Here is a 55853-nt window from a genome sequence, read left to right on the forward strand (position 1 = left end):
CTGCAGGCTGAGCTTCGGCAGCACTTCGACATGTGGAAAACCTTCCGCCAAGCGTAGCGCGCGCTGATGTTCATGCTCTGCGCCCCACGGCAGTTTGATCTTCAGCCCGCTGTCGGCCGTCAGCGCGATCAGCTCGCGCCAGTTCTGCTCCGGCCAATGCTTATCGTCACGGGTTGTCGCGTGCAGAAACACCAGATATTGACCGGCATCGACCGGCGGCTGGCTGAGAAAACGCGCGGCGATGGCGTAATCGCCGTAGCTGCCCGGTTTATCGTAGCCGAGGCTTTTGGCGAACAGCTCGCGCGTGCGTTCCACCGCGTGCTGCTGTTTGTCTATCTCATGACGCACGTTGTAGAACCAGCTGGCGAACGGCTCGCGCGCGCTCTTGCAGTCCGGGCCATGTTTGTTGCCTTTGGCGACGCGGGTGATCAGCGCGGCGCTTTTGATCAGGCCCTGCGCGTCGATCACCACGTCGTAATGGCGTTCTTGCAGCGCGCGCTTGAAGTCGCAGCGCTGCTGTCGGGTGTCGCTGCCGAACCAATTTTTACGCCAGCGGCGAATGGCCACCGGGATCACGCGATCCACTGCCGGATGCCAGGTGGGGATTTGGCTGAAACCTTCTTCCACCACCCAGTCGAAGCGGATATCGGGAATGGCCTGCAGCGCGTCGGTCAGGGCGGGCAGCGTATGCAGCACATCGCCCATCGAGGACGTTTTTACGATTAACACCTGCATGACTATTCCTCGCTGGCGACAAGTAACGGCGTCAGCGCATCCAACACTTGCTGCGGCTGAATATCGATCAAACTTTGGTGGTATCCCTGCTCGGCATCTCCTTTACGCACCTTGTGATAACCGCTGATCAAGCGGATAACCCGCGCCTTGTCGGAGAGCGGCGGCGTGAAGTCGGGGCTGCTTGGGCCGTACAAGGCTATCAGCGGTTTGTTCAACGCTGCGGCAACGTGCATTAAACCGGAGTCGTTGCTGACTACCGCCCGGCAGGCCGCGATCAGGATCACCGCCTGCTCCAGCTGGGTTTTTCCGGCCAGGTTAAGGCAGAAATCGCGCGCGTCTTCCTGCAACGCGGCGCGGATCTGTTCGCCGGCCTCGTGGTCTTTTGCCGAACCGAACAGCGCGATTTGATAGCCGCTCTCGATCAGCCGTTGAGCCAGCGCTGCGTAGTGATAGTGCGGCCAGCGCTTGGCGGGGCCGAACTCCGCGCCTGGGCAGAAGCCGACGATCGGGCGGCTGTCGGTCAGGTTGAAGGCCGAAGTAGTTTCGGCGATCTCTTCGTCGCTCACCCGCAGCTGCGGCCACAGCAGCGGCTGCGGCAGATCGTCGGCGCGCTGAACGCGGCCTTTGTCATAGGCCAGCGCCACATAGCGCTGCACCATCAGCGGGAAAGCGGCCTTGTCGAGCACGCGGACGTCGTTCAGCAGGCCGTAGCGCATTTCGCCCCGCCAGCCGGTGCGCTGCGGGATATCGGCGAAGAAAGGCACCAACGCGGATTTGAACGAGTTGGGCAGAACGTAAGCGCGATCGTAACGGTTGGCGCGCAGGGCGCGCCCCAGGCGGCGGCGTTCGCCGAGCCCCAGCGCGCCGTGGCCCAGCGGCATCGCCAGCGCCTGATTGACTTCCGGCATGCGCGCCAGCAGCGGACGGCACCAGGCCGGCGCCATCACATCGATCTCCGCCGACGGGTATTCGGCCTTCAGGGTGCGATAGAGACTTTGCGACATCATCATGTCGCCAACCCAAGAAGGGCCGATAACCAGTATTTTCATACCCAGCGTTAATTCCTTCAGCTTATGCGGTGCGGTTCAACCAGGCCATATACTCTTTCACGCCTTCGGCGACCGTTTTGAACGGTGCGTCGTAGCCGGCGGCGCGCAGCTTGGTCAGATCGGCCTGGGTGTACGCCTGATAGCGGCCCTTCAGCTTTTCCGGGAACTCGATGTATTCCACCGCGCCTTTCTGATGGAAGTCCACCACCGCGTCGGCCACCGCCTGGAAGGTTTCCGCCCGGCCGGTGCCGCAGTTGAAGATGCCGGATTTGCCGGTTTCCCAGAACCACAGGTTAACCGCCGCCACGTCGCCGACGTAGATGAAGTCACGCTTGAAGTTTTCGCTGCCGGCGAACAGTTTCGGGTTTTCGCCGCGGTTGATCTGGGTGTTCAGGTGGAAGGCGACGCTGGCCATGCTGCCTTTGTGGCCTTCGCGCGGGCCGTAAACGTTGAAGTAGCGGAAGCCGCAGATCTGCGAGTCCGCTTCCGGCAGGATCTCACGCACGTACTGATCGAACAGGAATTTGGAGTAGCCGTACACGTTGAGCGGAGCTTCATACTGGCGCTCTTCGATAAACTCTTCGCGGCCGCCGTAAGTGGCGGCGGAGGAGGCGTAGAGGAACGGGATTTCGCGATCCAGGCAGTAGTGCAGCAGATCTTTGGAGTACTGATAGTTGTTGTCCATCATGTACTTGCCGTCCCACTCGGTGGTCGCGGAGCAGGCGCCTTCGTGGAACACCGCTTCGATTTCGCCCAGATCGTCGCCGGCCACGATGCTGGCGATAAAGTCTTCTTTATCGATATAATCGGCGATATCCAGATCGACCAGGTTGACGAATTTGGTGCCGTCTTTCAGGTTATCCACCACCAGGATATCGCGATATCCCTTGTCGTTCAGTGCCTTAATGATGTTGCTGCCGATCATGCCGGCGCCGCCTGTGACGATAATCATTGGGTTACCCCTGCTAAGCTGCTGGCGGGGCACAATGCCCCACGCTCAATGGCGGTTATCATAGCATTTCATGCCGCGGCAAACAGCGGAAGGGCTCCGAATATCCCGCATTGCCATTGAAGTCCGCTTTTTGCCGTGATATCTGCTGCAATTTTAATATTCTCTCCCGCGCATTCTCGTCAGTTTGGTTACAAATCAGTAAAATATGCCGTAAATAGCCCAATCCTGGAGATAACCGAATGTCAGCGTCTTTTTATCAGCAGTTGGAACAACAGCTTGCCGCCACTCGCAGTGAAGGGCTGTTCAAGGAAGAACGCATCATCACCTCCGCGCAGCAGGCGGATATCGCCGTTGCCGACGGCAGCCATGTGATCAACTTCTGCGCCAATAACTACCTGGGCCTGGCCAACCATCCGACGCTCATCGCCGCCGCCAAGTCGGGGATGGACAGCCACGGTTTCGGCATGGCGTCGGTGCGCTTCATCTGCGGCACCCAGGACAGCCACAAGCAGCTGGAACAGAAACTGGCGGCCTTTTTGGGCATGGAAGACGCGATCCTGTACTCCTCTTGCTTCGACGCCAACGGCGGGCTGTTCGAAACCCTGCTCGGCCCGGAAGACGCGATTATCTCCGATGCGCTGAACCACGCGTCGATCATCGACGGCGTGCGCCTGTGTAAGGCCAAGCGCTATCGCTACGCCAATAACGACATGACCGAGCTGGCCGCGCAGCTGAAACAGGCCAAAGCCGACGGCGCGCGGCACATTCTGATCGCCACCGACGGCGTATTCTCGATGGACGGCGTAATCGCCAACCTGAAAGGGGTTTGCGATCTGGCGGACGAGTATCAGGCGCTGGTGATGGTGGATGACTCCCATGCGGTGGGCTTTGTCGGCGCCAACGGGCGCGGCACCCATGAATACTGCGAAGTGATGGGCCGCGTCGATATCATTACCGGTACGTTAGGCAAAGCGCTGGGCGGCGCGTCCGGCGGCTACACCGCCGCCAAGAAAGAAGTGGTGGAGTGGCTGCGCCAGCGCTCGCGTCCGTACCTGTTCTCCAACTCGCTGGCGCCGGCGATCGTCGCCGCGTCGATCAAAGTGCTGGAACTGCTGGAAGAGGGCGACGCCCTGCGCGATCGCCTGTGGGCCAACGCGCGTCTGTTCCGCGAAAAAATGACCGCCGCCGGCTTCACCCTGGCCGGCGCCGATCACGCCATCATCCCGGTCATGCTGGGTGAGGCGAAGCTGGCGCAGGAATTCGCCAATGCGTTGCTCAAGGAAGGCATCTATGTGACCGGTTTCTTCTATCCGGTGGTGCCGAAAGGCCAGGCGCGCATCCGTACCCAGATGTCCGCCGACCACACCCCGGAGCAAATCGAACGCGCAGTGGCGGCGTTTACACGTATCGGTAAGGATCTTGGCGTTATTGCATAAGGTAAAACCATGAAAGCACTGTCAAAACTGAAAGCGGAAGAAGGGATTTGGATGACCGACGTGCCTCAGCCGGAGCTGGGCCACAACGACATCATGATCAAAATCCGCAAAACCGCGATCTGCGGCACCGATGTGCATATCTACAACTGGGACGAATGGTCGCAAAAAACCATTCCGGTTCCGATGGTGGTCGGCCATGAATACGTGGGCGAAGTGGTGGCGATCGGTCAGGAAGTCAAAGGCTTCAGCATGGGCGATCGCGTGTCCGGTGAAGGTCACATCACCTGCGGCCACTGCCGCAACTGCCGCGGCGGCCGCACGCACCTGTGCCGCAACACCGTCGGCGTGGGCGTGAACCGTCCGGGCAGCTTCGCGGAATACCTGGTGATCCCGGCGTTCAACGCCTTCAAGATCCCGGATAACATCTCCGACGAACTGGCTTCGATCTTCGATCCGTTCGGTAACGCGGTACACACTGCGCTGTCGTTCGATCTGGTCGGGGAAGACGTGCTGGTGTCCGGCGCCGGCCCGATCGGCATCATGGCGGCGGCGGTGTGCAAACACGTCGGCGCCCGCCATGTGGTGATCACCGACGTTAACGAATACCGTCTGGAACTGGCGCGCAAGATGGGCGTGACCCGCGCGGTGAACGTCAGTAAGGAAAACCTCAACGACGTGATGGCCGAGCTGGGTATGACCGAAGGATTCGACGTCGGTCTGGAAATGTCCGGCGCGCCGCCGGCGTTCCGCACGCTGCTCAATGCCATGAACCACGGCGGACGCATCGCCATGCTGGGCATTCCGCCTTCGGATATGTCGATCGACTGGAACCAGGTCATCTTCAAAGGGCTGTTTATCAAAGGGATTTACGGCCGCGAAATGTTCGAAACCTGGTACAAGATGGCGGCGCTGATCCAGTCCGGCCTGGATTTGACCCCAATCATCACCCACCGTTTCTCGATCGACGAGTTCCAGCAGGGCTTCGACGCCATGCGCTCCGGCAAGTCGGGTAAAGTGGTGCTGAGCTGGGATTAATCTCGGCAGACGTGAAAAAGGCCGGAATTCCGGCCTTTTTTTATGCTTGCGGTTTGGCTTGCGTCCAGTGTTGCCAATGACGCTTGATGAAGGTCACCGGCGGCGAGGTGGCTATGCTGTCGGCGATGACGCCCAGCGCGGTGCCGGCGTTGGCTTTTTCCTTCGGCGGTTTGACCTTGCACTGTTTGATGCCACCGCTGAACGGATTTTTCGGCTGCGGTTTTTGCGGTTTGACCGGCGGTGGAACGTAGCTGCCGCCGCCGTTGCCCTGCGGTTCGTTCAGCAGCGCGCTCGGTTTGACCAGCACGATATCGGCGGGCAGCGACGGCAGCATCTGCTGCAGCACTTTCACCGTCGCCGGACGTGGATGCCCGATGGCGATGGCGGAACCGTTGCGCCGCGCCAATTCAACCGCGCGATTGAACTGGCGGCGGATGTCGGCTTCGTTCGCGGTATCGTCGAGGAACACCTTGCGTTTGATCACTTTCACGCCGGTGCCGGCCGCGGCGCGGGTCGCCTGGCTGTTGCCGATGGTCATGCTGTCGAGGAAGTACAGGCGGTAGCTTTCGAGCGCCTGCATCACTTTCTGCATGCCCGGCAGGCTGGAGGTCATGGCGCTGCCCATGTGGTTGTTCATGCCGACCGCGTAAGGCACATTGTTCACCGCGTTGCGGATGATGCGCTGGATCTCGTCGCTGCTCATGGCTGGCTGCAGGGTATCGCGCTCCAGCGGCTGCTTGCTGAGCGGCGCCATTGGCATGTGGATCAAGACTTCGCGGCCCTGGCTGTGGGCGCGAGTGGCCATCAGGCGGGCATGCGGCGCGTTGGGCAATACCGCAACCGAGATCGCCGTCGGCATTTGCAGCACTGCGTTTTCTTCGTGAGGGCGGTAGCCCACGTCATCGATGACGATGGAGAGTTTTCCTGCCTGCGCAGCGTAAACCTGCAGCAGACAGCCTATTAACAGAGCTGTACGGGTTTTGACATAGTGCAAATCTATCTTCCCAACCACGGCAGTGGGTTAACCGCCTGTCCCTGACGACGGATTTCGAAATAGAGCGACGGCGTTCCCTGGCCGCCGCTGGTGCCGACCAGCGCGATCGGCTGGCCGGCGCGCACCTGCGCCCCGACGTTGACCAACGCGCTTTGGTTGTAGCCGTACACGCTCATGTCGCCTTTACCGTGTTCGACCACCACCATCAGGCCATAGCCTTGCAGCCAGTCGGCCAGCAGCACGCGGCCATCGGCGACGGCTTTCACTTCGCTACCTTCGCGGGCCTCAATCACCATGCCTTTCCAGCGTAGCTCGCCCTGCTGCTGTTCGCCAAAGCCGTGCAGCGTGCGGCCGCGTACCGGCCACATCAGCTGGCCGGCCGGACGACCGAGACCGCCGGTGCGCGCCATCAGCGAGCGATCGGCTTCGCTAGGTTTGTAGGTGGTGCCGGTTTTCTTCGCCTGCTGTTCCTTGATGCGCACCTGTTCGCGCACTTTGGCCGCTTCACGCGCTTCGCGTTCGGCGCGCGCACGGGCTTCGCGCTCCGCCCGGGCGATCTTGTCGCGCATGCGGGCTTCGTTTTGGCGCAGTTCCACCAGGCGTTGTTGGTCTTTTTCTAGCGAGGCTTCCAGCGCGGTCAGCGTTTTCTTGCGGGCGCCGCGCGCCTGCTCCAGCTTCTGCTGCTGTGTTTGTTGTTCGCTCAGTAAGGACTTTTGCTGGCCCTGTTTGGCCACCAGCGTGGTTTTTTGCTTCGCCAGCTCGGCGCGGGTCTGTTTCAGCTCTTCGATGGTTTTCTGGCGCGCTTCGTTCAGATAGCCGAAATAGGCCAGAATACGTTCGCTGCGCTGGCTTTCTTCACCGCTGAGGATCAGCTGCACGGCGCTGTGCTGCCCTTGCCGGAAGGCGGCGTCGAGCTGTTTGGCGAGGAGGTTTTGTTGGGTCGATTGCTGCTTTTGCAGTTTGGCTATCGAGGCGTTCAGGCCGGAAATATCCTTGCTCAACTGGGTGAGCGTGCCCTGGGTGTCGCGCAACTGGCGGCTGGCCTGGGCGATGGTTTTTTCCTGCTGACGCAGCTGATCCTGCAGCGAGCTGCGCTGCTGCTGCTGCTGCTTCACCGCTTTTTCTTTCTCGGCGATGCTCTGCTGGATGTCTTTCAGCTGGGATTTATTGTCTTCCGCCGCCTGGCCGGCGAGCGGCAACAGCAAGACGCCAGCGCAAAATACGCTGGCGCACATGGCGGTGAACGTCCTTGGCGCGGTGCGTTCAGGCAGCGGCCGGCTGCCTGCGTTTGCGCTTCGGGTTACCCTTGATAGTGCAAAAAACGCCTTCTCCCTCATGGAGAAGGATTATTCCACGATGAACAGCGGCTTACCAGTCATCTCTTGCGGGATTTCCATTCCCATCAGCGTTAACAGGGTTGGCGCGATGTCCGAAAGCTTGCCGCCTTCGATCGCCCGTGCCGGTTTGCCGACGTAAACCAGCGGTACCGGCAGGCTGGTGTGGGCGGTATGCGCCTGGCCGGTGGCCGGATCGCGCATCTGCTCGGCGTTGCCGTGATCGGCGGTGATCAGCAGTTGGCCGTCGACGTCGCGCACCGCGTCAACCACCTGGGCGATGCAGGCATCCAGCGTCTCCACCGCTTTGACCGCTGCTTCATACACGCCGGTATGCCCCACCATGTCGCCGTTCGGGTAGTTGCAGATAATGGCGTCGTATTTGCCGCTGCGGATGGCGCTCAGCAGTTTGTCGGTCAGCTCGGCGGCGCTCATCTCCGGCTGCAGATCGTAGGTGGCGACCTTCGGCGAATTGACCAGCACGCGGTCTTCCCCTTTGAACGGCGCTTCCACGCCGCCGTTATAGAAGAAGGTGACGTGGGCGTATTTTTCGGTTTCCGAGATGCGCAGCTGGGTTTTGTCGTGCTTCATCAGCCATTCGCCGAAGGTGTTGGCCAGCGACGCCGGCGGATAGGCGCAGGCGGTCGCGATGTCGGCGGCGTACTCGGTCAGCATCACGAAATCGCCGAACTGCACCCGCTTGGCGCGCGGGAAACCGTCGAAATCCGCGTTCACGAAAGCGCGGGTGATCTGGCGCGCGCGGTCGGCGCGGAAGTTCATGAAGATCAACGCATCGCCGTCCTGCATCGCGGCATCGGCCTCACCGGCGGCGCGAATGACGGTCGGTTTGACGAACTCGTCGTTTTCACCGCGCTGGTAGGCGGCCTGCAGGCCGGCGATCGCATCGTCGGCCACGTAGTCGCCTTTGGCCGCGGTCAGCAGGTCATAGGCCAGCTGCACGCGATCCCAGCGGTTGTCGCGGTCCATCGCGTAGTAGCGGCCGATCAGCGAGGCGATGCGCCCGACGCCCAGCGCGGCGAAGGCGTCGCGGCAGCGTTGCAGCGGGGCTTCGGCGCTGCGCGGCGGCGTGTCGCGCCCGTCGAGGAAGGCATGCAGATAAACGGCTTTGGCGCCGCGTTGGGCGGCCAGCTTGATCATGGCCAGAATGTGCTCGTCGTGGCTGTGCACGCCGCCCGGCGACAGCAGGCCCATGATATGCACCGCCTTGCCGGCCGCTACGGCTTTATCGACCGCGGCGGTCAGCACCGGGTTGGCGAAGAAGTCGCCGTCGGCGATCGCTTTGTCCAGCCGGGTCAGATCCTGGTAGACGATGCGCCCGGCGCCCAGGTTGACGTGGCCGACTTCGGAGTTGCCCATTTGGCCGTCGGGCAGGCCGACATCTAGCCCGGAGGCGGCGATCAGCGTATGCGGCTGCTCCCGCCACAGACGGTCCATCACCGGGGTGCCGGCGTTCAGGATCGCGTTGTCCTGCCGCTCCTCACGGTGGCCGTAACCGTCCAGGATCACCAGTACCATCGGTTTTTTGTTGCTCGACATTGCATTGACCTCTTATGAACTTTTTAAGCTGCGAATAGCCATGCGCCCGCCGCAAGCATGGCTGTTCGCCCTCGAAAAACCGGCTGATTTTACATCGCCGCCGGCGAGAAATAGCCCAAAGAGATCAAGGTTGCGGCGAATCGCGCGGGCTTTTATGCTCTGACCTCGGGAATTTCTCAGCGCAGCCCGCAGTTTCTACAATCGCGCTTGCTTATTGGCTGTATTTGCCGCACTCGGCAGGTATACTCTGGAACCTTGACTTATTTATCCCTTAACTGACGGGAGTTGTTACACCCCATGCTGCAAGAAATTATGCCATTCGTAAGCAGACACCCGATTCTGAGCCTGGCTTGGATCGCTCTGCTGGTCGCCGTGATCGTCATGACCTTCAAAAGCCGTTTCTCCAAGGTCAAAGAGATCGCTCGCGGTGAAGCTATCCGCCTGATCAACAAAGAAGAAGCCGTGGTGGTCGACACCCGCAGCCGCGACGATTTCCGCCGTGGCCACCTGGCCAGCGCCATCAACCTGACCGCCAGCGAAATCAAAAGCGGCAGCCTGGGCGAGCTGGAAAAACACAAAGCGCAGCCGATCATCGTCGTGTGCGCCAACGGCACCGCCTCCCGCGAGCCGGCGGAGAACCTGAGCAAGGCCGGTTTTGAAAAGGTGACGATGCTGAAAGACGGCATCGCCGGCTGGAGCGGAGAAAACCTGCCGCTGGTGCGCGGTAAGTAACCGTTTAACCTATTTGAGGTGGCAATCCATGGCTAACATTGATATCTACACCAAAGCGACCTGTCCGTTCTGCCATCGCGCCAAGGCGCTGTTGAACAGCAAGGGCGCGGCGTTTAACGAGATCGCCATCGACGGCGATAGCGCCAAGCGCGAAGTGATGATCGAGCGCAGCGGGCGCACCACCGTGCCGCAGATTTTCATCGATGGCCGGCATATCGGCGGCTGTGATGATTTATATGAACTCGATGCTCGCGGCGGCCTGGATCCGCTGCTTTAAGCAGCTTGCCGGCTCACCGAGTGTCAATAAGGACGTTTAACCAAGGGTATTACTCACATGTCAGAACAAAACAGCACCGAAATGGCTTTCCAGATCCAACGTATCTATACCAAGGATATCTCCTTCGAAGCGCCGAACGCGCCGCAGGTTTTCCAGCAGGAATGGCAGCCGGAAGTTAAACTTGATCTGGATACCGCGTCCAGCCAGCTGGCTGACGAAGTGTATGAAGTGGTACTGCGCGTAACCGTGACGGCGAGCCTGGGCGAAGAGACCGCGTTCCTGTGCGAAGTGCAACAGGCGGGCATCTTCTCGGTAGCAGGTATCGAAGGCACGCAGCTGGCGCATTGCCTGGGTGCATACTGCCCGAACATCCTGTTCCCGTATGCGCGCGAGTGCATCACCAGCCTGGTTTCCCGCGGTACATTCCCGCAGCTGAACTTGGCACCGGTCAACTTTGACGCGCTGTTCATGAACTATCTGCAGCAGCAGGCGGAAGGCGAAGGTGCCGCACCACATCAGGATGCCTGATGAACACCGTCAATGCTTCAATGACTGTTATCGGTGCCGGCTCGTACGGCACCGCATTGGCCATTACGCTGGCGCGTAACGGCCATGCCGTGGTGCTGTGGGGGCACAACCCCGCGCAAATTCAAACGTTGCAGCAAGATCGCTGCAATCAGGCGTTTCTGCCCGACGTTCCTTTCCCCGATACCCTGCTGCTTGAGGCCGATTTGGCGCGTGCGCTGGCGGCCAGCCGCGACGTGCTGGTGGTGGTGCCAAGCCACGTGTTTGGCGACGTGCTGCGTCAGCTGAAGCCGCATCTGCGCCCGGACGCCCGCATCGTGTGGGCCACCAAGGGGTTGGAAGCGGAAACCGGGCGATTGCTGCAGGACGTGGCGCGTGAGGCGCTGGGCGAGACGATCCCGCTGGCGGTGCTCTCCGGGCCGACGTTCGCCAAAGAGCTGGCCGCCGGCCTGCCGACGGCGATCGCGCTGGCGGCGACCGATGCGCAGTTCGCCGACGATCTGCAACAGCTGTTGCACTGCGGCAAGAGCTTCCGCGTCTACAGCAATCCCGACTTTATCGGCGTGCAGCTTGGCGGCGCGGTGAAGAATGTGATCGCCATCGGCGCTGGCATGTCCGACGGCATCGGTTTCGGCGCCAACGCCCGCACCGCGTTGATTACGCGCGGGCTGGCGGAAATGAGCCGTCTGGGTTCTGCGCTGGGCGCCGATCCTTCGACGTTCATGGGCATGGCGGGGCTGGGGGATCTGGTGCTAACCTGCACGGACAACCAATCGCGCAACCGCCGCTTCGGCATTATGCTGGGGCAAGGTAAAGGCGTGCAGGAAGCGCAGGACAGCATCGGTCAGGTGGTCGAGGGCTATCGTAATACCAAAGAGGTGTTGGCGCTGGCGCAGCGGCACGGCGTGGAAATGCCGATCACCGAACAGATTTATCAGGTGCTTTACTGCCATAAAGACGCCCGCGAAGCGGCGCTGAGCCTGCTGGGGCGAGCCCGAAAGGACGAAAAACCCAGCGCGTGACATAAAACGATATGTCGGGGCAGCGGAATGCTGACCCCGCAAATGACCTGGGCCGCTCCGCGCTACCGTGTGAAGCGGCCCGTTTGGCAAGGCAAAGGGGTATGTGATGTCGTCAGAAGAGTTGGAACAGGTCTGGAACAGCATTAAATCAGAAGCGCGAGCACTGGCTGATTGTGAACCGATGCTGGCCAGCTTTTTCCATGCGACGTTGCTCAAGCACGAGAATCTGGGCAGCGCGCTCAGCTATATGCTGGCCAACAAGCTGGCAACGCCGATCATGCCCGCCATCGCGGTGCGCGAGGTGGTGGAAGAGGCCTACAAGTCCGACAATCAGATGATCGTTTCGGCGGCGCGCGATATCCTCGCGGTGCGGCTGCGCGACCCGGCGGTCGATAAATACTCCACGCCGCTGCTTTACCTCAAAGGGTTCCATGCGCTGCAGGCTTACCGCATCGGCCATTGGCTGTGGCAGCAAGGGCGGCAAGCGCTGGCTATCTACCTGCAAAATCAAATTTCCGTCGCCTTCGGCGTGGACATCCACCCGGCGGCGACCATCGGCTGCGGCATCATGCTTGACCACGCTACCGGCATCGTGATCGGTGAAACGGCGGTGGTGGAGAACAACGTTTCTATCCTGCAGTCGGTCACGCTCGGCGGTACCGGTAAAACCAGCGGCGACCGTCACCCGAAAATCCGCGAAGGGGTGATGATTGGCGCCGGCGCCAAAATTCTCGGCAATATCGAAGTGGGCAAGGGCGCGAAGATCGGCGCGGGTTCGGTGGTTTTGCAGGCGGTGCCGCCGCATACCACCGCCGCCGGGGTGCCGGCGCGCATCGTCGGGCGGCCGGAGAGCGATACGCCGTCGATGGATATGGACCAATACTTCAACGGTACCAACCACGGTTTCGAGTACGGCGACGGCATTTGAACGCCGTTTGCGTATCCATTCAGGGGGAGCTTTGGCTCCCCCTGTGTTTTTCAGGCGGCGGTCAGCCCTGTTTCGGGAACTGGGTGATATCGGTAACGATGTCGTCGATCGCCGCCTTGACGTCATCCGCCGTGACCGGCGTGCTGTCGTTGTTGACGGTTTTACCGTAGGCCTTGCGTACCACTTCCATCACCGTTTTACCGGTATCCTGGTCGATCAACTCGCCTTCAATATACAGCGCGGTATTTTGCGTCCGGTGCCCGGTAGCCGCCATGGTGCTGGCAACCACTGCAGCGACCGGCACCACTTCATAGAACTTCATGTCTTCGTTTTCGGCCGAAACGGCGGTGATGGCGAGTTTGGCCACCAGAACGCGCGAGCCCGTCGGGCTTGGCAGAATGGTAAAGCGGTTCTGCAGCGCGGTTTTGATTCGCTGGGTCGCGTAGGCCTTAATCTTGTTCAGCGTGTCCTGGCTGACGCGCGCCGTGGGTTTCTCCGCCGGGAAATAGACCACCGGTTGGAAATAGATACCGCGATAGTTGGATTCCTTGTAGCTCGGATCTACCCAGCGCAGCGTTTTATGACCGCTTGGCGAGGTGGTTTCCTGCAGTTTGCTGTAATCGGACAAAAAGCCCGAATATTGCGACGTTTGGGTGACTTTGGACGAACAGCCCGCCAGCAACAGGCCCGCTGCCAGAACGGCCATGGCAACGCTCAAGCGTTGTTTTTTCATGTGGTTTCCTATGATGAGTGGTGATTACCCTTACAAAACATAGCGCATTATCTGCGCCTCATCGGGCATTTTCGGGGCCGGGCGTGCCCTGCTGCGGCCTTTTTTCAGGATCGTGATGCGCCGCCGGTTTTCGCCACCAGTGCGGGTGATAAGGCAACGAGCAAGATGTCCGCTCTGGCCAGCGCCTGGTGTTGCTCTGCTTGCCATCGGGGCAACAAGGGCCAGAGATCCGCCTGATGTTCTGCCTGCAGGCACCAGACCTCCCGGTCGTGCCAATCGCCGAGGGCGTTTTGCACCGCTTTCAGGCCCGCCATTGCGGCGGGAGAGAGGGGGAGGCGTTGCGGGTAGGCTTCGGCCGCGTAGCGCAGGCGTTTGACCAGCAGCCGCAGACGGTGGCGATCGTAGCCGGTATCAGCCAACGCCCTGCGCAATTGCCGCTGCTGGCGCTGCAGGCGTCGGTTCACACGGTGTTTGGCGGGGCGCTGCGCGATGCGGCGAAAGCGGTGCGGCCAGGCGTGCAATAGCGAAGGGAAGCTGATGAGCAGCGGGTTGGCGAGCAGTTGGCGGCAGCGGGCCTGAAAATCGCTTTGGCGCACGTTGGCCTGCCAATCGAGGCGATGGTGCGCCAATTCGACGATCAGCACCTCGAGATCGCGCAGCGGCGTCGTGAGCTTGCCCAACTCGGCGGCGGCCCGATCGAGCCGCGTTGCGCCGGGGAAGCCGCGCAACGGACGCAGCAGGCTGCGAATGCGGCGCAGGCAGACGCGCAAGTCGTGTAGCGCCTCGGTGTCTTGCGCCTGTTGCAGCCGCAACAGCGCCTCGTTCAGCGCCGATTCGAGCCGGCGAAGCTGGGTAACAATATCTGCGATGAAAGCCATGTGCCGTATCTGGAGAGGTTAACCCTTCCAGTATGGCGCGTTGTCGCGGATTACGCTTTGATCAGCGCGCCGGCATAGTCCAACTGCCGCCAGGCTTCATACACCACCACCGATACGGCATTCGACAGGTTCATGCTGCGGCTTTGCGCCTGCATTGGGATGCGGATTTTTTGCTGCGCGGGCAGCGCATCGAGGATGTCGGCAGGCAATCCACGCGTTTCCGGACCGAACAGCAGGTAGTCGCCGGCCTGGTAGCTGACGGCGCTGTGCGCCGGCGTGCCCTTGGTGGTGAGGGCAAACAGCCGCTGCGGGTTTTCGGCGGCGAGAAAAGCGGCGTAGTCGGCATGACGGTGGACGCGGGTGAACTCATGGTAATCCAGCCCGGCGCGGCGCAGGCGTTTGTCGTCCCACGGAAAACCCAGCGGTTCGATCAGATGCAGATTAAAGCCGGTATTGGCGCACAGGCGGATGATATTGCCGGTATTGGGTGGAATTTCGGGTTCAAATAAAACGATGTTCAGCATGTTGCAGGCCCCTCGTGAACGAGGGGCGCAGGATAGCAAACTCTTACTGTTCTGTCTTAGACGATAGGCGTTGATGATGCAGCGGCAGCCACAGCACCAGCCGCAGGCCGCCAAGCGGGCTGTCTTCGGCCTTCACCCAGCCGCGATGCTGGTTGACCGCCGCCTCGACGATCGCCAGGCCGAGGCCGGTGCCGCCGGACTCACGGTCGCGCGCTTCATCGGTGCGGTAGAACGGACGGAAGATCTGCTCGCGGTCTTCGGCGCTGACGCCGGGGCCGTCGTCGTCAACCTGGATGGTCACGCCCTGATTGTCGGCGCTGAACGCCACGGCAATGCGGGTGTGTGAATACCGCAGGGCGTTGCGCACGATGTTTTCCAACGCGCTGTCCAGCGCGCTCGCGTTGCCGAACAGCGTCCACGGACCTGGCGGCGCAGCGATCTCCAACTGCTTGCCCATCTGTTCCGCTTCGAAACGGGCGTTGTCCAGCACGTCGGCCCACAGTTCGTTGGCCTTCAACTGCTCGCGCGCCAGCTCGCCCTTTTGCTGCCCGCGCGACAGCGCCAGCAGATCGTTGATCATCGAATCCAGCCGCTGCGCTTCGGTTTCGATGCGCGCCAGTTCGTGCCCTTCGCCGTGGCGGCGGCGCATCAGCGCGGTGGCCAGCTGCAGGCGCGTCAGCGGCGTGCGTAGCTCGTGCGAGATGTCCGAGATCAGCCGTTGCTGGGCGTTCATCATGCGTTCCAGCGCGCTGACCATCTGGTTGAAGCTGGCGCCGGTGGCCAGGAACTCCTGCGGGCCGGCCTCCAGTTCCGGATGCTGCTTCAGGTTGCCGCGCGCCACGTCATCGGCGGCGTTCTTCAGCTTGCGTGCTGGTTTCGCCAGGCTCCAGGCCAGCCACAGCAGCAGCGGGGCGCTGATCAGCATGGTGACGATCAGCAGCAGCAGCGGCCGGTCGAACATCAGGTTGATGAAATCGGATTGCGGGCTGTTGGCGGGACGGATCAGGTACAGCTGGTAGTTGTCTTCGCCGTCGCGCACCGCGAACGGCCCGACCAGCTCGACGCGGCCGTACTTTTTCTTCTTGGGATGATCCGAATTATCGGATTGGCCGATGAAGTTGCGGACGATCTGCATTTCGTTGCGCTGCGCGCCGATCACCCGGCCTTCGCTGGTGACCAGCAACAGGCGTTGGCCCGGCGGCGCCCATTTGTCGATGGCGCGGAACAGGCGGCGCCACCACATCAGATCGTTGGCCGGATCGTTTTGCAACTCGGCCTCGACGTGCTGTTCCAGCATCAACCCCTGCCGCTGCTCGCTGTCGAGCAGCGAGGTCATTTGGCGGGAGTCGAGCTTGGGCACCATCAGCACCAGCATTAGCACCAGGGCTAACGTAAACCAGAAAATGGCGAAGATGCGTGCCGTCAAACTGTTGATCATGTTGCAGATACCATCAAATAACCACGCCCGCGCAGGGTTTTGAACCACGGATGCCCGTCTTTGCGATCCGGCAGCTTACGCCGCAGGTTGGAGATGTGCATGTCGATAGCGCGATCGAACGGAGTCAGGCGTTTGCCCAGCACTTCCTGGCTCAGCAGTTCGCGCGATACCACCTGCCCGAGGTGCTGCGCCAGCAGGTAAAGCAGGGTGAACTCGGTGCCGGTCAGATCCAGCACCTGGCCGTCGAAGCTGGCCTCCTGGCGGCCGGGATTCAGCTGCAGGCCATCGACATCCAGCGTCGGGGCGCCGCTGTCGACCTGCTGCTGCTGTTCGCTCCAGTTGGAACGGCGCAGAATGGCGCGAATACGCGCGACTAGCTCGCGATCGTTGAAGGGTTTCGGCAGGTAATCATCGGCGCCCAGCTCCAGGCCCAGCACGCGGTCCAGTTCGCTGCCGCGCGCGGTCAGCATGATGACCGGTGTCTGGTGATGTTGGCGCAGTTCTTTCAGCGTATCGATGCCGTTTTTCTTCGGCATCATGATGTCGAGCAGCAGCAGATCGATGGAGCTGTCCAGCAGCGACAACGCCTGCTCGCCATCGTGCGCGACGACGATATTAAAACCTTCCATTTCAAGCAGTTCTTTTAACAGCGAGGTCAACTCGCGGTCGTCGTCAACTAACAGAATCTTGTTCATTATGATTTACCTCCAGACGCAAAATACGTCATCAACTGTTGCCATTCCATGACTTTACGTAGTTTTACATGCACTGACGCAGGTTTTCAGGTGTAGCGGTACACTGCTCCTCGTTGATTCGCAAAGTGAGAAAGCTTGAGGAGTTGAAATGCGTAAGGTGACCGCATTAGTTATGGCATCACTGCTGGCAATTGGTTCGACCGCTGCCTTCGCTGCCGACACTATACCGGACACAGCCCAACCTCCCGGCAACGACGCGATGACCCGAATACCCGGCCAGCACCATATGTTCGACGGTGTCAGCCTCAGCGAACAGCAGCGCCAGCAAATGCGCGATTTGATGCGCCAGGCCCGGCACGATCTGCCTGGTGTCAATGTAGCTGAAATGGAAGCCATGCATAAACTGGTGACCGCAGAGAAATTTGACGAAGCCGCCGTGTACGCCCAGGCGGAGAAGATGGCCCAACAGCAGGTCAAGCGCCAGGTCGAAATGGCCCGGGTGCGCAACCAAATGTATAACCTGCTGACGCCAGAGCAAAAAAGTGTTTTAGACCAGAAACATCAGCAGCGTATGCAGCAGATGGAGCAACAAATTTCTGGTTTGCAGCAAGCTTCTGCCCAGAAGTGAAGTACGACTGAGTAGTCCCCTGTTTTTCCTTGCCATAGACACCATCCCTGTCTTCCCCGCCATGATGGCGGGGTTTTTTTTATCCGACATTTCGCTATATTGAGCGCCACACCTTTTGACCGGGATCCCTTAATGGAACAGCGTTATGCTCGCCTGGTAAAGTCCGCTGCGTTGGCCGCAACTGCGTTGGCGTCGTCGCTGCTGTTGATCAAAATCGTCGCCTGGTACCACACCGGTTCGGTCAGCCTGTTGGCGGCGCTGGTGGATTCGTTGGTCGATATCGCCGCCTCGCTGACCAACCTTCTGGTGGTGCGCTATTCGCTGCAGCCGGCCGATGCCGAGCACACCTTCGGCCACGGCAAAGCGGAGTCGCTGGCGGCGCTGGCGCAAAGCATGTTTATTTCCGGCTCCGCCCTGTTTCTGTTCCTCACCGGCTTCCAGCACCTGTATGCGCCGCAAACGCTGCGCGATCCCGGCGTTGGGGTCGTCGTGACGGTAATCGCGTTAATCAGCACCCTGATTCTGGTCACCTATCAACGTTGGGTGGTCAGAAAAACCCGTAGCCAGGCGGTGCGTGCAGATATGCTGCATTATCAGTCAGATGTCATGATGAATGGTGCTATTCTTATCGCTCTTGGGCTAAGCTGGTACGGTTTCCACCGGGCAGATGCGCTGTTCGCGCTGGGCATCGGCGTATACATCCTCTATAGCGCGCTGCGCATGGGCTACGAAGCGGTGCAGTCGCTGTTGGATCGGGCGTTGCCGGATGACGAGCGCCAGGCGATTATCGCCGTGGTTTCCTCCTGGCCCGGGGTGAAAGGCGCGCACGATCTGCGCACGCGTCAGTCGGGGCCGACGCGTTTCATCCAGCTGCATCTGGAGATGGAAGACACGCTGCCGCTGCGTGAGGCGCATCGGTTGGCCGATCAGGTGGAACAGGCGTTGCGACACCGTTTTGCGGGGGCGGACGTCATCATTCACCTGGATCCGTGCTCCGTGGTGCCGCCGGGTAGGCAGGGGCATTGGGAGCTATAATCAGATAGAGGCATAGCCCGAAGTATTATCATGAATATCTGAGTTAGCTCAGCGTGCCATGCGGTGTTTTTACCGTTATATTGCGTGACTTGAATCAATTCAGCTGGGTGTTTTTGATATAATATCCAGCAATAAGCCGTAAAGCTGGTTTTCTGCAGCCGGAGAGGTTTCAAGACGATCGGCGGAGACAGAATTCTTAAGAAATTGCATCTACACAGTTCAGAGGTAGTCATGATCAAGAAAATCGGTGTACTGACGAGCGGCGGTGATTCGCCGGGTATGAACGCTGCAATCCGCGGCGTTGTGCGTTCTGCGCTTTCAGAAGGTCTGGAAGTTTTTGGTATTTACGATGGCTACCTTGGCTTGTACGAAGATCGCATGGAGCAGCTGGACCGCTATAGCGTGTCCGACATGATCAACCGCGGCGGCACCTTCCTCGGCTCGGCCCGCTTCCCGGAGTTCAGGGATGAAAACGTGCGCGCCAAGGCGATTGAAAACCTGAAGAATCGCGGCATCGACGCGCTGGTGGTGATCGGCGGCGATGGTTCCTACATGGGCGCCAAACGCCTGACGGAAGAAGGCTTCCCGTGCATCGGCCTGCCAGGCACCATCGATAACGATGTTGCCGGTACCGACTACACCATCGGTTACTTCACCGCGCTGGAAACCGTGGTGGAAGCGATCGACCGCCTGCGCGATACCTCCTCGTCACACCAGCGTATCTCCATCGTGGAAGTGATGGGCCGTTACTGCGGCGATCTGACGCTGGCGGCGGCGATTGCCGGCGGTTGCGAATTCATCGTGCTGCCTGAAATCGAATTCAATCGTGAAGATCTGGTGTGCGAAATCAAGGCCGGTATCGCTAAGGGTAAAAAACACGCCATCGTAGCGATCACCGAGCACATCTGCGACATCGATGAGCTGGCGCGCCACATTGAGCAGGAAACCAAGCGTGAAACCCGCGCCACCGTGCTGGGCCACATTCAACGCGGTGGTTCACCGGTCGCCTACGACCGTATCCTGGCCTCGCGCATGGGCGCCTACGCCATCGAACTGCTGCTGCAGGGCTACGGCGGCCGCTGCGTCGGTATCCAGAACGAAAAAATGGTGCATCACGACATCATCGACGCGATCGAAAACATGAAGCGTCCGTTCAAGGGCGACTGGCTGGAAACGGCGAAAAAGCTGTACTGATTCGCCGCTCTCCGCGCGCTGAAAGCCTCCGCTTGCGGGGGCTTTTTTATGCTTGTCGGCGACATATTCCAGAATCATCTATCCCAAAATTTTTTATTCTTTAATTGCCGGGAAAGTTTCTGGCAGGCTCTGATGCTAAATCAACCGATTGAGGTTGCGTTAATTTTCTGGGAGAGCCTGTCGATGCGTAAATGGGGTGTAGGTCTGACATTGGTGCTGTTGGCGTCCGGCGCCATGGCGAAGGATATTCAGTTGCTGAACGTGTCATACGATCCGACGCGTGAGTTCTATCAGGCTTACAACACGGCATTCAGCAAGCACTATCAGGCGGAAACCGGCGACAAGGTGACGGTGCGACAGTCGCACGGCGGTTCCGGCAAACAGGCGACCTCGGTGATCAACGGCATCGAGGCCGACGTGGTGACGCTGGCGCTGGCCTATGACGTTGACGCCATCGCCGAACGCGGGCGCATTGAGAAAGACTGGATAAAACGCTTGCCGGACAACTCGGCGCCTTACACGTCGACCATCGTCTTCCTGGTGCGCAAAGGCAACCCGAAGCAAATTCATGACTGGCCTGACTTGATTAAGCCGGGCGTGTCGGTGATCACCCCGAATCCGAAAACCTCCGGTGGCGCCCGCTGGAATTACCTGGCCGCCTGGGGCTACGCGTTGCACCACAACAACAACGATAAGGCCAAGGCGCAGGACTTCGTCAAAAACCTGTACAAGAACGTCGAAGTGCTGGATTCCGGCGCGCGTGGCTCGACCAACACCTTCGTTGAGCGCGGCATCGGCGACGTGCTGATCGCTTGGGAAAACGAAGCGTTGCTGGCGGAGAAAGAGCTGGGCAAAGACAAGTTCGAGATTATTACGCCGAGCGAATCGATCCTGGCCGAACCGACGGTGTCGGTGGTGGATAAGGTCGTCGATAAACGTGGTACCCGCGACGTGGCGACCGCCTACCTGAAGTATCTGTATTCACCGGAAGGGCAGACTATTGCGGCGCAGAACTATTATCGCCCGCGCGATGCGGCGGTGGCGGCCAAGTTCGCCGGGCAGTTCCCGCAGCTGAAGTTGTTCACCGTGGATGACACTTTCGGCGGCTGGACCGAAGCGCAGAAGGTGCACTTCGCTACCGGCGGCGTGTTCGACGAAATAAGCAAACGCTGATGCCGTTTGAGCGGCAATAAAAAACCCCGGCAAGCCGGGGTTTTTTTATGGCAAGCCTAGGGCAATCAGGCTTTTTTTGCTGCGGCAGCGGCTTTGACGATCACGGCGAAAGCGTCGGCTTTCAGCGAGGCGCCGCCCACCAGCGCGCCGTCGATGTCCGGCTGAGAGAACAGCTCTGCGGCGTTCTTGTCGTTCACCGAACCGCCGTACTGGATGATGATTTCAGCGGCAACCGTGGCATCGTGTTTGGCGATGTGATCGCGGATAAATTTGTGCACGGCCTGTGCCTGTGCAGGGGTCGCGGATTTGCCGGTACCGATGGCCCAGACCGGCTCATAGGCGATCACGGTGCCTTTCATCGCCGGTGCGCCCAGGGTTTTCAGCACGGCGTCGATCTGGCGCGCGCACACTTCTTCAGTTTTGCCCGCCGCGTTTTCCGCTTCGGTTTCACCGATGCACAGTACCGGGATCAGGCCGGCTTCTTTCAGCACGGCGAATTTCTCGGCGATCACTTCGTCGCTTTCTTTGTGGTAGGTACGACGCTCGGAGTGGCCGATGATGATGTACTGGGCACCGACGTCTTTCAGCATGTTGGCGGAAACTTCACCGGTGAAGGCGCCGGACAGGTTAACGTCCACGTTCTGCGCGCCCAGCGCGATGCGGCTGCCGGCCAGCGCGTGCTTGGCCTGATCCAGATACATCACCGGCGGGGCGATGGCGACGCCACAGCCGTCAACGCTGCTCAGCTCATTGCGCAGACCGGCGATCAGTTCGTTGACCATGTGAGTGCTGCCGTTAAGCTTCCAGTTACCCATAACTAATGGATGACGCATGTTTTTTCCTCCAACTAGGGAACGCGAGAGTCGAAATGACAACTGCCGGACCGGCAGTTTACCTGCCCAACAGTATAGAGATCATTAAGCGCGAAGGCTTTGCTTTTCGTCATTAAATGCCGCGCCGTTACGGCTCGGAAAGCGCTAGCTTAATCGGTTCAACCGCGAAGGTTACGCCTTTATCGCCGTTGTCCGAGACGACATAACGAATGGCGCCGACCTGCTGTTGGTAAAAGCGCGATCCTTTGCCTTTTTCCAGCAGGCTGTTCACCTTGTTCTGGCTCTGCTCCACCGTCAACGCCGGTTCGAACTGGCGCATCAGCGCCGCCATGTAGTTGATGGCGATGGCGCGCGCGGCTTTTTCTTCATTGGCCTGCTGCAGCGGCAGATGAGTGATCTGCAACGTTTTGATTTTACCGGTGCCTTTCTCCAGCGCGGTGGAGGCATACAGGTTTTCGTTGAGTTTGCTGGCGGCGCGCGTCAGCAGCGGCGAATCGTCTTCGGTGGCCGGAATGGCGCGGAATTCGCCAATCGGCAGCTTCGGGTTGTCGCGATTGTATTTTTCGCGGAATTTGACCACCGTCAGATCGAACGTCGGCGCCCCGGCCAGCAGGTAAGGTGCGGCGGGTGCTGCATCGGCGGGCGGCGGATCGGCCCAGGCGCTGGCGGCGGCCTGCAACAGGCAGGCGATGACGAGGGTTTTTCTCAGCATGGCGTATGGCATCAAGGACAAAGATGGCTCCGATTAAAGCGATAACTCGCGGGCCTTGTCAAAGATCCCACGCCATTATCGGTTCGCTGACGAGAAAGCTGTGCGGCGCACCGCGTTATGCGAGGCGGAAAACTCGGCCCGGCAGCGCCTATGTTACACTGCGGCGCAGAATATGGGCAGGCTTAGAGCGCAGGAATCGATGACGTTACAACAGTGGTGTTTTTCTTTTAAGGGTCGCATTGGGCGGCGCGACTTCTGGATCTGGATGGGGCTGTGGTTGGTGCTGATGGCGGCGGCGTTTACGCTGGCCAATTATCAGCTGATCGCCATCCAATCCATCGCCTTCTTTATCGTGGCGCTGCTGTGGCCGACGGCGGCGGTGCTGGTCAAACGCCTGCACGATCGCAACAAGGCCGGCTGGTGGGCGCTGCTGCTGATCCTGGCGTGGATGCTGGCGGCAGGGAACTGGCAGATGCTGGCGCCGATCTGGCAATGGGGCGTCGGGCGTTTCATCCCGACGCTGATTATCGTGATGATGATGATCGATCTGGGCGCCTTCGTCGGCACGCCGGGAGACAATCGGTTCGGCCCGGAAGCCGAACCGGTGAAGTTTCGCTGATCCCCTTTGGGTTACCAGTAGTGTTCGCTGGTGATGTGGCCCGGTTTACGGCGCAGGTGTTTGCGCATCTGGCGATGGTCTTTCAGCGTTTGCTGGGTGTCCCGCACCATCTGCGGGTTGCCGCACAGCATCACGTGGCTGGTTTCGGTGTCGATGGTCAAGCCGATCGCCGCTTCCAGCCGGCCGTCCTCGATCAGCGCCGGCACGCGGCCGGTCAGTGAACCGGGCGTTTCTTCGCGGCTGACGACGGTCTGGATACGCAGCTTGCCGTTGTAGCGTTGCTGCAGTTGTTGCATCAGCGGCAGGTAGCTCAGATCGCGCGCGAAACGCGCGGCGTGCACCAGCACCAGGTTGTTAAAGCGTTCCAGGCCGACGCCCTGCTGCAGAATCGATAAATAGGGGCCGATGGCGGTGCCGGTCGCCAGCATCCACAGCGTGTCGCAATCGGGCACTTCGTCCAGCACGAAGAAGCCGGCCGCTTCTTTGGTCACCATTACATCCGACCCCGGCCGTAGCTGATTGAGGCGCGGGCTTAGTTTGCCTTCCGGCACCGTCACCAGATAGAACTCCAGGTTGGCGTCGTCGGGGGCATTGACGTAGGAGTAGGCGCGTTGCACCCGTTCGCCGTCGATCTCCAGCGCCAGTTTGGCGAATTGCCCGGCGGTGAAAGGATCGATGGGGGCATTGACCACCAGGCTGAACAGCCCGTCGGTCCATTGTTTTACCTGCGTAACTTTGCCGTTTACCCATTCAGCCATACTCTAAAGCTCCCGTGGTCGAATCAAATAAGCACAATGTCGTGAGCCGGAAATGGCGTGCGCGGTGCGCTCTACCCGGTAGTTGTTGCCGAACAGGCGATGAAACAGCTGCAGTTCGGAATTGCACAGGCTGCTGCAGTTGGAACCGGCCACGCCGATCGGACAGTGGTTTTCCACCAGTAGCGCACCGTGCGGATGGTCGAGCAATTCTGCCATGTAACCGTCGTGTTGCCGCAGACGCACTAGGCGGGTTAACCGGTCCTGATGGCTGCGTTCGGCGGACAGCTCTTCGGTGTAACGCAGATAAAGCTGCTCTTCGCGCGCGCTGAGCAACGGTTCCACGCCGGCGCCGCCAAACAGCTGCAGCGCGGATGCCCGCAGCCGCTCCTGATCGGCGGCCACATAGGCGTGCCCCCGTTCGGTCAGCGACCAGTAGCGCGTCGGGCGGCCGACCTTGCTGCGCGCTTCTTCGTAACAAACCAACTCACGTTTTTCCAGGGATTGCAGATGTTGTCGGATGCCCATCGGCGTGATGTCCAGACGCTCCGCCAGCATTTTGGCCGAGTGCGGGCCGAGAGCCTTTAACTGCAATAAAATCAGCTCAGGTGTTTTCATGAACCAAATCCCTATGGTGTTATTTTATTTCAAGTTGATGAAAATAATTATCGATTAAATGCTAAAGCCCGGCTACTGCAAGGGCGCTATTTTTAACTCCAAAGCGTTAGACGTACAGTTTAATTTACGAGCCTGGTCGGGTTTGCTGCCAGTGTGACCTGGATCAATATCTGCCTGAAACTCGCTAAAAAAATCAGATTTGATTAGTTTATGCCGCCATAGAGGGCTGCTCGCCGTTCTGGCTGCTGCAACGGCCATACCGGGACGCTGTGACGAGTTGAAACGTTAACGAAGATAATGAGAAAACTAGAGAATTTTCACCTGCTGGTGATGCTTATCCTGTTGGTTGCCGTCGGCCAGATGGCGCAAACCATTTATGTTCCCGTGATTGCTGATATCGCCCACGATCTGTCGGTTCGTACCGGCGCCGTGCAACGGGTGATGGCGGCGTATCTGCTAACCTACGGTTTCTCCCAGCTGATTTACGGGCCAATATCGGATCGTATTGGGCGTCGTCCGGTGATCCTGACGGGTATGATGATCTTCCTGGTTGGCGCGCTGGGCGCGTTGCTGTCCACCAACCTGACGATGCTGGTCGCCGCCAGCGCCATCCAGGGGATGGGCACCGGCGTGGCGGGCGTGATGGCGCGCACCATGCCGCGCGATCTGTATGCCGGCACCGCGCTGCGCTATGCCAACAGCCTGCTGAACATGGGGATTTTGGTCAGCCCGCTGCTGGCGCCGGTGATCGGCGGCGCGCTGGCGATGGTGTTCGGCTGGCGCGCCTGTTACGCCTTCCTGCTGGCGCTGTGCGCCTGCGTCGCCTTCGCGATGTTCCGATGGTTGCCGGAAACCCGCCCGGTGCAAACTGAAAAACGCCGCATGCTGGCCAGTTTCCGCCAGCTGCTGAGCGACAGCACCTTCAGTTGCTATCTGGTGATGCTGATCGGCGCGCTGGCGGGGATTGCGGTATTTGAAGCCAGCTGCGGCGTGTTGATGGGTGGCGTGTTGGGGCTGAGCGGCCTGACCGTCAGCATCCTGTTCATTCTGCCGATCCCGGCGGCGTTTTTCGGTGCCTGGTACGCCGGGCGCGACGGCAAAACCTTCCACACCCTGATGTGGCATTCGGTGCTGAGCTGTCTATTGGCGGGAGCGATGATGTGGATCCCGGGCTGGTTCGGCGTGATGAATATCTGGACGCTGATCGTGCCGGCTGCATTGTTCTTCTTCGGCGCCGGCATGCTGTTCCCGCTGGCGACCACCGGGGCGATGGAGCCGTTCCCTTACCTGGCCGGCGCGGCGGGCGCGTTGGTGGGCGGTATGCAGAACATGGGGTCCGGTCTGGCGACCTGGCTTTCCGCCATGCTGCCGCAAACCGGGCAGTTCAGCCTCGGATTGCTGATGTTCGCGATGGCGCTGTTGATCCTGCTGTGCTGGTGGCCGCTGTCCAACCGGATGCAGCATCAGGGACACACCGCATAACGACAGGGCGCCATTCGGCGCCCTCATACCGTTGACAAAAGGGAGAAAAAGCGTGGTTTTTCTCCCCTTTGTGGTTATTAGCCGAAAATCAATAAATTGATTTTCCTTGTTTTCTATTCGCTGCTCTCTGCCAACCCGGCAAGGGCATGAGGTTTGCCATCAATCATCAGGGCGCCATTCGGCGCCCTGTTTCGTTACAGCAGAAACTCGTGCAGCGCCGGGTCTTTGCGATCCAGATAGTGGGTTGAACGGATGCGGCGGATGGTGCGCGACTTGCCGCGGATCAGCAGGGTTTCGGTTGTGGCCATGTTGCCCTGGCGGCTGATGCCCTCCAGCAGATCGCCCTTGGTGATGCCGGTGGCGGAGAAGATCACGTTGTCGTTGCGCGCCATCTGATCCAGACGCAGCGCCTGACCGGCTTCGATACCCATTTCCCGGCAGCGCGCCAGCTCCTGTTCGCCGATGCGGCGGTTTTCGGCGCTGTCGCCTTTCACCTTATAGCGCGGCAGCAAACGCGCCTGCATGTCGCCGTCCAGCGCGCGGATCACTGCGGCTGAGATCACCCCTTCCGGCGCGCCGCCGATGCCGTACATCACATCGACCTCGCTTTCCGGCATGCAGGTGAGAATGGAGGCCGCCACGTCGCCGTCAGGAATGGCGAATACCCGCACGCCCAACTGCTGCATCTGCGCGATGACGCCGTCGTGGCGCGGTTTGGCCAACACGATGACCGTCAGCTGTGACAGCGGTTTGCTCAGCCGCGCGGCGACGTTCCGCAGGTTCTCCGCCAGTGGCAGATTGAGATCGATGGCGCCGCGCGCCGCCGGGCCGACCACCAGCTTCTCCATGTACATGTCCGGCGCGTGCAGGAAGGTGCCGCGATCGCCCACCGCCAAGACCGCCAGCGCGTTGGATTGGCCCATGGCGGTCATGCGGGTGCCTTCGATCGGATCGACAGCGATGTCGACCGCGTCGCCCTGGCCGCTGCCGACCTGTTCGCCGATATACAGCATCGGCGCTTCGTCGATCTCGCCTTCGCCGATCACGATGCGCCCATCGATGTCCACTTTGTTGAGCATGATGCGCATGGCGTGGACCGCCGCGCCGTCGGCGGCGTTCTTGTCGCCGCGTCCCAGCCATTTGTAGCCCGCCAGCGCAGCGGCTTCGGTAACGCGGGAAAATTCGATGGCTAATTCACGTTTCATGGCAAACCTGTCTGTGAGAAAGGGAAGAAAATATCGGCAAAGTCTATCACAGCGCGGCGCCGGCGGGGCGGGGCAAAAAAAAGCGCTGCCCGCAGGCAGCGCAATTTGGGGGGGTAACGGCAAGGCTGGGTTTAGTCGTGATCTTCCCACGCCTGCGCGCGTGCCACCGCTTTTTTCCAGCCGCTGTAGCGGTAGTTGCGTTCGGTGGTTTCGATGCTTGGGCGGAATTCACGCTCAATCACCGCTTTGCTCTTCACCTCATCCAGATCGTTCCAGTAGCCGATGGCCAGGCCCGCCAGGAACGCGGCGCCCAACGCCGTCGATTCACGCACTTCAGGGCGCTCTACGCGGGTGCCGAGGATATCGGACTGGAACTGCATCAGGAAGTTGTTGGCGACCGCGCCGCCGTCCACGCGCAGCGATTGCAGGCGGGTGTTGGCGTCGGCCTGCATGGCGTCCAGCACGTCGCGAGTCTGGAAGGCGATGGATTCCAGCGTGGCGCGGATGATGTGGTTGCTGTTGGCGCCGCGGGTCAGGCCAAAGATGGCGCCGCGGGCATACGGATCCCAGTAGGGCGCGCCCAGGCCGGTGAAGGCCGGCACCACGTAGACGCCGTTGCTGTCTTTCACTTTGGTGGCGAAATATTCGGAGTCGGCGGCGTCGCTGATCAGTTTCAGCTCGTCGCGCAGCCACTGGATAGACGCACCGCCGATGAACACCGCGCCTTCCAGCGCATAGTTCACTTCGCCGCGTGGGCCGCAGGCGATGGTGGTCAGCAGGCCGTTTTTCGAACGCACCGCTTCTTTGCCGGTGTTCATCAGCAGGAAGCAGCCGGTGCCGTAGGTGTTCTTCGCCATGCCCGGTTGAACGCACAGCTGGCCGTACAATGCCGCTTGCTGGTCACCGGCGATACCGGCGATAGGAATACGCGTGCCGCCCTTACCGCCGATGTTGGTCTGGCCGTACACCTCGGAGGAAGGACGGACTTTCGGCAGCATGGCGCGCGGGATATCCAGCACTTCCAGCATGCGCTCGTCCCAGTCCAGCTCGTGGATGTTGAACATCATGGTACGTGAGGCGTTGGTGTAATCGGTGACGTGTACGCGCCCCTGGGTCATCTTCCACACCAGCCAGGTATCGACGGTGCCGAACAGCAGTTCGCCGCGTTTGGCGCGCTCGCGGGCGCCTTCGACGTTGTCCAGGATCCACTTCACCTTGGTGCCGGAGAAGTACGGGTCAACCACCAGGCCGGTGTTGTGACGGATGTACTCTTCCAGGCCGTCGCGTTTGAGCTTCTCACAGATGTCGGCGGTGCGGCGGCACTGCCAGACGATGGCGTTGTAGACCGGCTTGCCGGTCTCTTTTTCCCAGACGATGGTGGTTTCGCGCTGGTTGGTGATGCCGATGCCGGCGATCTGATCGGAATTGATGTCGGCTTTCGCCAGCACTTCTACCAACGTCGAGCTTTGCGACGCCCAGATTTCCATCGGGTCGTGCTCAACCCAGCCGGCCTTTGGATAGATCTGCGGGAATTCGCGCTGTGATACCGCAACGATGTTGGCGTCGTGATCGAGCACGACGGCGCGTGAGCTGGTGGTCCCTTGGTCGAGTGCGACAATGTATTTTTTTTCTACAGTCATGGTAATTATCCTGCTGTTGTTAACCGTGTAAAACTGCACCCATCACGCTTTGCGCTGCTGGGTCTTGGCGTCGGGCTCTTCTTCCGTCACGCAGACGTCGCACGGCAGGTGGCGGCCAATCAGCGCGCGGTAACCGAAAGCGCCCAGGCCACAGCCGACGATAGGAGCGAAGATCGGCACCAGGAAGTATGGGATGTCGCGTGCGCCGGTGAAGGCGACTTTGCCCCAGCCGGCCAGGTAGGCGAACAGTTTCGGGCCGAAGTCACGCGCCGGGTTCAACGCAAAGCCGGTCAATGGTCCCATGGAGGCGCCGATCACGGCAATCAGAATACCGATCAGCAGCGGTGCCAGCGGGCCGCGCGGAATGCCGTTGCCGTCGTCGGTCAGCGCCAGGATCAGGCACATCAGGATTGCCGCGATCACCATTTCTACCAGGAAGGCCTGGCCGACGGAGATGTGCGCGTTAGGGTAAGTCGAGAAGATGCCGGCCAGTTCGAGGCTTTCGTTGCTGCCGCGCACCATGTGGTGCGCCGCTTCGAAGTCGAAGAACAGGTTGTAGTACAGCCCGTAAACCAGGGCGGCGGCGCAGAAGGCGCCGGCGATCTGCGCAATGATGTAAGGCACCACTTTGCGCCCGTCGAAGCAGGCGAACAGCCACAGGGCGAGGGTGACCGCCGGGTTGAGATGCGCGCCGGAAATGGCGGCGGTCAGATAGATGGCCATGGCGACGCCGAGGCCCCAAATGATGCTGATTTCCCACTGGCCGAAGCTGGCGCCCGCCAGTTTCAGTGCGGCAACGCAGCCTACGCCAAAGAAGATCAGCAGCGCCGTGCCGAGGAACTCGGCGATGCACTGGCCTTTTAATGTCGGACTGGTGGTTTGGCTCATAATGTTGGTGTCCTGCAAAACGGCGGTTGTTGGTTTATAGGCTCAGTTGGGTAGAGATCCGGCCTATGGGCACAGTTTTTTTCATCTCGTCCAATTATTGAATGAGGACGTGATGTAAATTTATCGTTAACGAACATAAACGAGAAATAGCGAAATCAAAATGTGTGTGGCGCGTCATAAAATTGAGCGATTTCGCGTCGTTTAGTGTTCTTTCTGAGCCATAAAAGTGTGATCTGACCAGTGGTTTGGTGAGGGCTGTTAACAACTCGCGGCGATGATGGTGGGGATTTTCAGTTTTTACTGATGGTGAGGGCAGGAAAATTGCAACAGACTGCGCGATGATCCGGTATGTTGCTAGACAGGCGGAGACTGGCTACTTACAATCGTTTTTAACGAATCGAGACTGGCGCGCCTTCCGTAACGGCGCGCGTCACTGAGCGCGATGCAATATTCGCAGTAGCTGCAGCCGACGTTGCGGCCGCTACTTATAGATGTACGCCTTGCTATCATGAGGGGACTGAAGCATGTCATTTGAAGTATTTGAGAAACTGGAAGCAAAAGTACAGCAGGCGATTGATACCATCACCTTGTTGCAGATGGAAATTGAAGAGCTGAAAGACAAAAACAACTCTCTGTCGCAGGAAGTTCAGGCTGCCTCCGGCAACCACGAAGCGCTGGTGCGCGAAAACCAACAGCTGAAAGAAGAACAGCACGTATGGCAAGATCGCCTGCGCGCGCTGCTGGGCAAAATGGAAGAGGTCTGATTCCTCACGCCATGCAGCAACGAAAAGGGCGCCTCAGGCGCCCTTTTTCATGTCCGAAAATCACTCGATGTCGAGCGGGTCTTCGGAGAGGATGATGCCGGTGTTGTCGGCATACAGGTGATCGCCGGAGAAGAAGGTGACGCCACCGAAGTTGACGCGGATATCGCTTTCGCCCACGCCTTCGCTTACGGCACCCGCCGGGATCGCCGCCATCGCCTGAATGCCGATGTCGAGTTCTTCCAGATCGTCCACCTGGCGCACCGCGCCGTACACCACGATGCCTTCCCATTCGTTCTGGGCGGCCAGGCGCGCCAGTTCGGCGTTGATCAGCGCCCGGCGAACCGAACCGCCGCCGTCGACCAACAGCACGCGGCCGCGGCCGTTTTCTTCAAGCAGATCGAATAACAGGCCGTTATCCTCAAAGCATTTCACCGTGGTGATCTGCCCGCCAAATGAAGTACGCCCGCCAAAATTGGAGAACAGAGGTTCAACAACGTTCACCTCTTCATGATAGATGTCGCAAAGTTCGGAAGTATCGTATTTCATAGGATTTTACGTCTGTTTGCCGCTGGAATGTTCAGTATATCCCTTTATTCGCCCTGTTGGCAAAATCATCAGTTTTTAACTGAGTGCCACGCCGATGGCGAACAGCAGGTTGGCCAGCAACGCCGCCTTGACCATGTGCTCCAGCATCGGCCGCATGCCGACCGGCGTCGGATCGCGCAGCACGCGCAGGCCGTGGCGCACCAGCAGCGGGATCGCCAGCACGAACAGCCAGCCCCACGGGCTGTGGAGATTGAACAGCGTAAACAGCGCGAAACACAGCACCGCGCCGCCGAGCAGCAGGGCATGGTAAATGCGCGCCTTGTGCGGGCCGAGGCGCACCGCCAGCGTGTTCTTGCCGTTTTCGCGATCGCTCTCGATATCGCGCAGATTGTTGATGTTGAGCACTGCCGTCGCCAGCAGGCCACAGGCGGTGGCCGGCAGCATCACGACGCTGTCGAAGGTGTGCGTTTGCAAATAGTAGGTGCCGGCCACGCTCAGCCAGCCGAAGAACACCAGCACCGAGATGTCGCCCAGCCCCAAATACCCGTAGGGCTTATTGCCGACGGTATAGGTGATGGCCGCCACGATAGACAGCCCGCCCAGCACCAGGAAGCCCACCACGTCGCTGGGTTGCTCGCAGGCGACGGCGATCAGCGAACAGCCGGCGAGGGCAATCAGCACCACCGTCACCACCAGCGCCCGTTTCATCTGCGCCTGGGTGATCATGCCTTTTTGCATGCCGCGCAACGGCCCGATGCGATCTTCTTTGTCGCTGCCTTTGACCGCATCGCCGTAGTCGTTCGCCAGGTTGGAGAGGATCTGCAGCAGGCCGGCGGTCAACAGCGCCAGCAGCGCCACTTCAGGTTTCAGGCTGCCGTGCCAGGCGGCGATGGCCGAGCCGACCACGATGGAGGCAAAAGCCAACGGCAGGGTGCGGGGGCGTAGACTTTCCAGCCAGGCGGAGATCGGGGTGGTGGAGGTTGATGAGCTCATGTTTCGCTTCTGTCAGTAAGTTGCGGTGTCCGTTAGAAATAATTGTGGGAGGCAATGCCTCCCACACAGATGACTGACAAGACAATGATTGAGCGATTATAGGATAAAACGACTCAAATCTTCATCCGCCACCAGTTCATCCAGATGACTGCGCACGTAATCCGCATCAATTGTAATGGATTGGCCATTAATTTCACTCGCATCGTAGGAAATATCTTCCATCAGACGTTCCAGCACGGTGTGCAGACGACGCGCGCCGATGTTCTCGGTGCTTTCGTTGACCTGCCACGCGGCTTCGGCAATGCGGCGGATGCCGTCGGCGGTGAACTCGATATTGACGCCTTCGGTGCCCATCAGCGCTTTGTACTGCTCGGTCAGCGACGCGCTCGGCTCGGTCAGGATGCGCTCGAAGTCTTCGGTAGTCAGCGCCTGCAGCTCAACGCGGATCGGCAGACGGCCCTGCAGTTCCGGGATCAGATCCGACGGATTGGCGGTCTGGAACGCGCCGGAAGCGATGAACAGGATGTGGTCGGTCTTCACCATACCGTGCTTGGTCGACACGGTGCAGCCTTCCACCAGCGGCAGCAGATCGCGCTGCACCCCTTCGCGCGAGACGTCCGGGCCGGAGCTCTGGCCGCCGCGCTTACAGATTTTGTCGATCTCGTCGATAAACACGATGCCGTGCTGTTCAACCGCTTCGATCGCCTGCTCTTTCAGCTCTTCCGGGTTCACCAGCTTGGCGGCTTCTTCTTCCACCAGCAGCTTGAAGGCTTCTTTGATCTTCACCTTGCGCGGCTTTTGCTTCTGGCCGCCGAGGTTCTGGAACATCGACTGCAGCTGGTTGGTCATCTCTTCCATGCCCGGAGGCGCCATGATTTCCACGCCCATCGGCGCCGCGGCCAGATCGATTTCGATCTCTTTGTCGTCCAGCTGGCCTTCGCGCAGTTTCTTGCGGAATGCCTGGCGAGCGGCAGACGGCTCCTGATGCTCTTCCGGCTGGCCCCAGTTGTTCTTTGCCGGCGGGATCAGCACGTCGAGGATACGCTCTTCGGCCAACTCTTCGGCACGGGTGCGGTTTTTCTCGATCGACTGCATGCGCACCATTTTGATGGCGGCATCGGTCAGATCGCGGATGATGGAATCCACTTCTTTGCCCACATAGCCCACTTCGGTGAACTTGGTGGCTTCAACCTTGATGAACGGCGCGTTGGCCAGCTTCGCCAGACGACGGGCGATTTCGGTTTTACCGACGCCGGTCGGGCCGATCATCAGAATGTTTTTCGGGGTCACTTCGTGACGCAGCATCTCGTTGAGCTGCATCCGGCGCCAGCGGTTGCGCAGGGCAATGGCGACAGCGCGTTTGGCCTTGTTTTGGCCAATGATATAGCTGTCCAGTTCGCTGACGATCTCGCGCGGGGTCATTTCAGACATGGTATTCGATCCTTACGCTTTGGAAGGCAATTCTTCAATGGTGTGGAAATGGTTGGTGTAAATACAGATGTCGCCGGCGATGTTGAGGGATTTCTCAACGATGTCGCGGGCGCTCAGCTCGGTATTTTCCAACATGGCGCGGGCTGCGGCCTGGGCGTACGGGCCGCCGGAGCCGATGGCGATCAGATCGTTTTCCGGCTGCACCACATCGCCGTTGCCGGTGATGATCAGCGAGGCGGTTTCATCGGCGACCGCCAGCAGCGCTTCGAGCTTGCGCAGCATGCGGTCGGTGCGCCAGTCTTTCGCCAGCTCGACGGCGGCTTTCACCAGGTGGCCCTGATGCATTTCCAGTTTGCGTTCAAACAGTTCAAACAGCGTGAAGGCGTCAGCGGTGCCACCGGCGAAACCGGCGATCACTTTGTCGTTATACAGGCGACGCACTTTCTTGACGTTACCCTTCATCACCGTATTACCCAGGGTTGCCTGGCCATCACCACCGATGACGACCTGGCCGTTGCGGCGTACGCTTACAATTGTTGTCACGAGCAGACCCTCGTTAAAAACGGAAAGAAGTCCCCGTAGCGCCTGCTTTCGCAGACGCTACGAGGCATATTGAGAGTATAGATGGGGGGGGATTGACGCTTTTCAACCCCCAACGGAGAGGGGAATGCAACTCGACATGCCGACGCCCTTCAGGCGTGAAAGGGTTTTGTCCGCGGCGGCGCGGCTGCTGTACGGGCCGAGCACCACGCGATTCCAACCGCCACCGGCGGTGATGCGGCTCTCGATGCCTTCGAACGCCAGGCGCGCACGTACGGATTCAGCCTGATCGGTGGCGCGGAACGAACCGCATTGCACCATCCACTTCTGTTTCGATTCCGGTTTGGTTTCCTGCTTGGCCGTTTCCTGTTTCACTTCCGGTTTGGGCTCCGGCTTCGGTTGCGGCTTCGGCTCAGGCTGTTTCACCTGCACCGGCGGTGGGGTGACCGGCTTCGGCTGCTGGTGCTGCTGCACCGGCGCGGTGGTGGCCCCGTTGTTGAACGGGTTACGCGGCGGTTGGCTGACCTGCTGCTGTTGCTGTACCGGCTGCTGCTGCATTTGCTGTTGTTGCATCTGCTGCTGCTGGCGGGTGCTGCGCGCGTTGGCCTGGCCCGGATCGTTATACGGCACTTCGTTCAGCTGCGTCGGGCGCTGCTGCATATCGGCCTGCATCTGCTCCAGCAGCTGCCGCTGTTCGGCGGTCAGCTGAGTTTTGGAATTGAGCTCGCCGCCGGCCGTCGGTTCGGTCGGGGTTTGCACGCCGATCTGCCGATTTTCCAGCTCTTTGATGTAGCGCCAGCGCTCTTCCGGCTTCGGCGGCAGGCCGTTGCCGGGGCGCGTGGTGTGCGCAGGCAACAACGGCGCGTCTTCCGGCTTGTTGTGCGTAATGAAATAGAGGCCACCGACAAAGACAACCAGCAACGCGGCGGCTAACGCCAGCACGGTTTTGGAAACCTTCGGAGAACTGCGTTTTTTACGGCTGGGGGTTTTACGCTTAGCTCCTGCTGCGCGCCCACGGCTTACATAGTCTTTTTGTGCCACTATTATTCCGCTGTGTCCTGATGAGAGGATAAGTCCGTCATGTTACTGAACCCTAAAATATTTGACTAGCGTTTCGGGGCAGCGGTGCTGCCTCTGATAATCAATTCACTGTCCAACAGTCGGGAGCCGCTGGCCACCGTCTGGCCGTTCAACTGCTCCAACAGTAACAACATCGCCTGCTGGCCGATCTGGAAGCGCGGCTGCGCCACCGTGGTCAGCGGCGGATCGCAATACTGCGCCAGCTTGAGGTCGTCAAAGCCGACGATCGACAGATCCTGCGGTACCCGCAGCCCCATTTTCTTCGCCTGGGACAGCACGCCGATTGCCATGACATCGCTGTGGCAGAACACCGCCGTCGGCGGTTTCGGCTGAGCCATCAGCTGGGTCAGCGCTTGCGCGCCGGCTTCGTAGGTAAAATCACCCCGGGTAATATAGCTGCTTTCGACGGTAATGCCATTACGACGTAGCGCTTGAACGTAACCCTGTAGCCGATAATGGCTCAGCGGCATCTGTTCCGGCCCGGCGACGCAGGCGATCTGCCGGTGGCCCAGTTGATGCAAATAATGCACGGCTTCAAAGGCGGCGGTCAGGTTGTCGATATGCACCGTCGGCAGTTCCAGCTCGGGCGCGAACTCGTTGGCCATCACCATCGGCGGCAGGTTGCGCTGCTCTTCCTTGCTGGCGTCGAACGGCAGGTTAGAGCCCAGCAGCAGCATGCCGTCGATCTGTTTGGTGATGATCAGATTGACGAAGGTGCGTTCTTGCTGGTTTTGCTGCGCGCAGTCGCCGATCAGCACCAGATAGCCTTGTTGGGCGGCGGTCTGTTCGATCCCCTGGATCACATCGGCGAAAAACGGATCGCAGATGTCGGGCACGATCACCAGGATAGTGCGAGATTCGTTGCGTTTGATATTGCGTGACAGAGCATGAGGAGAATAACCCACGGCCAGCACGGCCTGTTCTACTTTCTGGCGCGTTGGCGTCGACACCTTTTCCGGGTTCATCAGCGCACGCGATACGGTAGCCGTTGAAACGCCCGCCATTTCGGCGACGTCTTTCATGGTCGCCATGGATAACTCTTTCTTGTGTTCCAACGCCTTTCTCCTTGCGTCAGCCCCATGCCGACGCCACTACTGCTGTTTGCTCACAATGTCCGGCATGCGGTGGCGGGATTGTTGTCATTGAGCGCCACTCGCGTTCGGGCACTCCGTCGCGCTGCGATGTGGCGACAAAATTTGCCCTCGCAGACATTCTAAACAGAATACGCCCCGCCTTTGTTACCTAATTTGCATAAAAAATGTGACCTGAGAAGGTTTTTTAGCGTTCGCTCGCAATTTCAAGGGTAAACGTTTGCACTGCCGCAGCTAAATCGGACTTTTCCGGGATCAGCTGTCGATCGGATCGACATCCAGCGTCCATTTCACCTTGCGCGTTTGCGGCAGAGTGCCGATCAGCGGCAGCGAGCTTTTCATCAGCTGTTGCAGGACGCGCCGCGTCGGATGTTGCAGCAACAGCTGCCAGCGGAAACGGCCGCCGCGTTTCGACTGCAGCGCCGGCACCGGGCCCATCACCCACAGCGAGTCGTCCTTCAGCGGGCTGGCTTCCAACAGATTGCGCAGCTGCTGCAAGAACAACGGGGCCTGCTGGTTGTCGTGATCTTCGGCGCGCACGATGATGTGGCTGGTGTAAGGCGGCAGAAACACGCTGTTGCGCTCCGCCAGCGTCTGTTTGGCGAAGGCGTCGTAACCCTGTTGCAGCAGCACCTGCAGCAGCGGGTGCTCCGGATGGTGGGTTTGCAGCAGCACTTCACCCTGTTTGCCCGCGCGGCCGGCACGCCCGGAGACCTGGGTATACAGCTGAGCGAAACGCTCGGCGGAGCGGAAGTCGGCGGAGAACAGCGCGCCGTCCACGTCCAGCAACGCCACCAGCGTGACGTCGGGAAAATGGTGGCCTTTGGCGAGCATCTGTGTGCCGATCAGAATGCGCGCTTCGCCGCGATGAATATCCGCCAGGTGTTGCTCCAGCGATCCTTTGCGGCTGGTGGTGTCACGATCGATGCGGGTGATCGGCGTGTCGGGGAACAGCGGCGCCAGCTCATGCTCCAGCTGTTCGGTGCCGACGCCGACCGACACCAGATGGGTGGAGCCGCACTGTGGGCACTGGTGCGGCACCGGTCGCTGGCTGTCGCAGTGGTGGCAGCGCAGCTGACGCTGATGCTGGTGGAAGGTGTAGTAGTGATCGCAGCGCTGGCACTCGGCGATCCAACCGCACTCGTGGCACAGCAGCGCCGGGGCGTAACCGCGGCGGTTGAGGAACAGCATCACCTGGTTGCCGGCTTTTAAATGGTGCTGCATGCTTTTCAAAAGCGGTTGCGACAGGCCGACCTTCAGCGGCAGCCCTTTCAGATCGATCAGGTGCTGCGCCGCCGGTTTGGCGTTGCCCGCGCGCTGGGTGAGCTTCAACTGGCGATATTTGCCCAGTTGCACGTTGTGCAGCGTTTCCAGTGCCGGCGTGGCGGAGCCCATCACCATCGGGATGTCTTCTTCCCGGGCGCGGAACACCGCCAGATCGCGGGCGTGGTAGCGCCAGCCTTCCTGCTGTTTATAAGAGCTGTCGTGCTCTTCGTCGATGATGATCACGCCCAGCTGCCGGAATGGCGTGAACAGCGCCGAACGGGTACCGATGACGATGGCGGCTTCGCCGCTGCGCGCGCGCAGCCAAACCGCCAGCCGCTCGCTGTCGTTCAACCCGGAGTGCAGCACGTCCACCGGCGCGTTGAAGCGCTCGCGAAAGCGGGCGATGGTTTGCGGCGTCAGGCCGATTTCCGGCACCAGCACCAGCGCCTGTCGGCCTTTGGCCAGTACGTTTTCCAGCACGCTGAGGTACACCTCGGTCTTGCCGGAGCCGGTCACCCCGGCCAGCAGCCAGGCGGCGAACTGCTCATCCTCGCTTCTGATCGCCCCGACGGCGGTAGCCTGTTCGGTGTTCAGCCGCAGCCGCTCGCCGAGCACCGCGAAGTTGGGGCGCCAGTCGTGCGTATCCGCGACCTGAGCGCGCAGATCGATCAGCCCTTTGGCGCGCAGTGCCTGCAGGGCGCTTTCCGTCAGCTCCAGCTGGCTGACCTGGTGGCGATAGACCGGGCGTTGCAGCAGCGCCGCCAGCGCCTGCTGCTGTTTCGGCGCGCGTTTCAGGCTTTCGGGCGGGGTGGCACGCCCCTCTTCGGTGGCGAACCATTGCCACAGCGGTGCGGCCTCGGCCGGTTTGCCTTGCCGCAGCAGGATCGGCAGCGCATGGAACAGCACCTCGCCGATGGGGTAGTGATAGTAATCGCTGGCCCAGCGCAGGATGCGCCACAGGCTGGGGGAGAACAGCGACTCGGCGTCTATCACGCTGTCGATCGGTTTGAGCTTGTCCAGCGGCAGTTCGCTGGTGTCGCTGCAGCCGGTGACGATGCCGATCGCATGCTGCCTGCCCCAGGGCACGCCCACGCGCGCGCCGGCCACCGGCTGCATGCCGGGCGGCAGCAGATAGTCGAAGGTGCGGGCGAGGGGGACCGGCAAGGCAACGTGTACGACGGGCATGATCTCATCCAAATTGAAAAAAAGTGGGCATCAGTTTACACGGCGCATCGGCAAATGTACGGTTCCGATTGCGCGCCTCGGCTAATGCTGTATAATTTGCCGCCTTTGGTATAATTCGATACCAAAATTCTATTATCAACCACGTGTGGTGTCTGGCGAAATAGGGCTGGATAGCGACACGGCCTTAACTGAGGTTTCCCATGAAACAAGGTATCCACCCAAAATACGAAGAAGTTACTGCTAACTGCTCTTGCGGTAACGTGATGAAGATCCGCTCCACCGTGGGCCACGATCTGAACCTGGACGTTTGTGGCGCATGCCACCCGTTCTACACTGGCAAGCAGCGTGACGTTGCTACCGGTGGCCGCGTTGACCGCTTCAACAAGCGTTTCAGCGTACCAGGCGCTAAGAAATAAGATTTCTTATCGTCCGATGAAAAAGGCGCCTTGGGCGCCTTTTTTCGTTTCTGCCGCCGGCGTTCGCCGGGCGGTTCTCAATATTCCCAGGTATCGGGATCGACACCCAGTTCGCGCATCAACACTTTTGCGGCTTCCGGGATTTCATCGCTGCGCTCTTTGCGCAGGTCTTCATCGTTCGGCAGCGGCTGGCCGGTAAAGGCATGCAGAAACGCTTCGCACAGCAGTTCGCTGTTGGTGGCGTGGCGCAGGTTGTTCACCTGGCGACGGGTCCGTTCGTCGGTGAGGATTTTCAGGACCTTCAGCGGAATGGATACCGTGATCTTTTTGACTTGCTCGCTTTTTTTACCGTGTTCAGCGTAAGGGCTGACATACTCGCCGTTCCACTCAGCCATGGGACACCTTAACTTTGTCAGAAAAATTACAAAATTCTAAAAACCGGCCAATTATGCCCGATCTTCACTGTTCTCACTAAATAAATGTCAATTTTACGCGACCAGGGTCACTGAATGCCCCGCTTCGGTCAGGCATTGCCGTTTAACATCTTATCGTCATGTCATATCGGCATAATTTTAGCGGGTATTGTGTCATTGCTCAATCTATACGCAAAGAAGTTTAGATGTCCAGATGTATTGACGTCTATCAATCCTGCGATTACTCTTTAGGCCTCATTCACCGAACCGAGAGCCGAGCGAGACCATGACGCGTAAACCAGCCACGATTGCCGTACGCAGCGGCCTGAACGATGACGAACAGTACGGCTGCGTCGTCCCGCCGATTCATCTGTCCAGCACCTATAACTTTACCGACTTCAACCAACCCCGAGCCCATGACTACTCGCGCCGCGGCAACCCGACGCGCGACGTGGTGCAACGTGCGTTGGCGGAGCTGGAAGGCGGCGCCGGCGCGGTGATGACCGGCAGCGGGATGTCGGCGATCCATCTGGTGACCACTGTGCTGCTGAAGCCCGGCGATCTGCTGGTGGCGCCGCACGACTGCTACGGCGGCAGCTATCGGTTGTTCGACAGCCTGAGCAAGCGCGGCGCCTATCGCGTGCTGTTCGTCGATCAGGGTAATGAAGAAGCCTTGCAGCAGGCGCTGGCACAAAAGCCGAAGCTGGTGCTGATTGAAAGCCCCAGCAATCCGCTGCTGCGGGTGGTGGATATCGCGGCGATCTGCGCGGCCGCGCACGCGGCGGGCGCGTTGACGGTGGTGGACAACACCTTCCTCAGCCCGGCCCTGCAACAGCCGATCGAACTCGGTGCCGATCTGGTGGTCCATTCTTGCACCAAATACCTGAATGGGCATTCGGACGTGGTGGCCGGCGCGGTGATTGCCAAAGATCCCGAGCTGGCGGTCGAATTGGCTTGGTGGGCGAACAATATCGGTGTAACCGGCGGTGCGTTCGACAGCTATCTGCTGCTGCGCGGCATGCGCACGCTGTCGCCGCGCATCAAGGCGGCGCAGCAAAACGCCGAAGCGATTGTCGGTTATTTACAGCAGCAACCGCTGGTGAAAAAGCTGTATCATCCCTCCCTGCCGGAAAATCCGGGGCATGAGATCGCCCGCCGGCAGCAGCGTGGTTTCGGCGCGATGCTGAGTTTTGAACTGGACGGCGATGAAGCGGTGCTGCGCCGTTTTCTCTCTGCCCTTGAGCTGTTTACTCTGGCAGAATCGCTGGGCGGCGTAGAAAGCCTGATCTCGCATGCAGCGACCATGACCCACGCCGGCATGGCGGCGGAGGCGCGGGCAGCGGCCGGCATCTCCGAGAGCCTGCTGCGCATTTCCGTGGGTATTGAAGACAGTGAAGATTTGATTGCCGATCTGGAACGCGCTTTCCAGGCGGCGGCAACGAGGTAAGCATGAATGCAATTGCTGTAGCAGGGCCGGTGAGCGGGCGTCAACTGCACAAGTTTGGCGGCAGCAGTCTGGCGGATGTGAAGTGTTATCTGCGTGTGGCCGGGATTATGGCGGAATACAGCCAGCCGGGCGACATGATGGTGGTATCGGCCGCCGGCAGTACCACCAACCAGTTGATCAACTGGCTGAAGCTCAGCCAGAGCGATCGCCTGTCTGCGCACCAGGTGCAGCAGACGTTGCGTCGTTATCACAGCGATCTTATCAGCGGCCTGTTGCCGCCGGAAAGCGCCGAGCCGCTGATCGCCGAGTTCATTCAGGATCTGGAACGTCTGGCGGTGCTGCTGGACGGTAAAGCTGACGAGGTGTGCTATGCCGAAGTGGTCGGGCACGGCGAGATCTGGTCGGCGCGCCTGATGGCGGCGGTGCTCAACCACCTGGATATGCAGGCGGCCTGGCTGGATGCGCGTGATTTCCTGCGCGCCGAACGCGCCGCGCAGCCGCAGGTGGATGAAGGCCGTTCTTATCCGCTGCTGCAGCAATTGTTGGCTCAACATCCGGGCAAGCGCCTGGTGGTGACCGGCTTCATTTCGCGCAACGACGCCGGGGAAACCGTGCTGTTGGGGCGCAATGGCAGTGATTACTCTGCCACTCAGGTCGGCGCGTTGGCCGGCGCTGCGCGCGTCACCATCTGGAGCGACGTGGCCGGGGTTTACAGCGCCGATCCGCGCAAGGTGAAAGACGCCTGCCTGCTGCCGCTGCTGCGCCTGGACGAAGCCAGCGAGCTGGCGCGTCTGGCTGCGCCGGTGTTGCACACCCGTACCCTGCAGCCGGTCTCCGGCAGCGATATCGATCTTCAGCTGCGCTGCAGCTACCAGCCGGAGCAGGGCTCGACGCGCATCGAGCGCGTATTGGCGTCCGGCACCGGCGCCAAGATTGTCACCAGCCACGATGACGTGTGCCTGATTGAGCTGCACGTCGCCGCTCAGCATGACTTCAAACTGGCGCAGAAAGAGTTGGATCTGGTGCTCAAACGCGCGCAGATCAAACCGCTGGCGGTGGGCATCCATCCTGACCGCAATCGGGTGCAGCTGTGCTACACCTCCGAGGTGGTCAACAGCGCACTGGCGATCCTGCAGGCCTCGGCGCTGCCGGGTGAACTGCATCTGCGTGAAGGGTTGGCGCTGGTGGCGATGGTCGGCGCCGGGGTATGCAAGAACCCGCTGCACAGCCACCGTTTCTATCAGCAACTGAAAGATCAGCCGGTCGAATTTATCTGGCAGGCGGAAGATGGCATCAGCCTGGTGGCGGTATTGCGCCAGGGGCCGACCGCGCTGCTGATTCAGGGGCTGCACCAAAGCCTGTTCCGCGCCGAGAAGCGCATCGGTCTGGTGCTGTTCGGCAAGGGCAACATCGGGTCGCGCTGGCTGGAGCTGTTCGCCCGTGAACAGACCAATATCTCCGCGCGCAGCGGCTTCGAATTTATCCTGGCGGGGGTGGTGGACAGCCGCCGCAGCCTGCTGAACTATGACGGGCTGGACGCCAGCCGCGCGCTGGCATTCTTTGAGGACGAAGCGCAGGAGCTGGATGAAGAATCGCTGTTCCTGTGGATGCGCGCGCACCCGTTCGACGATCTGGTGGTGCTCGACGTGACCGCCAGTGAAGAGCTGGCCGGGCAGTATCTGGATTTCGCCAGCTACGGTTTTCACGTGATCAGCGCCAACAAGTTGGCGGGGGCCTCGTGCAGCGACAGCTATCGCCAAATACGCGACGCCTTCGCCAAAACCGGCCGCCACTGGCTGTATAACGCCACCGTCGGCGCCGGGCTGCCGGTCAACCATACGGTGCGCGATCTGCGCGACAGCGGCGACAGCATTCTGGCGATCAGCGGCATCTTCTCCGGCACGCTTTCCTGGCTGTTCCTGCAATATGACGGCACGGTGCCGTTCACCGAGCTGGTGGATCAGGCCTGGCAGCAGGGGCTGACCGAACCGGATCCGCGGGTCGATCTCTCCGGCCAGGACGTGATGCGCAAGCTGGTGATCCTGGCGCGCGAGGCGGGCTACGACATCGAACCGAACCAGGTGCGGGTCGAGTCGCTGGTGCCGGCGGGCTGCGAGCTGGGCTCCGTCGATCAGTTCTTCGAGAACGGTGAGGCGCTGAATCAGCAGATGCAGCAGCGCTTTGAGGCCGCCAGCGAAATGGGCCTGGTGCTGCGCCACGTGGCGCGTTTCGACGCCAACGGCAAGGCGCGGGTCGGCGTGGAGGCGGTGCGCCCTGAGCACCCGCTGGCCTCGCTGCTGCCGTGCGACAACGTGTTTGCCATCGAAAGCCGCTGGTATCGCGATAATCCGCTGGTGATCCGCGGGCCGGGCGCCGGCCGCGATGTGACCGCCGGCGCTATCCAGTCAGACCTTAACCGTTTGGCGCAGCTGCTTTAATCCTCTGCGGGCGCGGGCTCAACGCGCCCCTTTGCTTTTCCTGCCATACTTATCTTTGCCGCGATCATGAAATTCCCTCGTTGAGCGGGTGAGGATTAATCATCTTATTCCCCTCATTTTCCTGTTGACTCTTTAGCCAACATGCGGCATTTTCTATCTAGACGTCTAAACGTATAGACGCTCATCAAGATGAAATAAAAACAGTGATCGATAAAGAGGTGAGCAGGGTATGAGTTTTTTCCACGCAAACCAGCGGGAAGCGCTGAATCAGAGTCTGGCGGAGTTGAACGGCCAGATTAACGTATCATTCGAGTTCTTCCCGCCACGCACCAGCGAGATGGAAGAGACCCTGTGGCAGTCGATCGATCGTCTGAGCATCCTCAAACCTAAATTCGTTTCCGTCACCTACGGCGCCAATTCCGGCGAGCGCGATCGCACCCACAGCATCATCAAGGGGATCAAGGAGCGCACCGGCCTGGAGGCGGCGCCGCACCTGACCTGCATCGACGCCAGCCCGGCGCAGCTGCGCGACATTGCGACCGATTACTGGAACAGCGGCATCCGCCATATCGTGGCGCTGCGCGGCGATCTGCCGCCGGGCGGCGGCAAGCCGGACATGTACGCGACCGATCTGGTGGCGTTGCTGAAAGACGTGGGTGACTTCGACATTTCCGTCGCCGCCTACCCGGAAGTGCACCCGGAGGCGAAAAGCGCCCAGGCCGATTTGATTAACCTGAAACGCAAGATCGATGCCGGCGCCAGTCGCGCCATTACCCAGTTCTTCTTCGACGTTGAGAGCTACCTGCGCTTTCGCGACCGCTGCGTTGCCGCCGGCATCGACGTGGAAATCGTGCCGGGCATTCTGCCGGTGTCCAACTTCAAGCAGCTGCAGCGCTTCGCCACCATGACCAACGTGCGGGTGCCAAGCTGGATGACCAGCATGTTCGAAGGGCTGGACGACGATGCGGAGACCCGCAAAATGGTCGGCGCCAACATCGCCATGGACATGGTGAAGATCCTGAGCCGCGAAGGGGTGAAAGATTTCCACTTCTATACGCTGAACCGTGCAGAGATGAGCTACGCGATCTGCCACACGCTGGGCGTGCGCCCGGTGGCCGCCGCCTGACAGGCTTGTTCCATTGAAAAGGGCGTCGCTTTACCGCGGCGCCCTTTTTTTGTGGGGGAAAGGCATAAAAAAACGGCCCCGATAAACGGGGCCGCGATGAGGCTCACTAGCCGGTGTTGCGCATCCCGGCGGCGACGCCGGCGATGGTAACCATCAGCGCCTGCTCGACGCGGGCGTCCGGCTGTTCCTGCTGGCGCGAGCGGTGCAGCAATTCGGCCTGCAAGACGTTCAGCGGGTCGGTGTAAACGTTGCGCAGCGCGATGGATTCAGCGATCCACGGCAGGTCTTCCATCAGGTGCGCATCGTTGGCGATGGTCAGCACCACCTTGATGTCGCTTTCCAGCTGATCGCGCAGCTGTTGACCCAGCGGCCACAGTGCTTTATCCACCAGGCGCTGATCGTAGTATTCCGCCAGCCACAGGTCGGCTTTGGCGAACACCATTTCCAGCATGGCGATACGGGTGGAGAAGAACGGCCAGTCGCGACACATCGCTTCCAGCTCCGCCTGTTTGCCGGCTTTCACCGCTTCCTGCAATCCGGCGCCGGCGCCGAGCCAGGCCGGCAGCATCAGGCGGTTCTGCGTCCAGGCGAAGATCCACGGAATGGCGCGCAGGCTCTCTACGCCGCCGTTCGGCTTGCGCTTGGCCGGGCGTGAACCCAGCGGCAGTTTGCCCAGCTCCAGCTCCGGCGTGGCCGCGCGGAAGTAAGGCACAAAGTCCGGGTTTTCACGCACGTAGCCGCGATACATCCGGCAAGAGGTCTCGGACAGATCGTCCATCAGCGCCCGCCATTCTTTCTTCGGTTCCGGCGGCGGCAGCAGGTTGGCCTCGAGGATCGCGCCGGCATACAGCGCCAGGCTGCTGATGGTGACTTCCGGCAGGCCGAACTTGAAGCGGATCATCTCGCCCTGTTCGGTGACGCGCAGGCCGCCCTTCAAGCTGCCCGGCGGCTGAGACAGCAGCGCCGCATGCGCTGGTGCGCCGCCGCGGCCGATGGAGCCGCCGCGGCCGTGGAACAGCGTCAGCGCTACGCCAGCCTTTTCACAGGTTTTGATCAGCGCGTCCTGCGCGCGGTACTGCGCCCAGGAAGCGGCCATCACACCGGCGTCTTTCGCCGAGTCGGAATAGCCGATCATCACCATCTGTTTGCCCTGGATGAAGCCGCGATACCAGTCGATGTTCAGCAACTGGGTCATCACGTCGTCGGCGTTGTTCAGGTCGTCGAGGGTTTCGAACAGCGGGGCGACCGGCAGCGCGAACGGGCAGCCGGCCTCTTTCAGCAGCAGGTGCACCGCCAACACGTCGGAAGGCGTGCGCGCCATCGAAATCACGTAGGCGGCGATCGAACCCTGCGGCGCTTCGGCGATCACCCGGCAGGTTTCCAGCACTTCCTGCGTATCGGCGCTCGGTTGCCATTTCAGCGGCACCAGCGGGCGTTTGGAGTTCAGTTCGCGGATCAGGAACGCCTGCTTATCGGCTTCCGACCAGCTTTCATAATCGCCCAGCCCCAGATAGCGGGTCAGCTCGGCGATGGCTTCGGTATGGCGGGTGCTTTCCTGGCGCACGTCGATACGCACCAGCGGCACGCCGAAGCAGCGCACGCGGCGCAGGGTATCCAGCAGTTGACCATTGGCGATGATGCCCATGCCGCAGGCCTGCAGCGACTGGTAGCAGGCATACAGCGGCTCCCACAGCTGCTCGTTGTTCACCAGCAGGTCGTGCGGTTTCAGCACGCGCTCGCCCTTCAGGCGACCTTCCAGATAGGCCTGGGAGCTCATCAGCTGGCTGCGCAGCTGCTTCATGATTTCGCGGTACGGTTCCTGCACTTCGTCACCGCCGGCGCGGGCGCGCAGCTCCGGGGTGCACTCGGTCATCGACAGCTCGGAGACCAGTACCTGAATATCGCGGGTGAACAGGTCGCAGGCTTTCCAGCGGCTGAGCAGCAGCACATGGCGGGTAATTTCGGCGGTGACGTTCGGGTTGCCGTCGCGATCGCCGCCCATCCAGGAAGTGAAGCGCACCGGCACCGCTTCTACCGGCAGGCTGTAATCGATGGAGTTTTCCAGCTGTTCGTTGAATTCGCGCAGGAACGCCGGCACGCCTTCCCACAGGCTGTTTTCCACGACGGCAAAACCCCATTTGGCTTCGTCGATCGGAGAAGGGCGGTGTTTGCGAATTTCATCGGTGTGCCACGACTGGGCTACCAGCTGACGCAGGCGGCGCATGATCTTGTTGCGCTCGTAGTCGGCCAGATCGTTGTGATCGAGCTGGCTGAGGCAGGTGTTGACCTCCACCAGCTTGTGGATCAGGGTGCGGCGGGTGATCTCCGTCGGGTGCGCCGTCAGCACCAGCTCGATGGAGAGTTGCGACACCGCGTGCTGCAGCTCTTTGTCGCTGAGCTTTTTGTCTTTGAGGCGGCTGAACAGTTGAGCCAGCGCTTCCGGATTGCTGGCGGCTTCGCCGTTGGGCGAAATGCTGTGGTACTGCTCGGCGACGTTGGTCAGGTTGAGGAACTGGCTGAAGGCGCGCGCCACCGGCAGCAGCTCGTCGTTGGACAGGTTCTGCAGGGTGGAGAGCAGCTCCTGGCGATGCGCTTCGTTGCCGGCGCGTGAGGATTTGGAAAGCTTACGGATGGTCTCAACGCGATCGAGAATATGCTCGCCCAGCGCTTCTTTGATGGTATCGCCGAGCAATTTGCCGAGCATACTGACATTACTGCGCATTGCCGAATATTGTTCGTTCATATAACCCCTGACCCAGTTCTGTATGATTTTTATCTTGTAAATAAATTTCACGCGTCAGGCGCAGACCGCCTGCCTGATCACATCGCGTTCCTGTCCAATCGTCAATTGACACTATTTTTAGCAAAAAAACATCAAAATCGGCGCATTTTCTGAAATTTAATTACGCCGCGTGGGTTATCAGCGTGGCTTATTTCGCTGCATTCTACTTATTTTGAGTTAGGGGAAGCATAAAGCATTTCCCCTGCTAAATGTCTGGTTTATTGCTGGCAAAAGTGATTGATCAGCTGGCCCAACAGTTTGCGCGTCGGTTCGATAAACGCGGTGTCGATGTATTCGTCCGGCTGGTGGGCCTGATCGATGGAACCGGGGCCGAGCACCAACGTCGGGCAGACCTGCTGAACGAACGGCGCTTCGGTGCAGTAGTTGACCACCTGCGTGCGGGTGCCCAGCAGTTCCTCGATCACTGCCACCATGCGGTGGTCGGTCGGGCATTCGTAGCCCGGTACCGACGCGTGCAGCTCTTCGATGCTCAGGCGGCCCGGCCAGCGTTGGCTCACCGGCTCCAATGCCTGATGCATCAGTTCGTTGATGTTGTCGAGCGTCATGCCGGGCAGCGGGCGGATATCCAGGTGCAGCTCGCAGCAGGCGCAGATGCGGTTGGCCGCGTCGCCGCCGCTGATATGGCCGAAGTTCATGGTGGGATAAGGCACGGCGAACGCCGGGTTGTTGTAGCGCTCCTGCAGGGTTTTGCGCAGCTCCATCAGGCGGCCGATGGACTCGTGCATCAGATCGATGGCGTTGACGCCGCGTGCCGGATCGCTGGAGTGGCCGGACTGGCCGACGATGCGAATGGCGTTGGCCATGTGGCCCTTGTGTGCGCGCACCGGCTGCAGCGAGGTCGGCTCACCGATGATGGCGAAATCTGGACGAATGGCGGTAGAGGCGGCGAAGTAACGCGCGCCGGCCATCGTCGTTTCTTCATCTGCGGTGGCTAAAATGTACAGCGGCTTGGTCAATTTGCTCGCGTCGATATCGCGCACCGCATCCAGAATAAAGGCGAAGAAGCCTTTCATGTCGGCGGTGCCTAGCCCGTAGAGCTTGTTGTCGTGCTCGGTCAGGGTGAAGGGATCGCGCGTCCAGCGGCCTTCGTCGTAAGGCACCGTATCGGTGTGGCCGGCCAGCAACAGGCCACCGCTGCCTTCGCCGATGCTGGCCAGCAGGTTGAATTTGTGGCGCGACTCCGGCACCGGCTGTACGTCGACGCGAAAGCCCAGGTCGGCAAACCATCCGGCCAGCAAGTTGATTAACGCCTCATTGCTCTGATCGAGGCCGGCATCGGTGGCGCTGATTGACGGAGTGGCGATCAACGCCCGGTACAGCTCAATAAATGGAGGTAATTTCATCTTCACTGTTGACAGCCTTTGGTTAGGATAGTATCAATATTCATGCATTTATTTTGAATAAAAATACAGTAAGCCGACGCGTAAGGGAACCCGATACCCGGATGTTTATAAAAGCATCAACGCCTGGCTCCGTGGGTGAACGGCGCAACAACGCTGGCTAGCCCTGTTACCTGGGTCGCAAGCGACCGCACGTCAGTTTAGAAGGTGAAAGGCCACATGTTGAATACGCTGATCGTTGGTGCCAGCGGTTACGCCGGAGCGGAGCTCACGGCTTACCTGAATCGCCACCCACACATGAACATAACCGCTTTAGCGGTTTCAGCGCAAAGTGCAGATGCAGGAAAGTTGCTTTCCGATCTCCATCCCCAGTTGAAAGGCATCGTCGATCTGCCGCTGCAACCGTTGACCGACGTTGCCAAGGCGGCGCAGGGCATCGACGTGGTGTTCCTCGCCACCGCCCATGAAGTCAGCCACGATATCGCACCGGCCTTCCTGGCGGCGGGCTGCGTGGTGTTCGATCTGTCCGGCGCCTTTCGCGTGCAGGACGCCGGTTTTTATAGCCAGTACTACGGTTTCGAGCATCAGCATGGCGCCCTGCTGGAGCAGGCGGTGTACGGCCTGGCGGAGTGGCAGAGCGACAAGATCAAACAGGCGCAGCTGATTGCCGTGCCGGGCTGTTACCCGACGGCGGCGCAGCTGGCGCTGAAACCGTTAATCGAAAAACAGCTGCTGAACCTCGACCAGTGGCCGGTGATCAACGCCACCAGCGGCGTTAGCGGCGCCGGTCGCAAGGCCAGCATGACCACCAGCTTCTGCGAAGTGAGCCTGCAGCCGTACGGTATTTTCACTCACCGGCACCAGCCGGAGATCGCCGCGCACCTGGGCGTGCCGGTTATCTTTACGCCGCACCTGGGCAACTTCCCGCGCGGCATCCTTGAAACCATCACCTGCCGCCTGAAAGCCGGCGTGACCGCGCAGGACGTCGCGGCCGCCTATCATGCCGCCTATGACGACAAGCCGCTGGTGCGGTTGTACGACCAGGGCGTGCCGGCGCTGAAAGCGGTGGTGGGGTTGCCGTTCTGCGATATCGGTTTTGCGGTGCAGGGCGAGCATCTGATCGCCGTCGCGGTGGAAGACAACCTGCTGAAAGGCGCGGCGGCGCAGGCGGTGCAATGCCTGAATATCCGTTTCGGCTTCCCGGAAACCCAGTCACTCCTTTAAACCAGCGTGAGTAAACAGCAATGAACCCGTTAATTATCAAGTTAGGTGGCGTGTTATTAGACAGTGAAGAAGCGCTGGAGCGTCTGTTTACCGCGCTGGACAGCTACCGCCAGCAGCATCAGCGTCCGCTGGTGATCGTGCACGGCGGCGGCTGCGTGGTGGACGAACTGATGAAGCAGCTCGCTTTGCCGGTGGTGAAAAAGAACGGACTGCGGGTTACGCCGGCCGATCAGATCGACATCATCACCGGCGCGCTGGCCGGCACCGCCAACAAAACGCTGCTGGCGTGGGCGATTAAACATCAAATCAACGCCGTCGGCCTGAGCCTGGCGGACGGCGGCAGCGCGGTCGTGACCCCGCTCGATCCGGCATTGGGCCACGTCGGCAACGCGCAGCCCGGTTCGCCCGCGCTGCTCAATACCCTGCTGGGCGCCGGCTACCTGCCGGTTATCAGCTCCATCGGCATCACCGCCGAAGGGCAGTTAATGAACGTGAACGCCGATCAGGCGGCGACGGCGCTGGCGGCGACGCTGGGGGCGGACCTGATCCTGCTGTCGGACGTCAGCGGCATCCTCGACGGCAAGGGGCAACGCATTGCGGAAATGACGGCGCAAAAAGCGGAACAACTGATCGCGCAAGGCATCATCACCGATGGTATGGTGGTGAAGGTGAATGCGGCGCTCGACGCCGCCCGCACCCTCGGCCGCCCGGTGGATATCGCCAGCTGGCGCCATGCCGATCAGCTTCCTGCTTTGTTTAACGGCGTGTCGATTGGCACCCGGATCCTCGCTTAATTTTAGAATTAGAAAGGAATAGATCATGCAAAACCAAGGCATCAAAAAAATCGTTCTGGCGTACTCCGGCGGCCTGGATACCTCGGCCATCATTCCATGGCTGAAAGAGAACTACGGCGGCTGTGAAGTGGTGGCGTTCGTGGCGGACATCGGCCAGGAGCGCAGCGATCTGGAAGGCGTGGAGCAAAAAGCCCTGCAGTCCGGTGCCTCTGAATGTCACGTGGTCGATCTGCGTGAAGAATTTATCCGCGATTACGTTTATCCGGTGCTGCAGACCGGCGCCCTGTACGAGGGCAGCTACCTGCTGGGTACCTCGATGGCGCGGCCGATCATCGCCAAGGCGCAGGTCGAGCTGGCGTTGAAAGTGGGCGCCGATGCGCTGTGCCACGGCGCGACCGGCAAAGGCAACGACCAGGTGCGTTTCGAGACCACCTACACCGCGCTGGCGCCGCAGCTGAAAGTGGTGGCGCCGTGGCGCGAGTGGAACCTGCGTTCCCGTGAAGCGCTGCTGGATTACCTGAAAGAGCGCAACATCCCGACCACCGCGTCGCTGGAAAAAATCTATAGCCGCGATGAGAACGCCTGGCACATCTCCACCGAAGGCGGCGTGCTGGAAAGCCCGTGGAACGCGCCGAACAAAGATTGTTGGGTATGGACCGTCGATCCGCAGGAAGCGCCGGATCAGCCTGAGCAGGTGACCGTTACCGTTGAGAAAGGCCGCGTCGTGGCGGTTAACGGTAAAGCGCTGTCGCCGTACCAGTGCCTGGAAACCCTGAACGCGCTGGGCGCCAAGCACGGCGTCGGCCGGATCGACATCGTGGAAAACCGCCTGGTGGGCATCAAATCCCGCGGCTGTTATGAAACCCCAGGGGGCACCATCATGGTGGCGGCGCTGCGCGCCGTCGAGCAGCTGGTGCTGGATCGCGACAGCTTCAAATGGCGCGAGCAGCTGGGCCTGGAGATGTCCTATGTGGTGTACGACGGCCGTTGGTTCGCGCCGCTGCGCCGCTCGCTGCAGGCCTCTGCCGAAGCATTGGCTGAAGAGGTGAACGGCGAAGTCGTGCTGCAGCTGTACAAAGGTCAGGTGACGGCGACTCAGAAGAAATCCGCCAACAGCCTGTACTCCGAAGAGTTCGCCACCTTCGGCGAAGACGAAGTTTACGATCACAGCCACGCGGGCGGCTTTATCCGCCTGTTCTCTCTGTCTTCACGCATCCGCGCGTTGAACGAGAAAAAGAATAAATAACCGATTGGCGTGACTCTGCAAGGGCGCAGCATGCTGCGCCCTTTCGCATAAAAATTCAGGAGTAAAGGTATGGCACTTTGGGGCGGACGGTTCACTCAGGCAGCGGATCAGCGGTTCAAGCAACTCAATGATTCGCTGCGGTTCGATTATCGCCTGGCGGAGCAGGATATCGTGGGCTCGGTGGCCTGGTCGAAGGCGCTGGTGACCGTTAACGTGTTGACGGCAACGGAGCAACAGCAGCTGGAGCAGGCGCTGAATGCACTACTGACGGAAGTCCAGGCCGATCCTTTGGCGATAGTCCAAAGCGATGCCGAAGACATCCACAGCTGGGTGGAGCAGAAGCTGATCGAGAAGGTCGGCGATTTGGGCAAGAAGCTGCACACCGGCCGCAGCCGCAACGATCAGGTCGCGACCGATCTGAAGCTGTGGTGCAAACAGCAGATCGGCGATCTGCATCAGGCGATCGTCCAGCTGCAGCAGGCGCTGGTGGAGACCGCCGAAGCCAATCAGGATGCGGTGATGCCGGGGTATACCCACCTGCAACGCGCGCAGCCGGTGACTTTCGCGCACTGGTGCCTGGCCTATGTCGAGATGCTGGCGCGCGATGAGAGCCGACTGCAGGATACCCTGAAACGGCTGGACGTCAGCCCGCTGGGCAGCGGCGCGCTGGCCGGCACTGCGTATCCTATCGATCGCGAGCAACTGGCCGGCTGGCTGGGCTTCGCCTCGGCGACCCGCAACAGCCTGGACAGCGTATCCGATCGCGATCACGTGCTGGAGCTGCTGTCCAACGCCGCCATCAGCATGGTGCACCTGTCGCGCTTCGCCGAAGATCTGATCTTCTTCAACAGCGGCGAGGCGGCGTTTGTCGAGCTGTCTGACCGCGTGACCTCCGGCTCTTCGCTGATGCCGCAGAAGAAAAACCCGGACGCGCTGGAGCTGATCCGCGGCAAGTGCGGCCGCGTACAGGGCGCGCTGACCGGCATGATGATGACGCTGAAAGGCCTTCCGCTGGCGTACAACAAAGACATGCAGGAAGACAAAGAAGGGCTGTTCGACGCGCTCGACACCTGGATGGACTGCCTGCAGATGGCGGCGCTGGTGCTGGACGGCATTCAGGTGAAGCGCCCGCGCTGTCAGGAAGCGGCGGAGCAGGGCTATGCCAACGCCACCGAGCTGGCGGATTACCTGGTCGCCAAGGGCGTGCCGTTCCGCGAAGCGCACCATATCGTCGGTGAGGTGGTGGTAGAGGCGATTCGCCAGGGCAAACCGCTGGAAGCGCTGCCGCTGGCGGATTTGCAGCAGTTTAGCGCGACGATTGGCGACGACGTCTATCCGATCCTGGCGTTGCAATCTTGCCTGGACAAACGTGCGGCCAAAGGCGGCGTCGCGCCGCAGCAGGTGGCCGCGGCAATCGCCGCAGCGAAACAGCGTTTAGCTTGAGGACGATAAGGGCGGCCTGGTGCCGCCCTTGCACCTCTACCCCGCCAGGCGTGCGCACAGATAACGGTTCAGGCTCACGCCTTCCTCCATCGCGCCGATCGCCAGCCGGCGATGCTGTTCCGGCGTCATGCGTAACACCAGTTTTCCGCTGAAGTTCTTTTCCGCCAGCGCCTGCGGCGGCGTTTCACCTTGCGCCAGCATGTCGGCGATCGTTTCGCTCACGACTTTTTCGATACCCTCCAGTGCGCCGGTACGCGTGGCGGCTAGCCAGGACAGCGAGGGGAATTCGGCGCACAGCCCGACATATTCACGATCTTCCGCTGACCAGGTGATGCGATAGGTATAGTGTTCATGCTTTTCCATGTTCTTCCTCCATTCTGGCCAGTGCGGCGATGACCTGCTTAACCTGATATGCCTTGGCCGCGCCGTTGTTGCCGCGTTGGATATTGATGCGCGGATCGCCTGGCCAGGGCATGCGATAAACGTGATGGCTGCTACCGTTTATGCGCGGCGGCCCAAACCATCGCACGCAGACTTTCGCTAACTCGGCGAATTTGATGCTGTTCTGCCGCTGTTGCAAATCAGCGATGTCATCCCTGATCTCGTTCATGCCGCCTCCATTTTAGTATCGTTATTGGTATCAATTCAATGCCAAAGCATAAAAAATGAGCGCGGGCGGGCCGTGAGGCAAGCGGAGGGAGGAAATTGTGGAAAGTGCTGCGCAAAAAAACCGGGCCTGAAGGCCCGGTGGATATAAACGGAGAATAAGAGGTTACTCACCCGGACAGCGCTGGCAGCGCTCGATTTCGGCCGTGCCGAGTTTGAGCTTCGCCTGCAGATCGCGCAGCGCGGTGCGCAAGCCTTCTTCGATCACCGGATGATAGAACGGCATGTCCAGCATCTGATCGACGGTCATCTGCTGTTGGTGCGCCCAGGCTAACAGGTGCGCAATGTGTTCGGCGTCGGGGCCGATCATTTCCGCGCCGAGGAAACGGCCGGTGCCTTGCTCGCCGTAGACGTGCAAAATGCCCTTATTGCGCAGCATCACCCGCGAGCGGCCCTGATTCTCAAACGAGACTTTGCCCACTTCAAAGCAGCCGCAGGCGCTGAACTTCTCGCTCAGCTCGCGGAAAGTCGAGCCGACCATGGCGATCTGCGGATCGGAGAACACCACCGAAATCGCGCTGCGGCGCAGACCTGGATTGATCTCCGGGAAGCTGCCGGCGTTGGCGCCGGCGATGCGCGCCTGATCGCTGGCCTCGTGCAACAGCGGCAGCTGGTTGCTGGCGTCGCCGGCGATAAAGATATGCGGCACGCTGGTTTGCATCGTCAGGCGGTCGGCCAGCGGCACGCCTCGAGCGTCGAGCTGCAGGTCGGTGTTTTCGAGACCCAGCCGATCGACGTTGGGGCGGCGGCCGGTGGCGGCCAGCACGTAGTCCACCAGGATCTCCTGCGACTGGCCCTGCAGATCCTGATAGCGGATAAATACGCGGTCGCCTTCGCGCTGCATCATCTCCACTTTCACGTCGGCGTCGAGGTAGAACTCTTCTCCCAACGCCTTCGCAGCGTAATCGCGCACGGCGCTGTCGGTCAGCGGCCCGACGGCGCCGCCGATGCCGAAGACCTTGGTGTCGACGCCGAGGCGGTGCAGCGCTTGCCCCAGCTCCAGCCCGATGACGCCGGGGCCGAATACCGCCACGGACTGCGGCAAGTCATCCCAGTTGAACAGATCGTCGTTGACGATCAGGCGATCGCCCAGTTCGTTCCACGGCGCCGGCCAGCTGGGGCGAGAGCCGGTGGCGATCACGATGCGCTGCGCCACGATGCGCGTATGGTCATCGACCTGCAGCGTGTTGTCGTCGATAAAGCGGGCATAGCCCTGAATTTTGTCGGCGGCCGGGATCTCGTCCACGCCTTCTAGCACGAAGCCGACGAAACGATCGCGTTCGCGTTTGACGCGCGCCATCACCTCGCGTCCGTCGATACGCGTTTTGCCGGTTGGGTGCACGCCAAAGCCCGGCGCGCGTTCGATTTGATGCACCGCTTCGGCGGCGGCGATCAATAATTTGGATGGCATGCAGCCAACGCGCGCACAGGTGGTGCCGTAAGGCCCGCCTTCAATCATCACCACGCTGGGGGTAGACAGTTTGGCCGCGCGATAGGCGCCGAGCCCTGCGGTGCCGCCGCCGATGACCGCAACATCAACGTTCAACAGTTTCATATCCGCTCCTGAAAGGTAAAAAAAGGGCGGGCCGTAGCCCGCCAAAGTTCACGTTGGCTTTGTTATTACTTATTAAGCTGACAGGAAAGTTTCCAGATCGTCGCTGCCGCCAATGTGACGGCCGCCGATGAACACCTGCGGCACCGTGGCGCGGCCGCTGACGGCGCGCAGGCTAACGGTGGTGGCGTCTTTGCCCAGGACGATCTCTTCATACTGAATGCCGCGCTCTTGCAGCATCTGTTTGGCTTTGGCGCAGAATGGGCAACCCGGTTTGGTGAACAGGGAGACCGATTCCTGCACTTTGAATTCCGGCGCCAGGTATTTCAGCATGGTGTCGGCGTCGGACACTTCAAACGGGTCGCCCGGCTTGTTCGGCTCGACGAACATTTTCTCGACCACGCCGTTGCGCACCAGCATCGA

Annotated in this window: 54 protein-coding genes (2 of these 54 running past the window's edge); 22 read left to right on the forward strand and 32 right to left on the reverse strand. The window is 60.4% G+C overall.

Annotation, left to right across the window (positions count from 1 at the left end):
* The 3 genes in view from rfaC to rfaD are tightly spaced (at most 22 nt apart) and all read right to left on the reverse strand, a layout consistent with a single transcriptional unit that may run on beyond the window.
* Positions 1 to 735: the 5' portion of a lipopolysaccharide heptosyltransferase RfaC gene (gene rfaC, locus ACJ8J4_RS23970; protein ID WP_025304685.1), read on the reverse strand. It extends 231 nt beyond the left edge of the window; only the first 735 of its 966 coding nucleotides appear in the window; it begins with the start codon at positions 733 to 735; its stop codon lies beyond the left edge, outside the window.
* A 2-nt stretch (positions 736 to 737) separates the two neighbouring features.
* A complete protein-coding gene (gene rfaF / locus ACJ8J4_RS23975) occupies positions 738 to 1784 on the reverse strand; it encodes an ADP-heptose--LPS heptosyltransferase RfaF (RefSeq protein WP_025304684.1) in 1047 nt (348 codons plus the stop codon).
* Between the two features lie 22 nt (positions 1785 to 1806).
* Positions 1807 to 2736, reverse strand: coding sequence for an ADP-glyceromanno-heptose 6-epimerase (gene rfaD / locus ACJ8J4_RS23980; protein ID WP_025304683.1), 930 nt, complete (start codon positions 2734 to 2736; stop codon positions 1807 to 1809).
* 239 nt (positions 2737 to 2975) lie between these two features.
* Between rfaD and kbl the strand changes: the two genes are divergently transcribed.
* Positions 2976 to 4172 carry a glycine C-acetyltransferase gene (kbl, locus tag ACJ8J4_RS23985; RefSeq protein ID WP_197836513.1) on the forward strand — a complete coding sequence of 399 codons (1197 nt, stop codon included), beginning with the start codon at positions 2976 to 2978 and terminating at the stop codon, positions 4170 to 4172.
* A 9-nt stretch (positions 4173 to 4181) separates the two neighbouring features.
* Positions 4182 to 5207 (forward strand): L-threonine 3-dehydrogenase, encoded by a 1026-nt coding sequence (gene tdh / locus ACJ8J4_RS23990; protein WP_167324684.1) that lies wholly within the window; start codon positions 4182 to 4184, stop codon positions 5205 to 5207.
* Positions 5208 to 5247: 40 nt separating this feature from the next.
* On the opposite strand, the gene ACJ8J4_RS23995 is transcribed toward tdh, so the two are convergent.
* From ACJ8J4_RS23995 to gpmM, 3 genes are read right to left on the reverse strand one after another with little or no spacing between them, the layout of a single operon-like run.
* Entirely contained in the window at positions 5248 to 6201 is a 954-nt protein-coding gene (locus ACJ8J4_RS23995; protein ID WP_049205333.1) for a divergent polysaccharide deacetylase family protein, read from the reverse strand.
* 2 nt (positions 6202 to 6203) lie between these two features.
* Positions 6204 to 7538, reverse strand: a complete 1335-nt coding sequence (gene envC, locus ACJ8J4_RS24000) for a murein hydrolase activator EnvC (protein WP_025304680.1) — start codon at positions 7536 to 7538, stop codon at positions 6204 to 6206.
* A 9-nt stretch (positions 7539 to 7547) separates the two neighbouring features.
* Positions 7548 to 9092: a 2,3-bisphosphoglycerate-independent phosphoglycerate mutase gene (gpmM, locus tag ACJ8J4_RS24005; protein ID WP_197836512.1), complete on the reverse strand. Its 1545-nt coding sequence runs from the start codon at positions 9090 to 9092 to the stop codon at positions 7548 to 7550.
* A 297-nt stretch (positions 9093 to 9389) separates the two neighbouring features.
* On the opposite strand from gpmM, the gene ACJ8J4_RS24010 reads away from it, so the two are divergent.
* The 5 genes from ACJ8J4_RS24010 (at position 9390) to cysE (ending at position 12576) form a co-directional block, all read left to right on the forward strand.
* Positions 9390 to 9824, forward strand: a complete 435-nt coding sequence (locus tag ACJ8J4_RS24010) for a rhodanese-like domain-containing protein (protein ID WP_016929700.1) — start codon at positions 9390 to 9392, stop codon at positions 9822 to 9824.
* A gap of 28 nt (positions 9825 to 9852) precedes the next feature.
* Positions 9853 to 10101 (forward strand): glutaredoxin 3, encoded by a 249-nt coding sequence (gene grxC / locus ACJ8J4_RS24015; RefSeq protein WP_019452217.1) that lies wholly within the window; start codon positions 9853 to 9855, stop codon positions 10099 to 10101.
* Between the two features lie 57 nt (positions 10102 to 10158).
* Positions 10159 to 10629, forward strand: coding sequence for a protein-export chaperone SecB (gene secB / locus ACJ8J4_RS24020; RefSeq protein ID WP_025304678.1), 471 nt, complete (start codon positions 10159 to 10161; stop codon positions 10627 to 10629).
* Positions 10629 to 11648, forward strand: a complete 1020-nt coding sequence (gpsA, locus tag ACJ8J4_RS24025; protein WP_025304677.1) for an NAD(P)H-dependent glycerol-3-phosphate dehydrogenase — start codon at positions 10629 to 10631, stop codon at positions 11646 to 11648. The genes secB and gpsA overlap by 1 nt, the downstream gene beginning before the upstream one ends.
* A 106-nt stretch (positions 11649 to 11754) precedes the next feature.
* A complete protein-coding gene (gene cysE / locus ACJ8J4_RS24030) occupies positions 11755 to 12576 on the forward strand; it encodes a serine O-acetyltransferase (RefSeq protein ID WP_025304676.1) in 822 nt (273 codons plus the stop codon).
* Between the two features lie 61 nt (positions 12577 to 12637).
* On the opposite strand, the gene ACJ8J4_RS24035 is transcribed toward cysE, so the two are convergent.
* The 5 genes from ACJ8J4_RS24035 to cpxR form a co-directional block, all read right to left on the reverse strand.
* Positions 12638 to 13309: a DUF3313 domain-containing protein gene (locus tag ACJ8J4_RS24035; protein ID WP_025304675.1), complete on the reverse strand. Its 672-nt coding sequence runs from the start codon at positions 13307 to 13309 to the stop codon at positions 12638 to 12640.
* Positions 13310 to 13413: 104 nt separating this feature from the next.
* The gene (locus ACJ8J4_RS24040; protein WP_197836511.1) at positions 13414 to 14187 is read right to left on the reverse strand and encodes a CHAD domain-containing protein; all 774 of its coding nucleotides are present in this window, start codon (positions 14185 to 14187) and stop codon (positions 13414 to 13416) included.
* Positions 14188 to 14237: 50 nt separating this feature from the next.
* Positions 14238 to 14711 (reverse strand): tRNA (uridine(34)/cytosine(34)/5-carboxymethylaminomethyluridine(34)-2'-O)-methyltransferase TrmL, encoded by a 474-nt coding sequence (gene trmL, locus ACJ8J4_RS24045; RefSeq protein WP_025304673.1) that lies wholly within the window; start codon positions 14709 to 14711, stop codon positions 14238 to 14240.
* Between the two features lie 43 nt (positions 14712 to 14754).
* Entirely contained in the window at positions 14755 to 16149 is a 1395-nt protein-coding gene (cpxA, locus tag ACJ8J4_RS24050) for an envelope stress sensor histidine kinase CpxA (protein ID WP_015379421.1), read from the reverse strand.
* Positions 16146 to 16844, reverse strand: coding sequence for an envelope stress response regulator transcription factor CpxR (gene cpxR, locus ACJ8J4_RS24055; protein ID WP_025304671.1), 699 nt, complete (start codon positions 16842 to 16844; stop codon positions 16146 to 16148). The genes cpxA and cpxR overlap by 4 nt, the downstream gene beginning before the upstream one ends.
* 148 nt (positions 16845 to 16992) lie before the next feature.
* Between cpxR and cpxP the strand changes: the two genes are divergently transcribed.
* From cpxP to ACJ8J4_RS24075, 4 genes are all read left to right on the forward strand, one after another.
* Positions 16993 to 17472 (forward strand): cell-envelope stress modulator CpxP, encoded by a 480-nt coding sequence (cpxP, locus tag ACJ8J4_RS24060; RefSeq protein ID WP_004931122.1) that lies wholly within the window; start codon positions 16993 to 16995, stop codon positions 17470 to 17472.
* A 132-nt stretch (positions 17473 to 17604) separates the two neighbouring features.
* Positions 17605 to 18507, forward strand: a complete 903-nt coding sequence (gene fieF / locus ACJ8J4_RS24065; RefSeq protein WP_197828614.1) for a CDF family cation-efflux transporter FieF — start codon at positions 17605 to 17607, stop codon at positions 18505 to 18507.
* A 231-nt stretch (positions 18508 to 18738) separates the two neighbouring features.
* Positions 18739 to 19701 (forward strand): 6-phosphofructokinase, encoded by a 963-nt coding sequence (gene pfkA, locus ACJ8J4_RS24070; protein ID WP_004931116.1) that lies wholly within the window; start codon positions 18739 to 18741, stop codon positions 19699 to 19701.
* Between the two features lie 183 nt (positions 19702 to 19884).
* Positions 19885 to 20874, forward strand: coding sequence for a sulfate ABC transporter substrate-binding protein (locus ACJ8J4_RS24075; protein ID WP_043140999.1), 990 nt, complete (start codon positions 19885 to 19887; stop codon positions 20872 to 20874).
* A gap of 65 nt (positions 20875 to 20939) precedes the next feature.
* Here the strand turns inward: ACJ8J4_RS24075 and tpiA are convergent, their stop codons facing one another.
* Positions 20940 to 21707, reverse strand: a complete 768-nt coding sequence (gene tpiA / locus ACJ8J4_RS24080; protein ID WP_049205329.1) for a triose-phosphate isomerase — start codon at positions 21705 to 21707, stop codon at positions 20940 to 20942.
* A gap of 127 nt (positions 21708 to 21834) precedes the next feature.
* Entirely contained in the window at positions 21835 to 22419 is a 585-nt protein-coding gene (locus ACJ8J4_RS24085) for a DUF1454 family protein (protein ID WP_043140996.1), read from the reverse strand.
* A gap of 199 nt (positions 22420 to 22618) precedes the next feature.
* Between ACJ8J4_RS24085 and ACJ8J4_RS24090 the strand changes: the two genes are divergently transcribed.
* Entirely contained in the window at positions 22619 to 23038 is a 420-nt protein-coding gene (locus ACJ8J4_RS24090; protein WP_016929710.1) for a DUF805 domain-containing protein, read from the forward strand.
* 11 nt (positions 23039 to 23049) lie between these two features.
* Here the strand turns inward: ACJ8J4_RS24090 and fpr are convergent, their stop codons facing one another.
* A complete protein-coding gene (fpr, locus tag ACJ8J4_RS24095) occupies positions 23050 to 23796 on the reverse strand; it encodes a ferredoxin--NADP(+) reductase (RefSeq protein ID WP_049294995.1) in 747 nt (248 codons plus the stop codon).
* 3 nt (positions 23797 to 23799) lie between these two features.
* Positions 23800 to 24411, reverse strand: coding sequence for a helix-turn-helix transcriptional regulator (locus tag ACJ8J4_RS24100; protein WP_043140982.1), 612 nt, complete (start codon positions 24409 to 24411; stop codon positions 23800 to 23802).
* Positions 24412 to 24708: 297 nt separating this feature from the next.
* Here ACJ8J4_RS24100 and emrD point away from each other — a divergent pair, with 297 nt between their 5' ends.
* Complete coding sequence (gene emrD / locus ACJ8J4_RS24105) at positions 24709 to 25893, forward strand: multidrug efflux MFS transporter EmrD (RefSeq protein ID WP_025304666.1); 1185 nt, start codon at positions 24709 to 24711, stop codon at positions 25891 to 25893.
* Between the two features lie 194 nt (positions 25894 to 26087).
* Here emrD and glpX read toward each other — a convergent pair whose 3' ends face one another.
* The 3 genes from glpX to ACJ8J4_RS24120 form a co-directional block, all read right to left on the reverse strand.
* A complete protein-coding gene (gene glpX, locus ACJ8J4_RS24110; protein ID WP_049294994.1) occupies positions 26088 to 27098 on the reverse strand; it encodes a class II fructose-bisphosphatase in 1011 nt (336 codons plus the stop codon).
* A 131-nt stretch (positions 27099 to 27229) separates the two neighbouring features.
* Positions 27230 to 28738, reverse strand: a complete 1509-nt coding sequence (glpK, locus tag ACJ8J4_RS24115) for a glycerol kinase GlpK (protein ID WP_025304664.1) — start codon at positions 28736 to 28738, stop codon at positions 27230 to 27232.
* Between the two features lie 42 nt (positions 28739 to 28780).
* The gene (locus ACJ8J4_RS24120; RefSeq protein ID WP_004931095.1) at positions 28781 to 29626 is read right to left on the reverse strand and encodes an MIP/aquaporin family protein; all 846 of its coding nucleotides are present in this window, start codon (positions 29624 to 29626) and stop codon (positions 28781 to 28783) included.
* A gap of 524 nt (positions 29627 to 30150) precedes the next feature.
* Here ACJ8J4_RS24120 and zapB point away from each other — a divergent pair.
* Complete coding sequence (zapB, locus tag ACJ8J4_RS24125) at positions 30151 to 30390, forward strand: septal ring assembly protein ZapB (RefSeq protein ID WP_004931092.1); 240 nt, start codon at positions 30151 to 30153, stop codon at positions 30388 to 30390.
* 60 nt (positions 30391 to 30450) lie between these two features.
* Here zapB and rraA read toward each other — a convergent pair whose 3' ends face one another.
* The 7 genes from rraA to priA all read right to left on the reverse strand — a co-directional run bounded on the left by rraA (position 30451) and on the right by priA (position 38522).
* Positions 30451 to 30936 (reverse strand): ribonuclease E activity regulator RraA, encoded by a 486-nt coding sequence (rraA, locus tag ACJ8J4_RS24130; protein ID WP_004931090.1) that lies wholly within the window; start codon positions 30934 to 30936, stop codon positions 30451 to 30453.
* 75 nt (positions 30937 to 31011) lie between these two features.
* Positions 31012 to 31929 carry a 1,4-dihydroxy-2-naphthoate polyprenyltransferase gene (locus tag ACJ8J4_RS24135; protein ID WP_015379416.1) on the reverse strand — a complete coding sequence of 306 codons (918 nt, stop codon included), beginning with the start codon at positions 31927 to 31929 and terminating at the stop codon, positions 31012 to 31014.
* A 96-nt stretch (positions 31930 to 32025) separates the two neighbouring features.
* Entirely contained in the window at positions 32026 to 33360 is a 1335-nt protein-coding gene (hslU, locus tag ACJ8J4_RS24140; RefSeq protein ID WP_025304663.1) for an HslU--HslV peptidase ATPase subunit, read from the reverse strand.
* Positions 33361 to 33372: 12 nt separating this feature from the next.
* Complete coding sequence (gene hslV, locus ACJ8J4_RS24145; protein ID WP_004931085.1) at positions 33373 to 33903, reverse strand: ATP-dependent protease subunit HslV; 531 nt, start codon at positions 33901 to 33903, stop codon at positions 33373 to 33375.
* A 102-nt stretch (positions 33904 to 34005) separates the two neighbouring features.
* Positions 34006 to 34941, reverse strand: a complete 936-nt coding sequence (ftsN, locus tag ACJ8J4_RS24150; RefSeq protein WP_043140979.1) for a cell division protein FtsN — start codon at positions 34939 to 34941, stop codon at positions 34006 to 34008.
* 65 nt (positions 34942 to 35006) lie between these two features.
* The gene (cytR, locus tag ACJ8J4_RS24155) at positions 35007 to 36035 is read right to left on the reverse strand and encodes a DNA-binding transcriptional regulator CytR (protein ID WP_025304661.1); all 1029 of its coding nucleotides are present in this window, start codon (positions 36033 to 36035) and stop codon (positions 35007 to 35009) included.
* A 291-nt stretch (positions 36036 to 36326) separates the two neighbouring features.
* Positions 36327 to 38522 (reverse strand): primosomal protein N', encoded by a 2196-nt coding sequence (gene priA / locus ACJ8J4_RS24160; RefSeq protein ID WP_049205326.1) that lies wholly within the window; start codon positions 38520 to 38522, stop codon positions 36327 to 36329.
* Between the two features lie 200 nt (positions 38523 to 38722).
* On the opposite strand from priA, the gene rpmE reads away from it, so the two are divergent.
* Complete coding sequence (rpmE, locus tag ACJ8J4_RS24165) at positions 38723 to 38938, forward strand: 50S ribosomal protein L31 (protein WP_004931078.1); 216 nt, start codon at positions 38723 to 38725, stop codon at positions 38936 to 38938.
* A 77-nt stretch (positions 38939 to 39015) separates the two neighbouring features.
* Here rpmE and metJ read toward each other — a convergent pair whose 3' ends face one another.
* Complete coding sequence (metJ, locus tag ACJ8J4_RS24170) at positions 39016 to 39333, reverse strand: met regulon transcriptional regulator MetJ (protein WP_006317756.1); 318 nt, start codon at positions 39331 to 39333, stop codon at positions 39016 to 39018.
* Positions 39334 to 39637: 304 nt separating this feature from the next.
* Here metJ and metB point away from each other — a divergent pair, with 304 nt between their 5' ends.
* From metB to metF, 3 genes are all read left to right on the forward strand, one after another.
* The gene (gene metB / locus ACJ8J4_RS24175; protein ID WP_060448501.1) at positions 39638 to 40798 is read left to right on the forward strand and encodes a cystathionine gamma-synthase; all 1161 of its coding nucleotides are present in this window, start codon (positions 39638 to 39640) and stop codon (positions 40796 to 40798) included.
* Positions 40799 to 40800: 2 nt separating this feature from the next.
* Positions 40801 to 43236: a bifunctional aspartate kinase/homoserine dehydrogenase II gene (locus ACJ8J4_RS24180; protein WP_043140969.1), complete on the forward strand. Its 2436-nt coding sequence runs from the start codon at positions 40801 to 40803 to the stop codon at positions 43234 to 43236.
* 229 nt (positions 43237 to 43465) lie between these two features.
* Positions 43466 to 44362 carry a methylenetetrahydrofolate reductase gene (gene metF, locus ACJ8J4_RS24185; RefSeq protein WP_004931071.1) on the forward strand — a complete coding sequence of 299 codons (897 nt, stop codon included), beginning with the start codon at positions 43466 to 43468 and terminating at the stop codon, positions 44360 to 44362.
* 106 nt (positions 44363 to 44468) lie between these two features.
* Here metF and ppc read toward each other — a convergent pair whose 3' ends face one another.
* Together ppc and argE are read right to left on the reverse strand one after the other, a co-directional pair.
* Positions 44469 to 47105: a phosphoenolpyruvate carboxylase gene (ppc, locus tag ACJ8J4_RS24190; protein ID WP_025304657.1), complete on the reverse strand. Its 2637-nt coding sequence runs from the start codon at positions 47103 to 47105 to the stop codon at positions 44469 to 44471.
* A gap of 257 nt (positions 47106 to 47362) precedes the next feature.
* On the reverse strand, positions 47363 to 48508 hold the full coding sequence (argE, locus tag ACJ8J4_RS24195; protein WP_197836510.1) for an acetylornithine deacetylase: 1146 nt from the start codon (positions 48506 to 48508) through the stop codon (positions 47363 to 47365).
* Between the two features lie 216 nt (positions 48509 to 48724).
* On the opposite strand from argE, the gene argC reads away from it, so the two are divergent.
* The 4 genes from argC (at position 48725) to argH (ending at position 53212) form a co-directional block, all read left to right on the forward strand.
* Positions 48725 to 49729 carry an N-acetyl-gamma-glutamyl-phosphate reductase gene (argC, locus tag ACJ8J4_RS24200; RefSeq protein WP_025304655.1) on the forward strand — a complete coding sequence of 335 codons (1005 nt, stop codon included), beginning with the start codon at positions 48725 to 48727 and terminating at the stop codon, positions 49727 to 49729.
* Positions 49730 to 49749: 20 nt separating this feature from the next.
* Complete coding sequence (gene argB / locus ACJ8J4_RS24205; protein ID WP_016929723.1) at positions 49750 to 50523, forward strand: acetylglutamate kinase; 774 nt, start codon at positions 49750 to 49752, stop codon at positions 50521 to 50523.
* A 25-nt stretch (positions 50524 to 50548) separates the two neighbouring features.
* Complete coding sequence (locus tag ACJ8J4_RS24210) at positions 50549 to 51769, forward strand: argininosuccinate synthase (RefSeq protein WP_019452247.1); 1221 nt, start codon at positions 50549 to 50551, stop codon at positions 51767 to 51769.
* A 69-nt stretch (positions 51770 to 51838) separates the two neighbouring features.
* Positions 51839 to 53212 (forward strand): argininosuccinate lyase, encoded by a 1374-nt coding sequence (gene argH / locus ACJ8J4_RS24215; RefSeq protein WP_060448499.1) that lies wholly within the window; start codon positions 51839 to 51841, stop codon positions 53210 to 53212.
* A gap of 36 nt (positions 53213 to 53248) precedes the next feature.
* On the opposite strand, the gene ACJ8J4_RS24220 is transcribed toward argH, so the two are convergent.
* The 4 genes from ACJ8J4_RS24220 to ACJ8J4_RS24235 all read right to left on the reverse strand — a co-directional run.
* Positions 53249 to 53575 carry a type II toxin-antitoxin system HicB family antitoxin gene (locus tag ACJ8J4_RS24220; RefSeq protein WP_019452249.1) on the reverse strand — a complete coding sequence of 109 codons (327 nt, stop codon included), beginning with the start codon at positions 53573 to 53575 and terminating at the stop codon, positions 53249 to 53251.
* A complete protein-coding gene (locus ACJ8J4_RS24225; protein WP_025304653.1) occupies positions 53562 to 53822 on the reverse strand; it encodes a hypothetical protein in 261 nt (86 codons plus the stop codon). Before ACJ8J4_RS24225 ends, ACJ8J4_RS24220 begins: the two co-directional genes overlap by 14 nt.
* Before the next feature lie 162 nt (positions 53823 to 53984).
* Entirely contained in the window at positions 53985 to 55433 is a 1449-nt protein-coding gene (locus ACJ8J4_RS24230; protein ID WP_049205311.1) for a dihydrolipoyl dehydrogenase, read from the reverse strand.
* A gap of 72 nt (positions 55434 to 55505) precedes the next feature.
* Positions 55506 to 55853 carry the 3' end of a glutathione peroxidase gene (locus ACJ8J4_RS24235; RefSeq protein ID WP_015379403.1) on the reverse strand. The gene runs 384 nt beyond the window's last position, so only the last 348 of its 732 coding nucleotides appear in the window; the start codon falls outside the window, past its right edge; the stop codon is at positions 55506 to 55508.

Source organism: Serratia sp. CY47280 (assembly GCF_052168655.1).
GTDB classification, from domain to species: domain Bacteria; phylum Pseudomonadota; class Gammaproteobacteria; order Enterobacterales; family Enterobacteriaceae; genus Serratia; species Serratia bockelmannii.

Bases quoted from the DNA above. Each gene is read 5' to 3' on its own strand.
- priA (WP_049205326.1), bottom strand. From the start codon at position 38,522: ATGCCCGTCGTACACGTTGCCTTGCCGGTCCCCCTCGCCCGCACCTTC.
- ACJ8J4_RS24085 (WP_043140996.1), bottom strand. From the start codon at position 22,419: ATGCTGAGAAAAACCCTCGTCATCGCCTGCCTGTTGCAGGCCGCCGCC.
- grxC (WP_019452217.1), top strand. From the start codon at position 9,853: ATGGCTAACATTGATATCTACACCAAAGCGACCTGTCCGTTCTGCCAT.
- rpmE (WP_004931078.1), top strand. From the start codon at position 38,723: ATGAAACAAGGTATCCACCCAAAATACGAAGAAGTTACTGCTAACTGC.
- cpxR (WP_025304671.1), bottom strand. From the start codon at position 16,844: ATGAACAAGATTCTGTTAGTTGACGACGACCGCGAGTTGACCTCGCTG.
- argB (WP_016929723.1), top strand. From the start codon at position 49,750: ATGAACCCGTTAATTATCAAGTTAGGTGGCGTGTTATTAGACAGTGAA.
- ACJ8J4_RS24090 (WP_016929710.1), top strand. From the start codon at position 22,619: ATGACGTTACAACAGTGGTGTTTTTCTTTTAAGGGTCGCATTGGGCGG.
- metJ (WP_006317756.1), bottom strand. From the start codon at position 39,333: ATGGCTGAGTGGAACGGCGAGTATGTCAGCCCTTACGCTGAACACGGT.
- ACJ8J4_RS24220 (WP_019452249.1), bottom strand. From the start codon at position 53,575: ATGGAAAAGCATGAACACTATACCTATCGCATCACCTGGTCAGCGGAA.
- rfaF (WP_025304684.1), bottom strand. From the start codon at position 1,784: ATGAAAATACTGGTTATCGGCCCTTCTTGGGTTGGCGACATGATGATG.
- gpsA (WP_025304677.1), top strand. From the start codon at position 10,629: ATGAACACCGTCAATGCTTCAATGACTGTTATCGGTGCCGGCTCGTAC.
- ACJ8J4_RS24230 (WP_049205311.1), bottom strand. From the start codon at position 55,433: ATGAAACTGTTGAACGTTGATGTTGCGGTCATCGGCGGCGGCACCGCA.
- gpmM (WP_197836512.1), bottom strand. From the start codon at position 9,092: ATGTCGAGCAACAAAAAACCGATGGTACTGGTGATCCTGGACGGTTAC.
- metF (WP_004931071.1), top strand. From the start codon at position 43,466: ATGAGTTTTTTCCACGCAAACCAGCGGGAAGCGCTGAATCAGAGTCTG.
- argC (WP_025304655.1), top strand. From the start codon at position 48,725: ATGTTGAATACGCTGATCGTTGGTGCCAGCGGTTACGCCGGAGCGGAG.
- glpX (WP_049294994.1), bottom strand. From the start codon at position 27,098: ATGAAACGTGAATTAGCCATCGAATTTTCCCGCGTTACCGAAGCCGCT.
- zapB (WP_004931092.1), top strand. From the start codon at position 30,151: ATGTCATTTGAAGTATTTGAGAAACTGGAAGCAAAAGTACAGCAGGCG.
- tdh (WP_167324684.1), top strand. From the start codon at position 4,182: ATGAAAGCACTGTCAAAACTGAAAGCGGAAGAAGGGATTTGGATGACC.
- fieF (WP_197828614.1), top strand. From the start codon at position 17,605: ATGGAACAGCGTTATGCTCGCCTGGTAAAGTCCGCTGCGTTGGCCGCA.
- argE (WP_197836510.1), bottom strand. From the start codon at position 48,508: ATGAAATTACCTCCATTTATTGAGCTGTACCGGGCGTTGATCGCCACT.
- cysE (WP_025304676.1), top strand. From the start codon at position 11,755: ATGTCGTCAGAAGAGTTGGAACAGGTCTGGAACAGCATTAAATCAGAA.
- cpxA (WP_015379421.1), bottom strand. From the start codon at position 16,149: ATGATCAACAGTTTGACGGCACGCATCTTCGCCATTTTCTGGTTTACG.
- hslU (WP_025304663.1), bottom strand. From the start codon at position 33,360: ATGTCTGAAATGACCCCGCGCGAGATCGTCAGCGAACTGGACAGCTAT.
- rfaD (WP_025304683.1), bottom strand. From the start codon at position 2,736: ATGATTATCGTCACAGGCGGCGCCGGCATGATCGGCAGCAACATCATT.
- ACJ8J4_RS24225 (WP_025304653.1), bottom strand. From the start codon at position 53,822: ATGAACGAGATCAGGGATGACATCGCTGATTTGCAACAGCGGCAGAAC.
- ACJ8J4_RS24180 (WP_043140969.1), top strand. From the start codon at position 40,801: ATGAATGCAATTGCTGTAGCAGGGCCGGTGAGCGGGCGTCAACTGCAC.
- ACJ8J4_RS24135 (WP_015379416.1), bottom strand. From the start codon at position 31,929: ATGAGCTCATCAACCTCCACCACCCCGATCTCCGCCTGGCTGGAAAGT.
- kbl (WP_197836513.1), top strand. From the start codon at position 2,976: ATGTCAGCGTCTTTTTATCAGCAGTTGGAACAACAGCTTGCCGCCACT.
- cpxP (WP_004931122.1), top strand. From the start codon at position 16,993: ATGCGTAAGGTGACCGCATTAGTTATGGCATCACTGCTGGCAATTGGT.
- glpK (WP_025304664.1), bottom strand. From the start codon at position 28,738: ATGACTGTAGAAAAAAAATACATTGTCGCACTCGACCAAGGGACCACC.
- ACJ8J4_RS24100 (WP_043140982.1), bottom strand. From the start codon at position 24,411: ATGAAAACACCTGAGCTGATTTTATTGCAGTTAAAGGCTCTCGGCCCG.
- ACJ8J4_RS24075 (WP_043140999.1), top strand. From the start codon at position 19,885: ATGCGTAAATGGGGTGTAGGTCTGACATTGGTGCTGTTGGCGTCCGGC.
- rraA (WP_004931090.1), bottom strand. From the start codon at position 30,936: ATGAAATACGATACTTCCGAACTTTGCGACATCTATCATGAAGAGGTG.
- ppc (WP_025304657.1), bottom strand. From the start codon at position 47,105: ATGAACGAACAATATTCGGCAATGCGCAGTAATGTCAGTATGCTCGGC.
- ACJ8J4_RS24010 (WP_016929700.1), top strand. From the start codon at position 9,390: ATGCTGCAAGAAATTATGCCATTCGTAAGCAGACACCCGATTCTGAGC.
- ACJ8J4_RS24040 (WP_197836511.1), bottom strand. From the start codon at position 14,187: ATGGCTTTCATCGCAGATATTGTTACCCAGCTTCGCCGGCTCGAATCG.
- tpiA (WP_049205329.1), bottom strand. From the start codon at position 21,707: ATGCGTCATCCATTAGTTATGGGTAACTGGAAGCTTAACGGCAGCACT.
- metB (WP_060448501.1), top strand. From the start codon at position 39,638: ATGACGCGTAAACCAGCCACGATTGCCGTACGCAGCGGCCTGAACGAT.
- ACJ8J4_RS24035 (WP_025304675.1), bottom strand. From the start codon at position 13,309: ATGAAAAAACAACGCTTGAGCGTTGCCATGGCCGTTCTGGCAGCGGGC.
- fpr (WP_049294995.1), bottom strand. From the start codon at position 23,796: ATGGCTGAATGGGTAAACGGCAAAGTTACGCAGGTAAAACAATGGACC.
- argH (WP_060448499.1), top strand. From the start codon at position 51,839: ATGGCACTTTGGGGCGGACGGTTCACTCAGGCAGCGGATCAGCGGTTC.
- emrD (WP_025304666.1), top strand. From the start codon at position 24,709: ATGAGAAAACTAGAGAATTTTCACCTGCTGGTGATGCTTATCCTGTTG.
- ACJ8J4_RS24120 (WP_004931095.1), bottom strand. From the start codon at position 29,626: ATGAGCCAAACCACCAGTCCGACATTAAAAGGCCAGTGCATCGCCGAG.
- ACJ8J4_RS24210 (WP_019452247.1), top strand. From the start codon at position 50,549: ATGCAAAACCAAGGCATCAAAAAAATCGTTCTGGCGTACTCCGGCGGC.
- secB (WP_025304678.1), top strand. From the start codon at position 10,159: ATGTCAGAACAAAACAGCACCGAAATGGCTTTCCAGATCCAACGTATC.
- pfkA (WP_004931116.1), top strand. From the start codon at position 18,739: ATGATCAAGAAAATCGGTGTACTGACGAGCGGCGGTGATTCGCCGGGT.
- envC (WP_025304680.1), bottom strand. From the start codon at position 7,538: ATGAGGGAGAAGGCGTTTTTTGCACTATCAAGGGTAACCCGAAGCGCA.
- trmL (WP_025304673.1), bottom strand. From the start codon at position 14,711: ATGCTGAACATCGTTTTATTTGAACCCGAAATTCCACCCAATACCGGC.